Here is a 57,199-nt window from a genome sequence, read left to right on the forward strand (position 1 = left end):
CCCGCGGCCGCGACGGCCCAGGCGGTTCCGGCGGCGAGCAGGCGCTTGCCTCTGGGCGTTCGGGGAGTGTGCATGTGGGGATGCTCCTGCCTCTGTGTGGGGGACGCCCGCCTCCCGGCCGCCGGATCGTGGGGTTTCCGGCCCGGGGCATGCCGCCGCACCGGCACGCACCCTGGGAGTTGGACTAGACCACTGAACCGGCTCCGCCCGTCCCTGTCAATGCACGGGCAACTCCCGTTCCCTGACGGCGAGTCAGCCGCCCGCCCGGCGCGGCGGCCGCCCGGCCGCCGCCCCGCCGCAGGTCCCCGCGTTTGCGGGCCCCGGCGGCCGATCGAACCATGGAATGGTGCCCGGATATCTGCGCTTCCCCCATGTACGCGACGGTCTGCTCGCCTTCACCGCCGAGGACGACGTCTGGGTCGCGCCGCTCGCGGCGGACGGCCGGGTCGGGCGGGCCTGGCGGGTGACCGCCGACCGGACCAGGGTGAGCCACCCCAGGCTGTCCCCGGACGGCACGGCGGTGGCCTGGACGAGCTGGTTCGCGCTGAGCCCGGAGGTGTTCACCGCCCCGGTGGCGGGCGGCCCGGCGACCCGGCTGACGTACTGGGGCAGCCAGGACACCCGGGTGCGCGGCTGGCTGCCGAACGGGGAGGTGCTGGCCGTCACCTCGTACCACGAGCCGTTCGCGCACTACACCTGGGCGTGGGAGCTGCCCGCGGACGGCTCGCCGGGCCGCCGGATGCCGTGGGGGCCGGTCGCGGACGCGCAGGTCGGGGCGGGCCGCACGGTGCTGCTGACCGACGCCGCGCCGCACGAGCCGGCGTTCTGGAAGCGCTACCGGGGCGGCGCGACCGGCCGCCTGTGGGTGGACCACGACCTGCTGCTGCCGGGCCTGCCCGGGCACCTGGCCGCGCCGATGCCGGTGGAGACGCCGACCGGCGCCCGGGTGGCGTTCCTCTCCGACCACGAGGGCGTCGGCAACGTGTACTCGGTGCGCCCGGACGGCACCGACCTGCGCCGGCACACCGACCACGCCACCTACTACGCGCGCGAGGCCGCCACCGACGGCACCCGGATCGTCTACCAGCACGCCGGCGACCTGTGGCTGCTGGACTCGCTGGACGCGCCGGCCCCGCACCGGCTGGAGGTGCCGCTCGGCGGCGCCCGGGCCGGCCGCCGCCCGTACCAGGTGAGCGCCGCGAACAACGTCAAGGACCTGGCCTGCGACGCGACCGGCCGCGCCGGGGTGATCAACGTGCGCGGCTCGCTGTACTGGCTGACCCACCGGGACGGCCCGGCCCGGGTGCTGGCCGACACGCCGGGGATGCGCTGCCGGCTGCCGCTGGTGCTCGGCTGGGGCGGGCAGGCCGCCTGGGTCACCGACGCGGAGGGCGAGGACGCGATCGAACTGGCCCCGCTCCCGGGCAAGGACGCCACCACGGACGACCGGGCCCCGCACCGCCGGATCGCGGCGGGCCTGATCGGCCGGGTGCAGGAGCTGTCCGCCTCCCCGGACGGCGCCCGGCTCGCGGTGGCCTGCTCGGACGGGCGGCTGCTGCTGGTGGACATCGCCGAGGGCGGCGTCACCGAGGTCACCGCGTCCCGGTTCGGACCGGTCTCCAGCCCGTCGTTCTCCCCGGACTCGCAGTGGCTGACCTGGTCGCAGCCGGTCGCGGGCCGCTCGCTGCGGTCGATCCAGCTCGCCCGGGTGGACCGGCCGGAGCGCACCGTCGACGTCACCGGCGGCCGGTTCGAGGACGAGCACCCGGTGTTCACCCGGGACGGCCGCTTCCTGGTCTTCCTCTCCTGGCGGGGCTTCGACCCGGTGCACGACGTGCACACCGGCGACCTGTCCTTCCCGCTCGGCTGCCGCCCGTACCTGGTGCCGCTGGCCGCCGACACCCCGTCGCCGTTCGCCTCCCCGGCCGAGGGCCGCCCGCCGATGGGGCTGGACCCGGAGGAGGCCGGCGGCGACGGCACCGTGCGGGTGGACGAGAGCGGGCTGACCAAGCGCCTGGTGCCGTTCCCGGTGATCGCCTCCAAGTACTCGGCGACGGCGGCGGTGCGCGGCGGCGTGGTGTGGCTGCGCTGGCCGATCTCCGGTGCGCTCGGCCAGACCTTCGCCAACCCGGAGGACACCTCCGGCCGGCCCGCGCTGGAGTTCTTCGACCTGGCCCGGGGCCGCCGCACCACCCTGGTCGAGCAGTTGGACGGGTTCGCGGTGTCCGCAGACGGCTCGGCGGTGTCGGTGTTCTCGGGCGGCGCGCTGAAGCTGTACCCGCTGGCGGCGCCGACCGCGCCCGTCCCGGTCGACCTGCGCCGGATCACCCACACCGTGCACCCGGCCGCCGAGTGGCGGCAGTCGTACTTCGAGGCCGCCCGGATCGTCGCCGACCAGTTCTGGGACCCCGGCATGTGCAACCTCGACTGGCCCGAACTCACCGCCCAGTACGCCCCGTTGCTGGAGCGGGTGGCCTCGCCCGACGACTTCGCCGACCTGCTGCGCGAACTGCTCGGCGAACTCGGCACCTCGCACGCCTACGTCACCCCGTCCCGGCGCGGCGAGGGCCCGGCGATCGCCCAGCAGCCGCTCGGCCTGCTCGGCGCGAACGCGCACCGCGACCCGGACGGCCGCTGGCTGGTCGACCGGATCCTGCCCGGCGAGTCCTCCGACCCCAAGGCCCGCGCCCCGCTCGCCGGTTACGGCCTGCACGACGGCGACGAGCTGCTCGCCGTGGACGGCCGCCCGCCCGACCCGGTGCGCGGCCCGACCCCGCTGCTCGCCGGGACGGGCGGCACCACCGTCGAGCTGACCGTCCGGCACGACGGGCGGATCCGGCGGATCGCCGTCACCCCGCTCACCGACGAGCGGCCGATCCGCTACCAGGACTGGGTGGCCAAACGCCGCCACCTGGTGCGGGAGTTCAGCAACGGGGTGTGCGGCTACCTGCACATCCCGGACCTCGGCGGCTCCGGCTGGGCCCAGTTCAACCGCGACCTGCGCTCCGAACTCGCCCACCCCGCCCTGGTGCTGGACGTCCGCGGCAACGCCGGCGGCAACGTCTCCGAACTGGTCCTGGAGAAGCTCCACCGCCGCGTCCTGGCCTGGGACTTCACCCGCGGCCGGCAGCCCGTCCGCTGGCCCCGGGACGCGCCGCGCGGGCCTGTGGTCGCGCTCGCCGACCACGCCACCAGCTCCGACGGGGACGTCATCATCGCCGCCATCAAGACCCTCGGCCTCGGCCCGGTGGTCGGCACCCGCACCTGGGGCGGCGTGGTCGGCATGACCGGCCGGCACGCCCTCGGCGACGGCACCCAGATCTCCGTCCCGAAGAACGCCTCCTGGTTCACCGGCGGCATCGGCTTCTCGGTCGAGAACCAGGGCGTCGACCCCGACATCGAGGTCATCCGCACCCCCCGCGACTGGGCCCGCGGCGATCACACCGACCTCTCCGCCGCCGTCACCCTCGCCCTCGACCTCCTCACCACCACCCCCGCCGCCACACCCCCGCCCCCACCACCCCCGCCCCGACCTCCGCCGCCCACCCCTCCCCCCACGCCCCTGACCCCCACCCCCGAACGACCGGGTCAGGCCGTCGTCGGCGCGACGCCTGACCGGCCGTCATGTCCAGCTCCCCGGGCGGAAACGCCGGGTGGCCGGCCCCCGGGAGGGGCCGGCCACCTGGTGGGGTGCGGTTACTTGGTGCCGCGGTTGCGGCGGCGGGAGTTCAGGAAGAGCACCCCGCCCGCGGCGGCGAGAGCGACGCCGCCGGCGGCCAGCGGTGCGGAGCTGTTGCCGCCGGCGGCCGCGACCTGCTCGGCGTTGATGCCGGTGGGGGCCGAGGCGGACAGCACGGTGGTGCCGGTGCCCGCGGAGGGCGACACCCACGGCGACGGCGAGACCCACGGGGACGGCGAGGTCCAGGAGGACGGCGACGGCGAGGGCGACGTCCAGGAGGACGGCGACGGCGAGGCGGACGGCGAGGTCCAGGAGGAGGGCGAGGGCGCGGGAGAAGGCGAGGTCCAGGAGGACGGCGAGGCCGACGGGGAGGGCGACACCCAGGGCGACGGCGAGACCGGGCCGGTGTTCGGGCCCACCGGCGGCATCGGCTGGTGGTTGCTCTCCAGGCTGCGGTCACCGTCCGCGGCGCCGCGCGCGTACACCGTGACCCCGTCGATCTGCGAGGCGATCGCCTTCGACGTGGTGATCGTCAGCTCGAAGCGGACCGTCTCGCCGTTCGCCAGCGGCGCGTCCAGCGCGCCGGAGGCGCCCCAGATCGACGGCTCGCAGCCCGTCCGGGTGGGCAGTTCGACGGTGCCGCTGTCGCGCACCCAGTTGACCTTGGTGTTGCCGGTGTTCATCGCGCCGAGCTGGGTGAGCACCACCGGCACCACGGTGACGTGCTGGTACGCGGCGCCGGTGTTGTTCGTCGCCCAGAGCCACACCCGGTAGACCGCCGTGTCGCCGTCGAGGGCCGGGGTCATGTTGGAGCTGGTCTGGAGCGAGACGTGCCCGTTGTGGGCGGGGCCGTTCGCGACGGCGTCCTCGCCGGGCAGGTGGACCGAGCCGTCGGCGCACGGCACCACCGGCGTGCTGTCGTCCGCCCAGGCGGTGCCGCCGACCGCACCGGTGGCGGCGAGCAGCAGCGCCGTGACGGCGGTGGCCTTCTTCAAGGCGGTGACGGACGGCGCGAACCGACGGGCAGTCATGATGTGGTCCCCCCAAGGGATCGGATCCTGCTGAGTTCCGCGAGGCGCTCCCGTCGGCCGTTCTCCCCCGGCCCGGTCGGTCGCGCAGGAACAACCTATCCCGTCCGGCGGACAACGAACGATCATTTACGGCCGGTTCCGGACAGGCCGACGCCGGTGCCACCGGGCACCGGCGTCGGCAGGGCGGGGCTCAGCCCCAGGGGTCGCCCTCGGCCGTCATGTTCTCGGCGGCCTGGCGGTCCTCGCGTTCCTGGCGGATGCGGCGCTCCGCGTCGTCGCGGGCGCGTTCCACGTCGTCGCCGAAGGCGTCGACGGCCTCGTCGTGGGCGAGGGCGGCCCGCTCGGGCGAGTCGGCGGCCGGCTGGGCCGCCGGGTGGCGGAACCTGTCGAAGATGCCCATGTCTCCTCCTCGGGTGGGCGTCCCCCTCGTGGCTGCCTCACTGTCACGGTACGCCGAACGGGACGGCCCGGTCGGGTCCGTCCCGTGGTGGCGCGGCGGTCAGGAGGACTCGTCCTCCTGCTGGGTGTCCTGAGCGGCCTCCTGGCCCTGCGGGATCACGCCCTCGGCCTTCTCACGGGCCTTCTGCTCGGCCTCCTCGGCCTTCGGCTCCTGGTTGCCGAGCGCGGACTTGGCCTGGTCGGCGAGGTCCTTCGCCTTGTCCTTGAACTGGTCGCCCATACCCATGGCTCCTCCTCGGATGTATGCGGACAACGGGCTCCGTCCACCCTCGCACCGGCCCTCGGGGGTCGCACCCGGGCAGGCCGCCGCTCACCCGGCCGGCGGACACCGGCCGCGGGCCGGGGCGCGGCCCGAACTGCCGTGCCCCGCAAGGAAGAAGGCCGATGGTCCCGGATCGCAGCGCCGATCGGCCGTAGCCGCCGCCCGGTCCCTCGCCCGAGGCTGAGGGGGTCAACCGGTCCCGGCAGTGCCGCCGGGGCGCCCCGCAGCCGCACCCCGAGAGGTGAGCCGCGCCATGTCCGGTCAGAACTCCCCCACCGCGCCCGCGAAGAACCCCGCCGCGAACCCGAAGCACCCCGCCGCGCCCGCGAAGACCCCGCCGGCGCCGGCGCGTCCGACGACCCGGGCCCCGCCGTGGACGCCCTGGTCGCCAACGGCCACAAGGCCCTGCAGGAGTACGCCGGCCTCACCCAGGAGCGGGTGGACCGGATCGTGAAGAAGGCCTCGCTGGCCGCGCTCGCGGCGCACACCCGGCTGGCGGTGCTCGCCGTCGAGGAGACCGGGCGCGGGGTGTTCGAGGACAAGGCGGTGAAGAACGTCTTCGCCTGCGAGCACGTCGCGCACTCGATGGCCGGGATGCGCACGGTCGGCGTGATCTCCCGGGACGACCTCGACGGGATCGTCGAGATCGCCGAGCCGGTGGGCGTGGTGGCCGCCCTGACGCCGGTGACCAACCCGACGTCCACCGTGGTCTTCAAGGCGCTGATCGCCTTGAAGACCCGCAATCCGATCGTGTTCGCCTTCCATCCGGCGGCGCAGCGCTGTTCGGCGGAGGCGGCCCGGATCGTCCGGGACGCGGCGGTCGCGGCGGGCGCGCCGGCGCACTGCGTGCAGTGGGTCGACCGGCCGTCGATGGCGGCGACGCAGGCGCTGATGGCGCACGACGGGGTGGCGACGATCCTGGCCACCGGCGGCAACTCGATGGTGCGGGCGGCGTATTCGTGCGGGAAGCCGGCGCTGGGCGTGGGTGCGGGCAACGTGCCGGCGTACGTGGAGCGGAGCGCGGACCTGAAGCGCGCGGTGAACGACATCGTGCTGTCGAAGACCTTCGACAACGGGATGATCTGCGCCTCCGAGCAGGCGGTGATCCTGGACGAGGAGGTGTACGGGGCGGCGCTGGCGGAGTTCCGGCAGCTGAAGGCGCACCTGGCGGACGCGGAGCAGAAGGCGCTGCTGGAGCGGCACCTGTTCGGGGTGGCCGCGGGCGCCAACTGCGCGGGTGCGCGGCTGAATCCGGACGTGGTCGGGCAGTCGGCGGCGGAGCTGGCGCGGGCGGCGGGCTTCGAGGTGCCGGAGGACACCTCGGTGATCCTGGTGGAGGTGGCCGGGGTGGGCGAGGAGGAGCCGCTGACCCGGGAGAAGCTCTGCCCGGTGCTGGCGGTGCTGCGGGCGGGTTCGCGGGCGCAGGGCGTCAAACTCGCCGCGGAGATGGTGGAGTTCAACGGTCTGGGGCACTCGGCGGCGGTGCACACCGAGGACGCGGCCTTCGCCGAGGAGTTCGGCGCCGGGGTGCGGGCGTGCCGGATCATCTGGAACGCGCCGAGTTCGCAGGGCGGCATCGGCGACGTGTACAACGCGTTCCTGCCGTCGTTGACGCTCGGCTGCGGGTCCTGGGGCCGCACCTCGGTGTCGGGGAACGTCTCGGCGCTGCACCTGATCAACGTCAAGCGGATCGGGCGCCGCAACAACAACCTGCAGTGGTTCAAGGTCCCGCCGAAGATCTTCTTCGAGCGCAACTCGCTGAGCTACCTGGCGGACATGCGCGGGGTCCGCCGGGTGGTGGTGGTCACCGACCGGACGATGGTGGAGATCGGCCACCTGGAGCGGGTCCGGGAGGTGCTGCGCCGGCGGCCGGACCCGGTGGAGGTGCGGGTGGTGGACTTCGTGGAGCCGAATCCGAGCATCGCGACGGTGGAGAAGGGCGCGGAGCTGATGCGCGGCTTCCGGCCGGACACCGTCGTGGCGCTGGGCGGTGGTTCGCCGATGGACGCGGCGAAGGTGATGTGGCTGATGTACGAGCACCCGGAGGTGGACTTCGCGGATCTGAAGGAGAAGTTCTTCGACATCCGCAAGCGCGCCTTCACCTTCCCCGACCTGGGCGAGAAGGCGAAGCTGGTGTGCGTGCCGACCACCTCGGGCACCGGCAGCGAGGTCACCCCGTTCGCGGTGATCACCGACCCGGAGACCGGCCAGAAGTTCCCGCTGGCGGACTACGCGCTGACCCCGACGGTGGCGATCGTGGACCCGGCGCTGACCACCGACCTGCCGCCGGAGGTGACGGCGGACTCCGGGTTCGACGCGCTCACGCACTGCATCGAGACGTACGTGTCGGTGTACGCCAACGACTTCACGGACGGGCTGGCGCTGCAGGGCATCCGGCTGGTCTTCGAGAACCTGGCGGCGGCGGTCCACGACGGGCCGCGGGACCAGGTGGCGCGGGAGCGGATGCACAACGCGGGGACGATCGCGGGCATGGCCTTCGGCTCGGCGTTCCTGGGCGTGGTGCACGCGATGGCGCACACCCTGGGCGCAACCTTTCACGTGGCGCACGGGCGGACGAACGCGCTGCTACTGCCGCACGTGATCCGCTGGAACGGTTCGGCGCCGGCCAAGGTGACCAGCTGGCCGAAGTACCGGAGCTACGTGGCGCCGGAGCGGTACCGGCAGATCGCCCGGACGCTGGGGCTGCCCGCCGACACCCCCGAGCAGGGCGTGGAGTCGCTGGCGCTGGCGGTGGAGGAGCTGCGCGACCGGGTCGGCATCCCGCGCTCGTTCAAGGAGGCGGGGGTGGACGAGGCGGCGTTCCTGGCGGCGCTGGGGCAGCAGGCGATGAACGCGTACGAGGACCAGTGCGCGCCCGCCAATCCGCGGATGCCGATGCTGCGGGACATGGAGCTGCTGATGACCCGGGCGTACTACGGCGACGACCGCGCGGTGTGAATTCCGGGGACGAAGGTCCCTTCCGATCAGGACTTTCCGAGCCCATGTGACTTTGTGAATCGTTTCACAATAGTGCGCAGAGGGCGAGAGGCGGGAGCGGCAGCAATGAGCACACAGCACGCGGAGCGCACCCGGAGCGGTGCCTGGGACGGCTTCCGGGGCGGTCTCTGGCGGGACGCCATCGACGTCCGCGACTTCATCCAGCAGAACTACACCCCGTACGAGGGCGACGCCGCCTTCCTGGCCGGGCCGACCGAACGGACCGCGCGGATCTGGCGGCGGATCACCGAACTGTTCCCCGAGGAGCGCGCCAAGGGCGTCCTGGACGTCTCCTGGGACACCCCGTCCACCATCACCGCGCACGCGCCCGGGTACATCGACCGGGACGAGGAGCTGATCGTCGGACTCCAGACCGACGCCCCGCTGAAGCGGGCGATCATGCCGAACGGCGGCTGGCGGATGGTCGCGGGCGCGCTGCGGACGTACGGCTACCCGGTCGACCCGGAGCTGGAGCGGGTCTTCACCGTGCACCGCAAGACCCACAACGCGGGCGTGTTCGACGCCTACACGCCGGCGATCCGAGCCGCCCGCAAGGCCGGCGTCGTCACCGGCCTGCCGGACGCGTACGGGCGGGGCCGGATCATCGGCGACTACCGCCGGGTCGCGCTGTACGGCGTGGACCGGCTGATCGCCGCCAAGCGGGAGGAGAAGGCCGGCCTGGACGCCGCGCCCGCCGACCCGCGCACGCTGGAGGGCGTCATCCGCGAGCGCGAGGAGCTGGCCGAGCAGATCCGCGCCCTGGAAGAGCTCAAGGAGATGGCCGCGAGCTACGGCCACGACATCTCCGGCCCGGCCGCCACCGCCCAACAGGCCGTCCAGTGGCTGTACTTCGCCTACCTGGGGGCGGTGAAGGAGCAGAACGGCGCGGCCATGTCGCTCGGCCGCACCTCGACCTTCCTGGACGTCTACCTGGAACGCGACCTGGCCGAGGGCCGGCTGACGGAGCGTCGGGCCCAGGAGCTGATCGACGACTTCATCATCAAGCTGCGGATCGTCCGCTTCCTGCGCACCCCCGAGTACGACGAGCTGTTCTCCGGCGACCCGACCTGGGTCACCGAGTCGATCGGCGGCATCGGCACGGACGGCCGCCCGCTGGTCACCCGGACCTCGTTCCGCTACCTGCAGACCCTGTACAACCTGGGCCCGGCGCCCGAGCCGAACCTGACGGTGTTCTGGTCGCCGAAACTCCCGCAGGGCTTCAAGGAGTTCTGCGCCCGGGTGTCCGTCGACACCTCCAGCGTGCAGTACGAGTCGGACGAGCTGATGCGCCCGCGCTTCGGCGACGACACCGCGATCGCCTGCTGCGTCTCCGCGATGGAGGTCGGCAAGCAGATGCAGTTCTTCGGCGCCCGGGTCAACCTCGCCAAGACGCTGCTGTACGCGATCAACGGCGGCCGGGACGAGAGGACCGGCGAGCAGGTCGGCCCGGAGACCGGCCCGATCGAGTCCGAGGTCCTGGACTACGACGAGCTGCTGGCCCGCTTCGACCGGCAGCTGGAGTGGCTGGCCGAGACGTACGTGCACGCGCTGAACGTCATCCACTACATGCACGACAAGTACGCGTACGAGCGCCTGGAGATGGCCCTGCACGACCGGGACGTGCGGCGCACCATGGCCTGCGGCATCGCCGGGCTGGCGGTGGCGGCGGACTCGCTGTCGGCGGTCAAGTACGCGACGGTGCGGCCGGTGCGCGACGGGTCCGGCCTCGCGGTGGACTACACGGTGGAGGGCGAGTACCCGGCGTACGGCAACAACGACGACCGGGCGGACGGCCTCGCGGTGGGGCTGGTCGAGGAGTTCATGCGGAAGGTCCGCAAGCACCCGACCTACCGGGGCGCCGAGCACACCCAGTCGGTGCTGACCATCACCTCGAACGTGGTGTACGGCAGGAAGACCGGCGCCACCCCCGACGGCCGCCGGGCCGGCGAGCCGTTCTCGCCGGGCGCCAACCCGATGAACGGGCGCGACACCCACGGCTACGTGGCCAGCGCCCTGTCGGTGGCGAAGCTCCCGTACGACGCCGCCCAGGACGGCATCTCGCTGACCAACACCGTCACGCCCGACGCGCTGGGCCGCACCCCCGAGGAGCGGGTGCGCAACCTGGCGGGCGTGCTGGACGGGTACACGGCCGTCGGCGGGTTCCACATGAACGTCAACGTGCTGAACCGGGAGACCCTGCTGGACGCCATGGAGCACCCGGAGAAGTACCCGCAGCTGACCATCCGGGTCAGCGGCTACGCGGTCAACTTCGTCCGGCTGACCAGGGAACAGCAGCTGGACGTCCTGAACCGCACCTTCCACGGCTCGCTCTGACACTCCGACAGGTACCGGGAGGCACCGCCATGACCGTCACGCTCCCCGCCGGCGCGCGGACCGTCGGGTCGGTGCACTCCTGGGACCTGTCGACCGGGGTGGACGGGCCCGGCACCCGGTTCGTGGTGTTCCTCGCCGGGTGCCCGCTGGACTGCCTGTACTGCCACAACCCCGACACCAGGCAGCTGCGCAACGGCCGCCGGACGACGGCGGACGCGGTGGTCGCCGAGGCCGCCAAGTGCACCGCGTTCATCCACGCCGCCGGCGGCGGCGCGACCGTCTCCGGCGGCGAGCCGCTGCTCCAGCCCGCCTTCGCCGGCGAGCTGTTCCACCGCTTCAAGCACGAACTGGGCCTGCACACCGCCCTCGACACCTCCGGCTTCCTGGGCGCCCGGGCGGACGACGCGCTGCTCGCCGACGTCGACCTGGTGCTGCTCGACATCAAGTCCTGGGACCGCGCGCTCCACCGCCGGGTGACCGGCCGACCGCTCGAACCCACCCTGGACTTCGCCCGCCGCCTCGCCGACCGGGGCAAGGAGGTCCACCTCCGCTTCGTCCTGGTGCCCGGCCTCACCGACCCGCCCGGCAACGTCGACGGCGTGGCCTCGTTCGCCGCCTCCCTCGGCAACGTCTCCCGGGTCGACGTGCTCCCGTTCCACAAGCTCGGCCGGGCCAAGTGGGAGGCGCTGGGCCGGGAGTTCACCCTGGCCGACACCCCCGTGCCCACCGCCGAACAGGTGCGGGCCGCGCGCGACGCCTTCGCCGCGCACGGCCTGCACGCCGTGTGACGGGACGTCAGCCGGAGACCGAGGGCGCGCCGGTCTCCAGGTGGCCGGTGAACCGCTGCGACCAGCTGGCGTCGCCGCTGACGGTGACCGTGAAGTCGTACCAGCCGTTGGCGTTGGCCACCACGTTGAAGAAGTCGCTGGTGGCCGCGCCGGCGGCGACCTGGTACGTCCACGGGCCGTCGGTGCGGTAGTTGTTCGAGGTGATGGTGAAGGTGACCGGCGCGGCGCCCGCGTTGGCCAGCTTGAACCAGAGGGCGAGCCGGCCGGTGTCGGGCGCGGCGGCGTAGCTGGTCGTGACGGCGACGTTCTTGCCGGCCGCGGTGGCGTCGCCGGTGAAGCGGCGCAGGAAGCGGTTCGGGCCGATCACCGTCAGGTCGTACTTGCCCGAGCCGTAGCCGGTGCCGCAGTTGAAGAAGTCGCTGGTCGCGCCGCCGGCGTCGACGGTGTACTGCCAGGGGCCGCCGGACCGGTAGGCGTTGGCGTAGGCCGCGAAGTGGCTGGTCGCGGTGCCCGCGTTGGACATCGCGATCCACACCTTCATCACCCCGCCGGAGCCGAACTCCAGGTGGTCCAGGTTCGCCACCGGCTGGTACGGCAGCGCGCGGGCCGGGCGGGTGCCGGCCTCCTGCCCGGGCAGCTGGTTGTTGACGGGCGCCGGGTTCGGCAGCGGCCCGCACGCGGCCAGGCCGATGGTGCCCGAGGTGTCGGGCAGCGCGGGCATCCCGTACACCGGGTTGGCGAAGTCGAACAGGCCGGTCAGGTCGCCGCACACCTTGCGGCGCCAGGCCGAGATGTTCACGCAGGTCGCCGGCTTCCCCTGGGCGGCCGTCCACTTCTCCAGGAAGCGCAGCACCGAGGTGTGGTCGAAGGTCTCCGAGGAGACCCAGCCGCCGCGGCTCCACGGCGAGACGGCGAGCATCGGGACGCGGAAGCCCAGGCCGATGTTGACGCCGTTGTAGAACTCCCCGGCCGTTCCGGCGGGCGCGGCCGGCGGCGGGACGTGGTCGAAGAAGCCGTCGTTCTCGTCGTAGTTGATGAACAGGATCGAGGAGTTGAAGACGTTCGGATCCGCGTTCAGCGCGTCCATCACGTTGTGCACGAAGTGCGCGCCGTCGGCCGGCGTGGCGTACGGGTGCTCCGAGGACGCCTGGTCCGGCACGATCCACGACACCTGCGGCAAGGTCCCCGCCAGCACGTCCGCGCGGATCGCCGCCACGATGTCGTCCGGGGTCCGGTTGGTGGCCTTCGGGACGGAGCCCATGCCCTTCACCGCGAGTGCGCTGCCCGCCGGGGCCGAGGAGAACTGGGTGAAGTACGCCAGCGCGTTGTCGCCGTAGTTGTCGGACGCGTTCTGGTAGACCTTCCAGCTCACCCCCGCGTTCTCCAGCGCCTCCGCGTAGGTCTGCCAGCGCAGCCCCGACTCGTCGCCGCCGTCGTACGCCGGGCCGCCGGCCGCGCCCGCCGGGTCGATCTGGCCGGACCAGTGGTAGGTGCGGTTCGGGCCGGTCGCCGACAGCACCGAGCAGTGGTAGGCGTCGCAGACCGTCCAGTTGTCGGCCAGCGCGAAGTGGAACGGGATGTCCGCCCGGGTCAGGTACCCCAGCGTGCGGACGTTGCCCTTGGCCGCCACCCAGGAGTCCAGCTTGCCGCCGTTCCACGCCTTGTGCTGGTCCGACCAGGCGTGCGACAGGTCGCCGTTGCACTGCGCCAGCCGCTCCGGGTCGGCGCCGCCGGCCGGCTTGGTCGCGCTGAACTGCCACGGGTACTGACGGCCCAGCAGGTTCGGCTGGTTGAACACGCTGTAGCCGCCGGATATCTGGATCGCCGAACGGTCCGCGAAGCCGCGCACGCCCTTCAGCGTCCCGAAGTAGTGGTCGAAGCTGCGGTTCTCCTGCATCAGGATCACCACGTGCTTCGCGTCCGTGATCGTCCCGGTGGTGCTCAGCCCCGCCGCGACCGCGGGCGCCGTCCCGCCCGCCACCGCCGACCCCGCGACCGCCGCGCCGGCCGCCGCGCTCGCCGACAACGCCATGAACTTCCTACGACTCAGCTCTGCCACTCTGACCCGCCCGCCCTTCGGCTGCTGATGATGTTGTCCAGACACCTCGTGTCGAACGCCGAGCATCCTCACGCAGCCGGGGCGACATGGCCATGACTTTCCCCGAAGGATTGTTGGACTGTTCACCAGGTGAACGGCCGGGTTCGGCCAGACCCGCCACCCCCACCCGAACCCGGCCTGCGCCCTCCCCCCTATCACCTCTCACCTCTCACCTCTCACCTCTCACCGCGAAGCGGAACCCGCCCTCAGTCCTTCACCGTGATCCCCAACGCCTGCGCGAACTGCGGTGCCAGGTCCAGCAGTTGGTGCGTCGAGATGATCGCGCCGCGCAGCCCGAGGTGTCCGTCCGGGAGGCCGAGGCTCGCGGCGCGCCGCAGGTCGGTGTTCTTCAGCGTCGCGCCGCGCAGTCGCACCTCGTCGAGGGTGGAGCCGGGAAAGCTCACGTCGGTGAGCTTCGCGTCGGCGAAGTCGACGTCGCGGAGCAGGCAGTCCTCGAAGACCACGTCGCGCAGCACCGCGCCGCGCAGGTTGACCGCCTCGAGCTTGCACTGCCGGAAGACGGTGCGGCGGATCGCGGAGCTGTACGCGGAGATGCCGGCCAGCACGGTGGAGTCGATCTCGCTGTCCTGCCATTCGCTCTCGGCGAGGTCGACGCCGACGAGTCGCCCGCCGTGCAGCCAGGCCTCGTTGAAGCCGGCCCGGCGCAGCTTGGTGCTCTCGGCGCGGATGCCGGTGAAGGCGCATTCCAGGAACGTCGCGCCGCCGAGCTGCCCGGCGAGGTCGAGGTCGTCGAAGTGGACGGTGTCGTAGCGGGCGTCGGCCCGCAGCGGGCCGGTGTGGCGTTGCAGCAGGTGGGCGTAGGGGAGGTCTTCCAGTCGCACGGGGTCGGTCAGCTCCGTTTCGGGTTCTTCGCGGACAGGGTGATGCCGATGGCGACGGCGAGTGCCACCAGGAGCCCGGCGACGGGCACGCCGGCGGCTCCGGCCGGCGTCGCGGCCAGCACCGACAGGGCGGCGAGCGGCAGGATCAGCTGGGCGACGCCGTGCTTGTGGTGGCGCGAGTGCAGGGCCCAGACGGTGAACAGGAACAGCGCGGTGGGGACGGTGACGGCGGCGTTCGCGGCCAGGTCGGAGATGTGGGCGGCGCCGACGGCGTGCTCGACGGCGACCTCCAGTCCGGCGCCGACGGCGGCGGCCGAGGCGAAGATCAGGTAGTGGCCGTAGCCCCAGGGCAGCGCCTGCCGGACCGAGCGCAGGTAGGGGTGGGCGTCCTCGGCGAAGTAGATCCACCAGGCGCCGAAGCAGATCAGCAGTCCGCCGGCGGCGATCGGCAGCAGTTCGGAGACGGCCCGGTGCTCGTCCAGCGCGGTCTGGATGGCGACGGTCGCGGCCGCCACCGTCTCGCCGAGCACGATGATGGTGAACAGGCCGTACCGTTCGGCGATGTGGTGCCGGTGCCAGGGCGTCGGGTTGTGCAGTTCGGCCCAGACGGGGACGGCGAGTTCGGCGATCACGCCGACCGGGAACAGCGGGGCCACGAGCCCGTGCGGGACGAACACCACGACCACCCAGAACGCCTGGACGAGGGTGATGCCGGCGGCGTAGCGCAGTGCGGCGGTCCGGCCGGGCCCGCTCTCGCTGCGGGCGGCGCGCAGCCACTGGGTGACCATGGCGAGGCGCATCAGCAGGTAGCCGGCCACCGAGAGGGTGAGGTTCTGGTCCTCGAACAGGCGCGGGATGCCGGCGGCGAGCACCAGCACGCCGGTGATCTGGACCAGCGTGGTCAGCCGGTAGGGGACGTCGTCGACGTCGTACGCGGAGGCGAACCAGGTGAAGTTCATCCAGGCCCACCAGATGGCGAAGAAGGACATCAGGTAGCCGGTGAGGGCGACCGAGAGGTGGCCGGCGGCGAGCGCGTGGGCGAGTTCGCGGCCTGCCTGGGCGATGGCCACCACGAAGCACAGGTCGAAGAAGAGTTCCAGCGGGGTGGAGACCCGGTGGGACTCGCCCTGGTCGCGGGCCAGCATCCGGCGGACCGGGCGGTAGCGGTCGGGGGCGGCGGTCATCGGCCTGCTTTCACGGCGGGGCCGCGCGGCAGGGGACGGGCGCGGCCGGGGAGTTGAGGGACACCGGTGATCCTGGCATCCGGGGCCCGGCGGCGCACGCACCGCCCCCGCCACGCCGATTGGTCCGGTTCCGCCCGTTTTGACTGCCCGTCAGGCAGAGTTGACGCCGCAGTGCGCGATCCGGGTGACAGCAGGCGCGTTCCGGGCCATTTGCTGTGCGACTTGTCCCGTCCGCCCCGTTTGGCCCGATAGATTCCTCCGCGGATGGACGGCCGGACGGGCGCTTCACGGGCAACGCGGAAGGTCAAGGAGGGCGGCGCGGACGACGGGGGCGGAGTTGCCGCTGCGCCCGGGTCCGTCCGTCGCCCCTCCTCGCGATCACCGCGCTGTCCGGCGGCGCCCCGACCCGGCCGGTCGGGCTATCCCCGGTCGCCCCGCACCGGCCCGACGTGGCCTGATGACGGTATGCGTACAGCCGTGCACCGAGCTCAGCGGGGGTCGTCGTGAACTGGGTCGATGTGGCCGTCCTGCTCGGCATCCTGCTGCTCACCGCGGGCGGCATGTTCCTGGTGCAGCGTCATGCCTCGGTCCCGGCCCGGGAGAGCTGCAACGACGTGGCGGGGTTCATCTTCGCCGCGGTCGGCGCCTTCTACGCGGTGCTGGTGGCCTTCGTGGTGATCGTGGTGTGGGAGAACACCTCGACGGCGAAGGTGACGACCTTCGAGGAGGCGGACGAACTGGCCGGCGTCTACTGGATGTCCCGTCAGATGCCGCTGCCGGAGGGCTCCCAACTGGAGGGGCTGACGCTGAGCTACGCGCACGCGGTGGTGAACACCGAGTGGCGGCTGATGGCGGACCACCGCAGCGACCCGGCGGCGACCGCGCTGATGTACAAGATCCGCGACTCGGCACTGTCGTTCCAGCCCGAGACCAACCAGGAGTCGACGATCTACCAGAACCTGGTCCAGCACGTGGACGGTCTGGCCAGCAAGCGCCGGGCCCGGCTGAACCTGATCGCCGACTGCGTGCCGCCGCTGCTGTGGGCGGCGCTGATCGCCGGCGCGGTGGTCACCATCGCGTTCACCTTTCTGTTCGGCCTGTCCAATACCTGGGTGCACCTGGCGATGGTGCTGTCGCTGGCCGGGCTGATCGGCCTGTCGCTGATCGCGATCAAGGAGATGAACTACCCGTTCGACGGGGCGAACAAGGTGCAGTCGACCGCCTTCGAGGTGTTCCTGAGCCGATTGCCGCCCCAGCGGTGAGCGGTGCGCACGATGCGTGGCGGACCCGTCACGATTCGGTGGAACGGCGACGGCCGTGTAGTGTTCTCCAGGTCAGCAGGCGCCGCTAGCTCAGTTGGTTAGAGCAGCTGACTCTTAATCAGCGGGTCCGGGGTTCGAGTCCCTGGCGGCGCACAGACGGTCGGAGGCCCCTCGCGGAAGCGGGGGGCCTTCGGCGTTCCCGGGGGCTCCGGAGGCCGCCGGAAACCTGGTTTCACCGCAGGTCGGGAAGCGTGTAATGTTCTCTTCGTCAGCAAGCGCCGCTAGCTCAGTTGGTTAGAGCAGCTGACTCTTAATCAGCGGGTCCGGGGTTCGAGTCCCTGGCGGCGCACAGACGGCCGAAGGCCCCTCGCGAGAGCGAGGGGCCTTCGGCGTTTCGGCGTTCCCCGGGTTCGGCGGGGCCGCCTCGATCGTGTGAGCGGTCCGCCCATGTCCCCTTGCGGGGTCCGCTCGTTGAGGAAGCGGGAGACACGCGGCTAAGAGGTATTTAAAGATCGTCTTAGGAGAAATGGGACATAGTTCCCTAACATCTGACAAGTCGATCGATCAAGCTGGCGAGGTTCACACCCTCGCCCGAGCGAGCAGCCCGTCCGGGGCCTGCGGGAAGGTTTCCGTTGCCTCGAAAGCCCCGTGAACGTACGAAGCGGACCGGCTGGCGCAGGCTGATACCCACGTGGCGGACCACCCTGATCGGGCTGGCCGCCTCGATGCTGCTGGGGATCGGCCTGTTCGCGCTGGGGATCGCCCTGGTCAAGGTGCCCGACGCGCACGCCGCGGCCACCGCGCAGTCCAACACCTGGCTGTACTCGGACGGCTCGCTGCTGGCCCGCACCGGGCAGACCAACCGGCAGAACGTCGGGCTGGACAAGGTCTCCCAGGACGCGCAGCACGCCGCGCTGGCCGCCGAGGACCGCAACTTCTACTCCGAGGGCGCGATCAACATCAAGGGCATGGCCCGCGCCGCCTTCAACACCGCCTCCGGGGGCTCCACCCAGGGCGGTTCGACGATCACCCAGCAGTACGTGAAGAACGCCTACCTGAACCAGAAGCAGACCGTCAGCCGCAAGGTGAAGGAAGTCTTCATCGCGATCAAGGTGGACGCGACCCAGAGCAAGGACGAGATCCTCTCCTCCTACCTGAACACCTCGTACTACGGGCGCGGCGCGTACGGCATCCAGGCCGCCGCGCAGGCCTACTTCGGGGTGGACGCCTCCCAGCTGAACGCCGCCCAGGGCGCCTACCTGGCGACGCTGCTGAACGCGCCCAGCGCGTACGACGTGTCCTCGGCCACCGAGGCCGGCAAGCAGAAGGCCGTGGCCCGCTGGAACTACGTGCTGGACGGCATGGTCTCGAAGAAGTGGCTGGGCGCCGAGGAGCGCAAGCAGCTGGCGTTCCCGGAGGTGCTGGCGCCGAAGTCCGCGCCGGGCCTGTCCGGCCAGGCCGGCTACCTGGTGGCCGCCGCGACCTCGTACCTGACCGAGAACAACATCGTCAGCGACGCCCAGCTCGCGCAGGGCGGCTACACCATCACGCTCACCGTGGACTCCAAGAAGCAGCAGCAGCTGCAGGACGCGGTGCAGGCCCAGCTGACCGACAACCTGAAGCCCGACAGCCGCAAGGTCGACGCGGCCGCGCAGGCCGGCGCGGTGTCCGTCGACCCGAAGACCGGGCAGGTGGTGGCGCTGTACGGCGGCGCCGACGCCACCAAGCACTGGATCGACAACGCCACCCGCACCGACTACCAGGCCGGCTCCACCTTCAAGGCGATCGCGCTGGCCGCCGCCCTGGACTCCGGGGCCCGCACCCAGTACGGGGACCGGATCAGCGCCGACACCGTCTACGACGGCACCAACCGGCGCCCGGTGCGCGGCGCCAAGGGCGTGCCCTACGCGCCGCCGAACGAGGGCGAGCGCTCGTACGGGCAGATCACCCTCCAGCAGGCCACCGACTGGTCGGTGAACTCGGTGTTCGCGCAGCTCGCGCAGGACACCGGGCTGGAGAAGGTCCGCTCCACGGCGGTCGCGATGGGCCTGCCCGCCGAGACCCCGGGCCTGAAGGCCGTCCCGTCGATCCCGCTCGGCGCGGCCACCCCGTCCGTGCTGGAGCTCGCCGGGGTGTACGCCACCCTGGACAACGACGGCCAGCAGATCACCCCGTGGCTGGTGAAGTCGCTGGAGTCCGGCGGCGAGCAGGTGGCGCTGCCCGAGCACAAGGCGAACCAGGCGATCTCCAAGGACGCCGCCCGCAGCACCACCGCGATCCTCCGCGGCGTCATCGACGACCAGGGCGGCACCGGCTACCGGGCCGCCGCGCTGAACCGCCCGGCGGCGGGCAAGACCGGCACCACCGACGACTCCAAGTCGGTGTGGTTCGCCGGGTACACCCCCGACCTGGTCACCGTGGTCGGCCTGTTCGGGCAGGACCCGGCCACCGGCAAGCAGGTCACCCTGGACGGCGTCGGGGGCGCGGGCAGCGCGGCCGGCGGCCGGTTCCCGGCGGCGATCTGGACGGCGTACATGAAGTCCGCGCTGGCCGGGCAGCCGGTCGCCTCGTTCCCCGGGGTGAGCCGGACCCCGTCCACCACCGTGCCGTCCACGCCGTCCGGCTCCGCCTCGCCGAGCCAGAGCCCGTCCGCGACCGACGACACGACCACCGCGCCCTCGCCGACCGCGGGCACCGGCAACAACGGCAACGGGAACGGCAACGGCCGGGCCAGCTCGCGGCCCACCGACGGCGCCACCGACGGCGGCGCGACCCGGCCCAGCCGGACCCCGTCGGCCAAGCCGAGCGGCGGGGCCACCAGCACGCCGGAGCCGACCAGTACGCCGGGTCTCGGCGGGGCGGGCGGACTGCTCGTACCTCAGGACCAACCAACGGAATAGCGCCTTACGGCGGAGGGGTCCGAGCTGGCACAATGCGGCGATGCACAGCAGCTCGGACCCCTCCGCCATGTCGCTGGACCCGCGACCGGCCGCCGATCTCCCCCTGACGGAGCATCACCGCTCCCCCGCCCCCGGAGGGCGGGCCGCCAAGGTGGGCCTGGTCCTCGCGCTGGTCTCCGCGGTCGCGTTCGGCGGGTCCGGGACGGCCGCCAAGCCGCTGATCGAGGCCGGGCTCTCCCCCACCCACACCGTCTGGCTGCGGGTCGCCGGCGCGGCGCTGGTGCTGCTGCCGATCGCCTGGAAGCACCGCGACGCGGTGCGGCGCCGGCCCGGCCTGCTGCTCGGCTTCGGCCTCCTCGCCGTCGCCGGCGTGCAGGCCTGCTACTTCGCGGCGATCTCCCGCATCCCGGTGGGCGTGGCCCTGCTGATCGAGTACCTGGGCCCGCCGCTGCTGATCGCCTACGTCCGGCTCGTGCAGCGCCGGCCCGTCTCCCGCCGCGCGACGGCCGGCGCGGGCGTCGCGGTGGCCGGCCTCGCCTGCGTCGTCGAGGTGTGGCACGGCCTCTCCTTCGACGCGCTCGGCGTCACCTTCGCGCTCGGCGCGGCCTGCTGCCAGGTCGGCTACTTCGTCCTCGCCGACGCCGGCCGGCAGGGCGACCGCCCGGTCGACCCGCTGGCGGTCTCCGCGTACGGGCTGCTGATCGGCGCGGTGCTGCTCACCGTGTTCACCCACCCGTGGACCGCGGACTGGTCGCTGCTGACCCGCTCCGTCACCATGAACGGCCACCAGCTGCCCGCGCTGCTGCCCGCCCTGTGGATGGTCCTGGTCGCCACCGTCCTCGCCTACCTGACCGGCGTGGTCTCGGTGCAGCACCTCTCCCCGCCGGTGGCCGGCGTGGTCGCCAACCTGGAGGCCGTGGTCGCCACCGTCCTCGCCTGGGTCCTCCTCGGCGAGCACCTGGGCCCCGCCCAGCTCGCCGGCGGCGCCCTCGTCCTGGCCGGCGCGTTCGCCGCCCAGTCGGCGGCCTCGGCCAAGAGCTAGGTAGCTCCTCCGCCCGCCGGTACGGGAACGACGGCCTGCACCCCCCGGTGCAGGCCGTCGTCGCCGCTTCCTGCGGCGGGCTTCAGAAGCCGGCCCAGAGGCCGCTGCCGTTGAGCATCACGCTGCCGCCGCCGACGTGGCCCGCACCGTCGCCGGTGTAGAGCTTGAGGTCGTTGTTGGCGTCGATGCCTGCGACGTCCCGCTTGCCGTCGCCGTTGAAGTCACCGCCCATGACGGAACGGAAGTTGGCCCAGGCGCCGCTGGTGCCGAGCATCGCGTTGGACACGCTGAGGTGGCCCTGTCCGTCGCCGGTGTACAGGTTCAGGTTGTCGTAGGCGTCGATGCCCGCGATGTCGGCCTTGCCGTCGCCGTTGAAGTCGCCTGCGGTGACGGCCTTGAAGTTCGCCCACGCGCCGTTGCTGCCCAGCATGTCGCTGCCACCGCCGACATGGCCCGCACCGTCGCCCAGGTAGAGCCGCATGTTGTTGTTGGCGTCGATGCCCGCGATGTCGGCCTTGCCGTCACCGTTGAAGTCGCCCGCGGTGATGGCCTTGAAGTTGGCCCACGCGCCGTTGCTGCCGAGCATCGCGTTGGACACGCTGAGGTGGCCCTGACCGTCGCCGGTGTACAGGTTCAGGTTGTCGTAGGCGTCGATGCCCGCGATGTCGGCCTTGCCGTCGCCGTTGAAGTCACCCGCGGTGACGGCCTTGAAGTTCGCCCACGCGCCGTTGCTGCCCAGCATGTCGCTGCCACCGCCGACATGGCCCGCACCGTCACCCGGGTACAGCCGCATGTTGTTGTTGGCGTCGATGCCCGCGATGTCGGCCTTGCCGTCACCGTTGAAGTCCGCGGACGTCGTCCGCGCCGGACGGATCGGAGTGGTCACCGGGGTGGGCGCGCCGCCCACCACCCAGCCGTCGCTGAACGCCTGGTCGAGCGGGCCGTAGAAGGTCTGCGCCAGCCGCGAGTAGCCCGCGTCGTTCGGGTGCAGCCCGTCGGGCAGTTGCTGCGCGGTGAGCGCCGGCGCGTCGACGAACCTGAGGTGCCGGCCCGCCGCCTGCTGCTGTGCGGCCCACTGCCGGAGCTGGTCGTTGTACGCGGTGACCAGCGAGGGCATGGCGGCCTTGGCGGGGTACCCCGCGGTGGTCGGGATCAGCCCCTGGATGACGACCGTCACGTCCGGCCGGTCCGTGAAGATCCGGTTCACCAGATCCTTGGCGCGGTCGGCCGCGGTGGCCGTGTTGTCGTCGTTGTTGAGGTCGTTGACGCCGATGTGCAGGAGCACCACGTCCGGGTGCGCGGCGGCCAGCCAGCCGTCGATCCCGTTGCGGATCCCCTGGATCTCGTAGCCGCTGTGGCCCTCGTTGTCGGGGTCGGCGATCGAGCCGTTGCGGGCGGAGCCCACGAAGTTCACGGTGTACCTGGACTGCTGGGCGGCCAGCTGGAGCAGCGGCCCGCGGTAACCGTTCGACGCGGTGCTCTGGTAGCCGGCGGTTATCGAGTCGCCGAGCGGCATGACCTTCAGCTCCGGGGGGACCGGGGTCGCGGCCGAAGCCGGGGTCGCGGCCAGCGGGATGCCGAGCAGGCCGAACAGGGTTGCGGCGGCAAGCGGTGCCAGTCGTTTCACGGTCGCCATCCGGGGTCGGTGAGCAGGGGTGGGCTGGTGAGGGGCCATCAGAAACCGGCCCAGAGGCCGCTGCCGGCGAGCATCACGCTGCCGCCGCCGAGGTGGCCCGCGTTGTCGCCGGTGTAGAGCTTGAGGTCGTTGTTGGCGTCGATGCCCGCGATGTCCTGCTTGCCGTCGCCGTTGTAGTCACCGCCCATGACGGAGCGGAAGTTCAGCCACGCGCCGTTGGTGCCGAGCATCGCGTTGCCGATGCTGAGGTGGCCCTGACCGTCACCGGTGTACAGGGTCAGGTTGTTGTTGGCGTCGATGCCCGCGATGTCCCGCTTGCCGTCGCCGTTGAAGTCGCCCGCCGTGATGCCCTTGAAGTTCGCCCACGCGCCGTTCGTACCGAGCATCGCGTTCGACACCGACAGATGACCCTGACCGTCACCGGCGTACAGGTTCAGGTTGTTGTAGGCGTCGATACCGGCGATGTCGGTCTTGCCGTCGCCGTTGAAGTCGCCCGCCGTGATGCCCTTGAAGTTCGCCCACGCACCGTTCGTACCGAGCATCGCGTTGGACACGCTGAGGTGGCCCTGACCGTCGCCCGTGTACAGGTTCAGGTTGTCGTACGCGTCGATGCCCGCAACGTCGGCCTTGCCGTCACCGTTGAAGTCACCCGCGGCAATGGCCTTGAAGTTCGCCCACATGCCGTTGCTGCCCAGCATGTCGCTGCCACCGCCGACATGGCCCGCACCGTCACCCGGGTACAGCCGCATGTTGTTGTTCGCGTCGATGCCCACCACATCGACCCTGCCGTCACCGTTGAAGTCCGCGGACGTCGTCCGCGCCGGACGCGGAGCGGTCGGGGGGTAGGGGTCGATTCCGTCGTTGGTCAGTCCGGCCTCGGCCGCGCAGCCCCACTGGCCGGGGCCCGCGGCACGCAGGACCTTCTCGGCTATCAGGATCTGCTGCTGCTTGGTGGCGAGGTCGGCCCGGGCGGCGTACTGCCCGCCGCCGTAGGCGAGCCAGGTGCTGGCGCTGAACTGCAGGCCGCCGTAGTAGGTGTTTCCCGTGTTGAGGTTCCAGACCCCGCTGCTCTCGCACTGGGCGACCCTGTCCCAGGTGGCCACGGAGGCAGCGTCGGCCGACGTCGCGCCGACTCCCAGCACGGCCACGGTCGTCAGCGCGGACAGCGAGGCCAGCAGAACGGTCTTGCGGGCGGCAGGGGCGATGGGCAGGTTCACGGTTTCCTCCGAGGGCGCCCGGTCCGGTGGCCGGGCAGCGTGGAATGGCGAGGGTTGCGGGGGCGGCAGGAGAGGGCTGCCAGGGACCGACGGACTTCAAGTCCCTGGCAGGCCCGGACTCCTAGAAGCCGGCCCAGAGGCCGCTGCCGGCGAGCATCACGCTGCCGCCGCCGAGGTGGCCCGCGTTGTCGCCCGTGTAGAGCTTCAGGTCGTTGTTGGCGTCGATGCCCGCGATGTCCCGCTTGCCGTCGCCGTTGAAGTCACCGCCCATGACGGACCGGAAGTTCAGCCACGCGCCGTTGGTGCCGAGCATCGCGTTGCCGATGCCGAGGTGGCCCTGACCGTCACCGGTGTACAGGGTCAGGTTGTTGTTGGCGTCGATGCCGGCGATGTCGGTCTTGCCGTCGCCGTTGAAGTCGCCCGCCGTGATGCCCTTGAAGTTCGCCCACGCGCCGTTGGTGCCGAGCATCGCGTTGGAGATGCTGAGGTGGCCCTGACCGTCACCGGTGTAGAGGTTCAGGTTGTTGTACGCGTCGATACCGGCGATGTCCTGCTTGCCGTCGCCGTTGAAGTCACCAGCCGCAATGGCCTTGAAGTTCGCCCACGCGCCGTTCGTGCCCAGCATCGCGTTCGACACCGAGAGGTGACCCTGACCGTCGCCGGTGTACAGGTTCAGGTTGTCGTACGCGTCGATGCCCGCGACGTCGGCCTTGCCGTCGCCGTTGAAGTCACCCGCGGCGATCGAACGGAAGTTGGCCCACATGCCGTTGCTGCCCAGCATGTCGCTGCCGCCGCCGACGTGGCCCGCACCGTCACCGGGGTACAGCCGCATGTTGTTGTTCGCGTCGATGCCCACCACATCGGCCTTGCCGTCACCGTTGAAGTCCGCGGACGTCGTCCGCGCCGGACGCGGAGCGGTCGGGTCGTCGACGATGTTCTTGTAGCGGTAGGCCTTGTAGTCGCCGTTGGGGTGGGAGTCGAAGTAGGCGGCGTTGATCGAGGTGCCGGTGACGTGCTTCACCGGGGTGGAGCCGAAGGAGTAGTAGGAGAAGGTGGTGTGGGCGGCGTCGTCCCACTTCTCGAACAGGATGACGTGGTCGAAGTAGCTGTCGAGGATGTCGCCGGCCTTGAGGTCGCTGCGGGAGATCTCGGTGGTGTAGGTGCTGCTGGCCAGGCCCTGGGTGTTGGGGCCGTCGGCGAGGTGCCAGGCCATGTCCACGTAACCCCCGCAGTCCGTCCGGTAGTTGCGGCCGGAGGAGTCGGGGTAGGAGCCGCCCTGGTCGTAGGTGATGGACTTGCCCAGCCAGTACTGGGCGCGCTGGATGACCTCGCTGCGGGTGATCTGACCGCCGACCGAGGACGCCGCCTGGGCGGTGGTGGCGGTGGCGACCGTGACGGCCGTGGTGGCGACGGCGCCGGAGAGCGTGATGGCGGCGGCCAGGGCGACGCGGACGAGCTTGGAGTTGCGGGAAGAAGGCATGGCGAAGTCCCCTCGTGGCGGGTTCTGGGCGAGTCGGTGGCTTGCCGGCCGCGCGAAGGCGGATCGGCGCGTGCGGATGGACGGCTGTCCTGCAGGAACAGCGGTCGGTGCGCAGGGTGCGAGTGGTGGCCGGCGCCCCGGGTGCCGGGCAGCCGGTTCCGGTCGGGCTGCGGGCCGGCCGGCGGGTGGGCGTCGCGCGGCGGTGGCGCGGTGTCAACTGCCTTTCGGCGGACGGCCGGTGGGTCTCCTGATCAGCAGGAGGCCGGCGTCGGGGCGTGGTAGCGCCGGGCCAGCAGCGGTGAGTTCCGGTGGCCGCGGGCGATCAGGGCGTGCGCGGTGGCGACGGAGGTCGAGGGACCGTCGGCGGGGTGGCGCGTGAGGAGGTAGAGCAGCAGGTCCAGCCGGTCGCTCTCACTGCGGGCGGTGATGTGCTGGAGCGCGTCGGCGGGCCGGGCGTGGGCCCACAGGACCTCGACGACCTCGCCCGCCTCCTCGGGCGAGGCGCGCCCGGGCTCCCTGCGGGTCAGGCTGGCGTACACGACGTCCACAGCGGCTCAGCCCCAGCCGAGGCTGCCGTCGGCCACGGTCACGGTGCCGGTGGAGGAGGCGGAGTCGATGGCGGCGGGGGCGGCGATCAGGGCGGCGAGGGCGAGAGCGGCGACCGCGGTGATCTTGGCGAGACGGGTACGCATTTCGGTGGTTCTCCTCAACGGTGGTTCCTGTAAGGGAAGTTCCGGTTCAGCGCCCCGCGGTTGGCACTCTCTCCGGTTCGCCGCCCGGCCTGTCTCCCTGGCGGCGATCAATAGCTTCGCCTGTCCCGGGGCAGCCCGGAAGGGGCTTCGGCTGTCGCCGATCGGCCTGTCCGAGACCGGACACCATGCCATGGACGCGTCAAGTCAGTGGGAGGAACCACCCACCTCCGACCCGGAAGGAATTGCCTGGTCAAACCGGCGGAAGCCGTGATCGATGGAGCGAACTCGTTCTTGTGTGCGGCTCCCGCGAATTGAAATGATCAGTGCACGATTCGCGCACCGCCGCCCACAGCGGCAACACAGGATTCTCAGGGGGGAACCATGCTGGAGGCACTCGGCCTGTCGGCCCGGGCCTGTCAGGTCTACCAGGCCATGCTCGACCTCCCCGGCGAGAGCATCGACGGACTCGCCGCCCACTGCGGGCTGCTGCCCGGCCAGGTCCACGACAGTCTGGACGAGCTCGGCGAGCTGATGCTGGTGCGCGCCTCCGCCGAGCATCCCGGCCGGATGCGCGCCGTCGACCCGTCGATCGGACTGGCCGACATGGTCGCCCGGCAGGAGGCCGAACTCGCCGCCCGCCAGGCCGCCCTCGCCACCTCCCGCGCCGCGGTCGCCCGGATGGTCGCCGACCGGGCCGAGCACCGCTCCGCGCACGGCGAACGGCTGCTCGGCATCGACGCCATCCAGCACCGCCTGGAGCAGATGGGCCGCTCCACCCACCGCGAAGTCCTCAGCAGCCAGGCCGGCGTCCAGCGTCCCGAGGACCTCGACGCCTCCCGTCCCGCCGACGCCGAGGCGCTCGCCCGCGGCGTCACCATCCGCACCCTCTACCAGGACTCCAGCCGGCACCACCCGCACACCGCGCACTACGCGCACTGGCTGCTCGGCCAGGGGGGCGAGGTCCGCACCGCCCCCACCGTTCCGCAGCGCGTCGTCATCGTCGACCGGAGCCAGGCGCTCGTCCCGATCGACCCGGAGGACACCCGCAAGGGCGCCCTGTACGTCACCGAACCCGGCATCCTGAGCGCCCTGATCGACCTCTACGAGCAGGCCTGGAACACCGCCGTCCCGCTCGGCGCGACCACTCCCGACGACCCCGCCACCGGGCTCACCCCGACCGAGAGCGAGCTGCTCCGCCTGCTCGGCACCGGCCTCACCGACGACACCGCCGGGCAGCGCCTCGGCATCTCCGCCCGCACCGTCGGCCGCCACATGGCCTCGATCATGGAGCGCCTGGGCGCCAGCAGCCGCTTCGAGGCAGGCCTCAAGGCCGCTCAGCAGGGCTGGCTCTGAGCGGCCGTCGGCCGGCTCCGCGAACTCCCCGGAGCGTCAGGACGGGAGGGTCTGGCGGTGCGGGGCGAGGTCGGGGCCGGTGGTGGTGGCGAGGAACTCGGTGATCCGGTACGCGGTGGCCCCGGCCCGGCTGAACGGGTCGGTGGCGGCCAGGGCCTCGACGGCCTCGCGGCTCTCGGCGACGGCGAGGATGACGCCGCCGTCGCGCGGCACCTTGCGGCCGGAGGCGAGGAAGGTGCCGTTCGCGTAGTGCTCTTCGAGCCAGGCGACGTGGGCGGGCAGGAGGGCGTCGATGCGCTCCAGCGGGGCGGTGTAGGTCAACTCCAGAATGAACACCCGATCATCGTATGGCGTAGCTCCCGCCGGGCCGGATCGGCCCCGACTCGTAGGCCGCGATGACCAGTTGGGCCCTTGGCGGCGGGGTGCGCGGTCCGGCAGCGGCGCGGGGTGACGGGCTGACGGGCTGACGGCCTGACGGCTGGTCAGCGGCCGGTCCAGCCGAACCAGGTGAAGTGGTTGAGGGGCCAGACCACGGCGGTGGTCGGGCCGACCAGGTCGTCGACGGGGACGGCGCCGCCGCCCGGCTCGTCGCGGTGGTAGCGGGAGTCGGCGGAGTCGCTGCGGTGGTCGCCCTCGACCCAGACGTGCTCGGCGGGGACGGTGACCGGGCCGAAGTCGAGGCCGGCGCAGGAGTCGTCGCCGGGGTGCAGGTAGGGCTCGGTGACGGGCTGGCCGTCGACGGTGAGGGTGGTGCCGCGGCAGGCGACGGTCTGGCCACCGGTGGCGATGACCCGCTTGACCAGGTAGTCGTCGCCGGGCGGGAGCAGGCCGATCGCGCTCAGGCCGGAGTGCACGGCGCCGGTGAAGGCGTTGCCGTCCTTCGGGGCGGGCGGCAGCCAGCCGCCCGGGTCCTTGAACACCACGGGCTCGCCCGGCTCGGGCTTCCAACCGGTCAGCGGGGCGAGCTTGTTGACCGCGACCCGGTCGCCGACCTGCAGGGTGTTCTCCATCGAACCGGACGGGATGGAGAACATCTGGAACAGGCAGGACTTGATCACCACCGCGACCACCAGGCCGACCGCGATCATCACGGGCAGCTCCACGTACCAGGGCCGGCGCCTGCGCCAGCCCTGCTCCTGCGTGGTCTCCTCGGTCACCGCTACGGACACCGAAACCGCCTCCTCCGAAGGACAGCACGCTAACCCGCGCACCGGGCGGCGCGAAATCCGGTCCTTACGCGGACCGGACACCCGCGGCGCGGCGCTCGGCCCCGGCGGGGTACTCGGCCTTCGGTGCGGCGGTCGGGCCCCGGCGCGGCAGTCGGGCCCCGGCGCGGCGGTCAGGCCTCGGCGCGGCCGCTGTCGCCGGCGATGGCCTCGTGGTGCCTGATCACCTCGGCGATGATGAAGTTGAGGAACTTCTCGGCGAACACCGGGTCCAGGTTGGCGCTGACGGCCAGTTCGCGCAGCCGGGCGATCTGCCGGCGCTCGCGCTCCGGGTCGGCCGGCGGCAGCCGGTGCTCGGCCTTCAGCCGGCCGACCTGCTGGGTGGCCTTGAAGCGCTCGGCGAGCATGTGGACGACGGCGGCGTCGATGTTGTCGATCGACTCGCGCAGGCGGGTCAGCTCGGCCAGCACGGCGTGGTCGATGCCCGCCGGGGCGGGGGTGGGCTGGTCCGTCATGTGGGGTGGCTCCGATGCGGGTTCGGGTGGGTTCCCGGGCGCGGCGGGGCGCGGCGGACGGCCGTCCCAGGCGCGGGCGAACGGCCAATCTAACAGGGCAAACCCGCCGTTCTCGCCGTGTTTTCCCCCGCGTTCCGGGATGTGGGACGGCCGCCGGACAGCGTGGGTCCGACGGCGCGGCGTTCGCCCACCGGGGCTCGCCGCGGGCCGTAGGCTGGGCTGGCCGCGGCCGCAAGTGCGGTCGCGGGTGGAGCAGTTCGACCGGCAGTTCCCCCTACAGGAGGTACCTGATCGTGGCAACGACCCGCACCGCGCACACCGAGTGGGAGGGCAACCTGCTCGACGGCAAGGGCCTGGTGACCTTCGACTCCTCGGGCATCGGCGAGTACCCGGTGTCCTGGCCGTCCCGGGCCGAGGCCGCCAACGGCAAGACCAGCCCGGAGGAGCTGATCGCGGCCGCGCACTCGGCGTGCTTCTCGATGGCGCTGTCGCACGGCCTGACCGGCGCGGGCACCCCGCCCACCAAGCTGGAGACCAAGGCGGACGTGACCTTCCAGCCGGGCACCGGCATCACCGGCATCCACCTGACCGTGGTCGGCACCGTGCCGGGCCTGGACGAGGCGGGCTTCGTGAAGGCCGCCGAGGACGCCAAGGCGAACTGCCCGGTCAGCCAGGCGCTGACCGGCACCACCATCACGCTCTCCGCGAGCCTGGCCTGACCCGCCCTCAACTCGCGCGCCGCTACGGCGCGTGAGCACGGGCGTACGCCCCCGGCGTGCACCGGATCGGTGCAGGTCGGGGGCTTCGCACGGAATGTCGAGCGACATCTGCGGACATTCCGCCCCAATCACCCTGGCGGCGGTCGCGCACAGTTACACCGGCGGCCTATGATCGCCGGACGTGGCCCCAGGCCGCCGACCGTTCCCCGGCCCCCGGCCGGGGTCCGCCGGACGGAGCGGGGCCGCGGGCCGGTCTCCGCCCGCGCGGGCACCGGCCGTGATCAGTGGCAGCAGCGGACGGGAGCGTGCCGTGCCGGGCCGGAACGTCGGGGCCGACGCACACCATCGGGGTGGGCGGCCCGAAACGCCGCGCCCGCAGACCGGAGCGGCCGAACACCCGCCCCACGCACCGGAGATCTGCACCGCCTGCGGCAGCCCGCTGAGCGCCGACGCCGCCCACCTCGCCGACGCGCTGCGGGCCAGCGAGTCGCGGTTCCGCGCCGCGTTCTCCGACGCCGGCATCGGCATGGCGCTGATCGACACCGACGACTTGGTGATCGAGGGCAACCCGGCGTTCGCGGCCATGCTCGGCCGGGAGACCGCCGAACTGCCCGGCATGCACATCCACCGGATCATCGACCCCGAGGACCCGTCCCGCCGCCGCTACCGCGAGCTGGTGCGCGGCGAGCGCGACCGGATGCGCACCGAGAAGCGGCTCAAGCACCGCGAGGGGCGCGAGGTCTGGGGCCGGGTCACCGTCTCGCTGATCCGCGACGGCGCCGGCCGCCCCTACTACACGCTGGTCATGGTCGAGGACATCACCGAGCAGCGGCAGCTCGGCGACCGGCTCGCCTACCAGGCGCTGCACGACCCGCTGACCAGGCTGCCGAACCGGACGCTGTTCTACGAGCGGCTGGAGGCCGCGTTCAAGCCGGCCGGGCAGGCCGGGTCGGTCGAGCCCACCGAGCGCCGGATCGGGCTCTGTTACGTCGACCTGGACGGCTTCGCGGCCATCAACGAGACCCTCGGCCACCACATCGGCGACCAGCTGCTGGTCGCCGTCGCCGCCCGGCTGGAGCACGGATTCGCCGACGGCGAGGGCCAGTTGGTGGCCCGGATGGGCGGCGACGAGTTCGCCGTGCTGGTCGTCGACAGCGTCGGCCACCAGCAGCTCACCCACCTCGCGGCCGGCCTGATGGACGCCCTGGAGCGGCCGTTCGAGGTGGCCGGGCACCGGCTGACGGTGACCGCCTCGATCGGCGTGGTCGAACGCCCGGTGCGCGGCTCCACCCCCACCGACCTGATCCGCGACGCCGACTCCACCCTGTACTGGTCGAAGGCCGACGGCCGCGCCCGCTGGACGCTGTACGACCGCGACCGCGGCGCCGACCAGCTCACCCGCCACCTGCTGGCCACCGCGCTGCGGCCGGCCGTCGAGCGCGGCGAGTTCACCGTCGAGTACCAGCCGCTGGTGGGCCTGGCGGACGGCGCGGTGCACGGCGCGGAGTCGCTGGTGCGCTGGCGCCACCCCCGGTACGGGCTGCTGTCGCCGGACCGGTTCATCCCGCTCGCCGAGGAGTCCGGCGCGATCGTGCCGCTCGGCAAGTGGGTGCTGGAGGAGTCCTGCCGTCAGGCCCGCCGCTGGCTGGCCGAGTTCCCGGACGCGGAGACCTTCGTCTCGGTGAACCTGGCGGCCCGTCAGATCTGGGACTCCGACGTGGTCGCCGACGTCGCCGAGGTGCTGGAGCGCACCGGGCTGCCCGCCCGGCTGCTGCAACTGGAGATCACCGAGAGCGCGATCCTCGGCCCCAGCGGCCGCCCGCTGCAGGCCCTGCAGGCGCTCGCCGACATGGGCGTGCGGATCGCCATCGACGACTTCGGCACCGGCTACTCCAACCTCGCCTACCTGTCCCGGCTCCCGGTGCACGCGCTGAAGCTCGACGGCACCTTCATCGAGGCGTTCCGGGAGAGCGCCCCGGCGACGGCGGCCGGCGGCGCGCCGCCGACGAGCAGATCGTCGGCGCCGTCGTGCAGCTGGCGCACGCGCTCGGCCTGACCGTCACCGCCGAGGGCATCGAGAACGCCGCCCAGGCCGAACGCCTCCGCCAGACCGGCTGCGACACCGCGCAGGGCTGGTACTTCGCCCGCCCCGGCCCGCCGGACCGGATCGCGGAGATACTGCGGGAGCGCTCCTAAGCCTTGTCGGTGGGCCGGGGCTTGCCGGTGAGCCCGTAGGCCTCGGCGATCAGGCGGTAGGACGTCAGCCGGTTGTGGTGACCGTGGATGTGCGAGGTCACCATCAGCTCGTCGGCGCCGGTGCGGCGGCGCAGCGCCTCCAGGCCCTCGGCGACCTCGGCCGGGGTGCCGAGCACCACGTTGGCGAGCCAGGAGTCCATGAAGTCCTCCTCGGCCGGGGTGTAGCGGTGCGCGGCGGCCTCCTCCGGGGTGGGGATCGGCCCGGGCCGGCCCTGGCGCAGCCGCAGCATGCCGAGGCCCGCCGAGCGGGCCAGCCAGCGCGCGCGTTCGGTGCTCTCGGCGGCGACCGCGCTGACGCCGATCAGCGCGTACGGCTCGGTGAGCACCTCGGACGGGCGGAAGGCGTCCCGGTACAGGTCGAGCGCGGGCACCGTGTTGGCGGCGCTGAAGTGGTGCGCGAAGGCGAACGGCAGGCCGAGCCGGGCGGAGAGCTGCGCGGAGAAGCCGGAGGAGCCGAGCAGCCAGATCGGCGGGCGGGCGGCGGAGCGCGGCACCGCCTCCAGCCGGGCGTAGGGGTGGCCGTCGGGGAAGTCGCCGTCCAGGAAGTGGGTGAGCTCGGCGAGTTGGCGCGGGAAGTCGTCGGCGCCGTCGGCGAGTCCGCGGCGCAGGGCGCGGGCGGTGGCCTGGTCGGTGCCGGGGCGCGGCCGAGGCCGAGGTCGATCCGGCCGGGGTGCAGGGCCTCCAGCAGGCCGAACTGCTCGGCGACGGACAGCGGCGCGTGGTTGGGGAGCATCACGCCGCCGGAGCCGAGCCGGAGGGTGCTGGTGTGCGCGCCGAGGTGGGCGAGCAGCACGGCGGGGACGGAGGAGGCCACGCCTGGCATGCCGTGGTGCTCGGCGACCCAGAACCGGTGGTAGCCCAGGCGCTCGGCGCTGCGGGCGAGTTCGGTGGTGGCGGCGAGCGCCTCGGCGGCGGTGTGGCCGGCGCCGACGGTGGCGAGGTCGAGGACCGAGAGCGGGGCGGGGGCGGTGCCGGTCGCCCGGCCGCGGATCGGGTCCTCGCCGGACGGGTGGTCGGTCGGCTCCGGTGCGGTGCTCATGCGGTGCGTCCTCCTGGTGCCCCGGCCGGGCGCCCGGGCGTTCGTCGGAGCACAACCCGCCGGCCCGCCGGGCTGTTCCCGGGCGTCCGTCGGACCCGAGGGTCGGGTGGCGACTTCACGCCAGCGTGAGAAGTCGCCACGCGCAGTGGTCGAACCGGGTCCGCGGATGGGGCAGGCTGGAGATCGTCGCGGACGCCGCACCGGCTCCGCGCACCGACGGACCGGCGGGCTCGACCAGCGCCGCCGGTCTCCCCCGAGCCCCCGCAGCGGCACCCCGCCGGGGGCTCTCAGCCATGTCCGGGGGGTGTGTGCGGTATGCCACACGGGGGTGCTTCAGGTGATGAAACGTGTTCGCGCTAGCGTTGACCCTCGTTGCAGCTGCCTCTCCCCCGGGCGGGCTGGAGGGAGAGAACCATGGACGCCAACGCGGTCGTCGCACCGGCGTGGTACTGCGCGCTCGCACTGGTCGCGGTGCTCGGCGACGCCTTTCTGCCGTTCCTGCCGAGCGGGACGCTGGTGATCCTGGCCGTGCTGAAGACCGGCCAGGTCGGCGGCTCGCCGCTGCTGCTGGGCGCGGGCGTGGCCCTGGCCTCCTTCCTCGGCGACCTGCTGCTGCTCCACCTGGCCCGGCGCGGCGCGCCCGCGGTGAACCGGCGGCTGGAGCGCCGGCCGCGGCTGGCGGCGAGCGTGGCCCGGGTCCAGCGGGCGCTGACCGGCCGCACCACCAGCCGGACGGCGGCGGCGATCGTGATCGTGGCGCGCTTCGTCCCGGCGGGGCGGACGGTGCTGGACCTGGCGGTGGGTCACTCCCCGAACCGGCCCTGGACGTTCCTGCGCTGGTCGGCGGTGGCCGCGGTGGTGTGGGCGGCGTACATCGTCAGCCTGGGCTGGCTGAACCTGCACTGGTTCGACACCGAGTGGCTGAGCCTGGCGATCTCCTGCCTGGCCGCGACGGTGATCAGCAGCGCGGTGGTCCAACTGGTGCGCCGTCGCCGCCGGCTGGCCGTGCTGGTCGAGGGCGACTAGACCCGAACTTCCGGAGCGGGCCTGCCCGGCAGGGCTGCGGCCTCGGGTTTCGTGTCTCAGGACTGCTACAGGGCGGCCCGGACGGGAGCCGGGCGAACTCGTCCCGCGTGATGACCGGTTGACGGGTGGGCGGCGTTGGACCGACCACCCTGGACATGCCATCCTTGGGTGGCTAAACCGTCAAATTGTCCGAGTTTGCCAGAAGTTGACTTTCGGATCCGCGTGTCGCGGTCCGGACCTTCGGCGGCCGGGCCCACTGCGGCAGGGGAGACCATGAGCACCATCTCGCGCAGGACAGTGCTGTCCGCCACGGCGGCCACCGCGGCCCTGGGGGCCGTCGCCGCATGTTCCGGCGGGGGCGGTGCGAGCGGCCGCCCGGGTCAGGACGCGGGCACGGGCAGCGGCGGCGGCAAGCCCGCGCCGGGCCAGTCCCCGTCCAAGGGCACGCCGCTGGGCGACGGTTCGAACGCCGACACCGGTCCGCAGCCGAACCAGCCGAAGCCGGAGAAGCTCAAGCCCGGCGAGGCCCCGCCGCAGTTCGTGGTGTTCTCCTGGGACGGCGCGGGCGCCACCGACGACGGCCAGTTCAGCCGCTTCCTGAAGCTCGCCGCGGAGCACAAGGCGGCGATGACCTTCTTCCTGTCCGGCATCTACACGCTGCCGAAGGAGAAGGCGTCGCTGTACCACCCGCCGAAGCACTCGCAGGGCGCGTCCGACATCCCGTTCCTTTCCGAGGGCGCCGTCCGCAACACGCTGAAGCTGATCAGCCAGGCCTGGCTGGCGGGCCACGAGATCGGCACCCACTTCAACGGGCACTTCTGCTCGACCCGTTCGGACGGGAACGGCGTGAACAAGTGGACGCCGGAGGACTGGGAGAGCGAGATCGAGCAGGCGGTCTCCTTCGTCACCCAGTGGAAGACCCACACCGGCATCACCGACGTCGACCCGCTGCCCTTCGACTACAAGAAGGAGCTGATCGGCGGCCGCACCCCGTGCCTGGAGGGCCAGAAGGCGCTGCTGCCGACGGCCGCCAAGCTCGGCTGGAAGTACGACGCCAGCTCGCCCGGCGGTCAGCAGATCTGGCCGCAGAAGGTCCAGGACGGCAAGATCTGGGACTTCCCGCTGCAGGGCATCCCGTTCCCCGGGCACAACTTCCAGGTGCTGTCGATGGACTACAACATCCTGGCCAACCAGTCCGCCGGCTCCACCAAGGGCGACCCGGCCAAGTACGGCCAGTGGCGCGACCAGGCCCGCGACTCGTACCTGGCGGGCTTCAACCGCGCCTACACCACCAACCGGGCGCCGTTCTTCGTCGGCAACCACTTCGAGCAGTGGAACGGCGGCATCTACATGGACGCCGTCGAGGAGACCCTCAAGCAGATCGCCGGCAAGCCGGACGTGCGCCTGGTCTCGTTCAAGCAGCTGGTCGAGTGGCTGGAGGTGCAGGACCAGTCGACGCTGCGCAAGCTCCGCACCCTGAACGTCGGCCAGGCCCCGGCGGGCGGCTGGCAGACCTTCCTCGGCACCCCCTGACACTCCGTCGGCCACGGCCGGGTCGCGCCCCGCGGGGCGCGACCCGGCCGTTCGCGTTTCGCGTTCGCCGCCCGATCGCCGCACGGTGACCGCACCCGCCCGGCACCTCCTCCGGCCTTCTGACGCCACCTCAGACCCGCTGCCACCGACGGCCGATCGCGCCGCGGGCGGCCGTGCGGCGTCCGAGTGGTCTTCGACCCGAACCGCGCGTCGATGCGGTCTGATGATCGGCCCGGAAGTCACCTTTGGCTCGGCCTGGAACCACCGGGCCGAGACGAGAGGAGACGACCGTGTACGGACACATCACGGGCGGCATGCCGCCCGCCGCGGCCGGCGGCGGAGTGCTGGCCTCCACCGGCTCGCCCGGGCTCGGCCTGGCCGCGGCCGCGGCCACCGGGATGCTGCTGCTCGGCGTGCTGCTGGTGCGGCGCGGCCGGCTGGGCACCACCGCCCCCGCCGCCGAGCAGCCGCCCGAGCGGCCCGGACCGGACCGCCGCCCCTGACCGCCCCCCGGGCCCGGGTGGGGCGACCACCGGGTCCGGCTCTTCCGCGTGGAGCCGCCCATGCCTGCCACTGCGCTCTCCGGGCTGCCGGCCCGGCCGGCCACCCGTTCCCGCCCCGGCCGTCTCGGCATGGTGTGCGGCCCGCTCTCCCTCGCCCTGGCCGGCCTGCTGGTCGGCGGCGAACACCTCTACCGCAACCTGGAGTTGACCGCCGTCGCCCAGCTGGCGACCCACCTGCTGGGCCTGCGCACCCTGCTGCTGCCCAGCCCGCACGCGCCGGTGCTGTACGCCGGCGGGCCGGAGGGCATGGAGCGCGGCATCGCGCTGACCACCGGGTGCAGCAGCGCCCTGCTGATCGCCCCGTTCGCGCTGGTCCTGGGCCTGCTGCTGCTGTTCGGCCACCGCCGCCCGGGCCGACTGCTGCTGGCGCTGGGCCTGGCGGTCGCCCTGATCGCCGGCACCAACCTGGGCCGGCTCACCCTGATCGTCGCCATGCAGCACCGCTACGGCAGCGCCGGCTTCGAGTGGACGCACGTCCTGTTCGGCTCGGTGCTGATGATGGCCGCCGCGCTGGTGGCCCTGCTGCTCTGCCTCGCCGTGGTCGCCCGCGGCTCCGCCCCAGCCGAGGACGTCGCCCCGTGAGCCTGCTCGATCTCTCCGTCTGCCTGTCCTTCGTCCTCGGTGTCGGCTTCCTCGGCTACGTCGGGGTGATCGTGACCGGCTTCCTGCGGGCCCGGCCCGACGCCCCCGGCGACCCGTCCGGCTACCAGTGGCACTTCGTGGTGCCGTGCCGCGACGAGGAGGCGGTGATCGGCACCACCCTCGACCACCTGCACCGCCGGTTCCCGACCGCCCGGCTGTGGGTGGTGGACGACCACTCGGTGGACCGCACCGCCGAGGTGGTCCGCGCGCTCGGCGACGCCGGGCTGCCCGTCCACCTGGTGCAGCGCCGGCTGCCGGACGCCCGCACCGGCAAGGGCGACGCGCTGAACGCCGCCTACCACGCGCTGGAGGCCTGGCTGCCGCCCGGCACCGACCCGGACCGGGTGGTGCTCACGGTGGTGGACGCGGACGGCCGGCCGTCGCCGAACCTGCTGCAGGTGCTGTCCGGGCCGGCCTCGTTCGGCGACCCGGCGGTCGGCGCCGTCCAGGTCGAGGTCCGGATGTCGAACCGGGCGGTGGCCGCGCCGCTGCCCGGCCGCGGCCGGACCGCCAACGCCCGGGCCCGGCTGCTCGCCCGGCTGCAGGACCTGGAGTTCCGCGGGCCGATCTCGGCGATGCAGATCACCCGGCGCCGTACCGGCACGGTCAACGTCGGCGGCAACGGGCAGGCCAACCGGCTGAGCGCGCTGCGCCAGGTCGCCGCCGAGACCGGCGACCCGTGGGGCCGCGCCCTGCTGGAGGACTTCGAGCTCGGCCTGCGGATGATGCTGGCGGGCCGCCGCAACGGCTACACCACCACCGCCTGGGTCGAGCAGGAGGCGCTGTGGAGCGTGCGGCAGCTGCTCACCCAGCGGGTGCGCTGGGCGCAGGGCTCGATGCAGTGCGCCCGCTACCTGCCGCGGATCTGGCGCTCCCGGGAGTTCAGCGCCCTCGGCTTCCTGGAGGTGGGCTACTTCATGGCGCAGCCCTGGCTGCAGGTGGTCGGCCTGTTCGCGTACCTGCTGCCGATCGGCGTCTTCGGCTACCACGCCTGGGCCTACCCGGAGTTCACCGCCGACTTCCTCAGCCACGGCGGCGCGCTGCTGCTGTCCCTGTACCTGGTGCTCGGGGTGGCCGAGTTCGCGATCTGGGGGCCGCTGTACCGGCGCCGCTGCGAGCGCGACATCGGCCGGGGCTCCGCGCTCGGCTACGGGCTGGCGCTGGCGGTCTACGCGGCCGGCACCTACCTGGTGGCGGTGCGGGCGTTCTGGCGGCTGCTGCGCGGGAACCGCGGCTGGCACAAGACCGCCCGGACGGCATCCGTGGCGGTGAATTGACGCTCCGTCAGTTCGTCCGCCACCTCTCCTCGACCGAGTACTCCATTCGACCGGATTTCCTGAATTTCATATAACCCCCTTGCCAGCTCAGGGAATTGGTCATCGACCACCGGAACCCGGCATCCCTCCCCAGAAAGGCGGTCCCTCCGTGACCACCGTCTCCACCCGCCGCCGCGTCCTGGCCGGCGCGGCCCTCGCCGCCGGCCTGTTCTGCACCACCGCCCCCGCGTTCGCCGCCCTCACCTCCCCCGAGGCAACGGCGTACGTGGTCTCGGCCGACGCTCTGAACGGCGCCGCCGCGGTGCCCCCGCAGCCGCTGTCCACCTACCCGCCGGGCGGCACCGTCACCGAGATCGGCCTGACCGTCGGCCCGTTCGCCACCAACTCCACGCTCACCGCGACCACGGCGGGCGACCCGGCGGCCGGCACCTCCTCCGCCTCCGCCACCGTCGACCAGCTGGGCATCACCTTCGGCCCGACCCTGTCCGCGGCGCTGACCGGCGTCAACTCCACCTGTGACGCCACCCCGAACGGCGCCACCGGCAACGGCGTCATCGCGGGCGGCACCGTCACCATCCTGGGCATCCCGACCACCCTGCAGGCGAACGCGCCGGTCAACACCGGCGTCAACCTGCCCGGCCTGGGCGAGCTGATCCTCAACGAGCAGTCCACCGACGCCAACGGGGTCCTCACCGTCAACGCCGTGCACTTCACCCTGCTGCCCGCCCTCGGCGGCGCCAACGTGATCGTCGGCCACGTCGAGTGCGGCGGCGCCCCGCCGGCCGGGACCGTCCCGATGATCAACACCAAGGTCGGCGTGATCGGCGGCTCGCTGGCCGCCGCGACCGTCCTCGGCACCGCGTACCTGCGGCGCCGCCGCGCCTGACCCGTCAGGCGCCGGAAGCCGGGTGCCCTCTCCCCTTCGACGCGAAGGCGGGAGGGCACCCGGCTGTCCGGGCCCGGGGCGCTCAGCCGACCAGCTCGGCCAGCCGCTCGGACCAGATGATCGAGTAGTGGCTGGTGCCGGGGAGCAGCTCGGTCGGCACGGTCACCTTCGCGGCCGTCAGCCGGTCCTCGTCGTACAGCGCCTGAGGTTCGTTCAGCAGCCCGCGCTCGGCGTACAGGAAGCGGACCGGCACGGTCAGGCGGTGGATCGCGCCGGCCGCCTCCGGGTCGAGCAGCACCTGGGTGCCGTCGGTGGTGATCGCCTCGTGGACGCAGGAGGAGACCAGCTCGGGGGCCTCGCCGATCAGGTCGCGCTGGGTATAGGCGTCGAGCTCCTCGCTCCAGTCGGCGAACGCGGGGTGCGCCCGCCAGAACGCGCGGTACGCCTCGCGGCTCTCGAACGTCATCGACAGCCGGGCCAGCGCCGGGCCGAGGACGGCGGCCAGCGCGTCCTCCTCGCGGACGCCCTCCGGCAGCGGGAAGGTGACCGCGCCGTCGACCAGCAGCAGGTCGGCGAGCAGCTCCGGGTACCGGGTGGCGGTGACGGCGGAGACCCAGGCGCCCATCGAGTGGCCGACCAGCCGGACCGGGCCGGCGTCCAGGTGCCGGATCAGCGCGGCCACGTCGTCCGCGTGCCGGCCGAGGCCCCACGGGCCGGGCAGTTCGCGGCTGGCGGCCCGGCCGCGCAGGTCGGGGGCGTACAGCGCGACCCGGCCGTCGAGCAGGCGGGCCAGGCCCGCCCAGGCCAGCGCGTTCGCGGTGATCCCGTGCACGGCGACCACCACGGGGGCGTCCGGCGCGGCCGCCGGCCAGTGCAGGACGGCGAGTTCGCCGCCGTCGACGGGGACGGTGAGGTGCTGGGGGAGGATCATGCGGCGCCTTCCGGGACGGCGGTGACGGACCCCTCGGCGGCCCGGGCGGCGCGGCCCGCCCGCAACCGGGCGGGGAGCCGGGCCAGGCCGCCGGGCAGCAGGTAGACCACGGCGACGAAGAGCGTACCGAGCAGGAACAGCGGCTGGGAGAGCGGAACCCGCAGCACGGACGGGAGTTCGGCGATCGACTCGGAGTTGGCGAGGTCGCCCAGCCGGTGCGCCGCCCAGGTGTACAGCACGCCGCCGAGCAGCGGCCCCCACCGGGTGCCGGAGCCGCCGAGCACCACCATCACCAGCAGCGCCAGCGTCGCGTCCGAGCTCGCCGCCTGCGGGGTGGCGCCGCCGGTGAGCAGCAGGTAGACCACGCCGCCGGCGCCGGCCAGGCCGCCGGCCACGGTGAACGCGACCAGCTTGAAGCCGTACGGCCGCAGGCCCAGCACCTCGACGCGGCGCTCGTTCTCCCGGATGCCGGCCCAGATCCGGCCGGTCGGCGAGGAGACCGTCCACTGCACCACGGCGAGCGTGACGACCAGGTACAGCACCGCGATCCAGTACAGGTTGGCGGTGTTCTGGATGCCGATCAGCGCGTCCGGCAGGTGCTCGGCGGGCGCGGAGCGGCCCTCCTCGCCGCCGGTCAGGCCGCCGGGGTTGCGCTGCACCAGGATCGCGCCGGCCTGGGCGAACGCCAGGGTGACCATGGAGAAGCCGATGCCGGTGACCCGCAGCGACACCGAGCCGAGCAGCAGCGCCAGCGCGATCGAGCAGGCGATGCCGAACACCGCGGCCGGGACGAAGCCGAGGCCGAGCTCCAGCATCGCCAGGTCGGTGGCGTACAGGCCGGTGGCGAAGTACAGGGCGTGGCCGAAGGACAGCAGGCCGGTGCGGCCGAGCAGCAGGTCGTAGCCGGTGGCGAGGCCGCCGTAGACCAGGCACAGCGCGATCAGCTGGAGGCTGCCGGGGCTGCCGAGCGGCCCGTCGAGCAGGCCGGGCAGCGGGAGGGTGCTGTACGGCGCGATCAGCAGGACGAGCAGCAGGGCCAGCGGCCACCAGCGCTTGAGGTGGGTGGTCATGCGAGTCTCCCGGTGAGTCCGCGCGGCTTGACGAGCAGCAGCACGGCCAGCAGGACGACCACGGACAGGTCACCCAGGCCGGCTGCGGTGTAGTAGTTGGCGAACTGCTGAACGAGTCCGACGCCGACCGAGGCGACGGCCGCGCCGGTGACGGAGCCCATGCCGCCCATCACCACGACCACGAACGCGAAGATCAGCAGCCCGGTGCCCTGGCCGGGGTTGAGCGAGCCGAAGTACAGGCCCGCCAGCGCCCCGCCGAGCGAGGCGGCGGCGCCGCCGATCGCGAAGACCAGCGTGAACGCCTTGCGGACGTCGATGCCGAGGGCGGTCACCATGGCGCGGTCCTCGACGCCGGCCCGGACGATCAGCCCGTACCGGGTCTTCGCCAGGAACAGCCGCAGCAGCACCAGCACGATCAGCGCGGCGGCCATCAGCACGAAGCGGTTGACCGGCACGGTCGCGCCGAGCAGCCGCACCGTGCCGGACAGCGACTCGGGCTGCGGGAACGGCCGGGCGTCGGCGCCCCAGATACCCATGATCAGCGCGGGCAGCGCGAGTCCGACGCCGACGGTGGCGAGGATCTGGTCCCGCGGCCGGGCGTACAGCGGCCGGATCAGGGCGAGTTCGAGCAGCACCGAGGCGGCGGTGCCGACCGCGGTGCCGAACGGGACGGCCAGCCAGAAGCCGAGCCCGCCGTCGGTGGCGGCCCACCACGCGGCGTACGCGCCGACGGACAGCAGCGCGCCGTGCGCGAAGTTGAGCACGTCCATCAGGCCGAAGATCAGCGACAGGCCGGAGGCGACCAGGAAGTACAGCGCGCCGAGCCCCAGTCCGGTGCAGGCGAGCAGGACGACGGTGTTCATCAGGAGGTCACCTCGGGTGCGGGGCGGTGGCTGCCGACGCCGAGCAGGCGGCGGGCGGCGTCCTCGTCGGCGAGCAGCTCGCGGGCGTCGCCCTGGTGGGCGGTGCGGCCGTCGGCGAGGACGGCGCAGTGGCCGGCGACCCGGCGGACCAGCGCCAGGTTCTGCTCGACCAGCAGCACGGGCACGGTCTCGGCGGCCCGGGCGAGCACGTCGGCGACCTCGGTGACGATCTTCGGGGCGAGGCCCTTGGTGGGCTCGTCGGCGATGATCAGCCGGTTGCCGTTGAGCAGCGTGCGGGCGATCGCGACCATCTGCTGCTGGCCGCCCGACAGCGTTCCGGCGGCCTGCTTGTGACGCTGCTTCAGCTCCGGGAACAGCTCGAACACCAGGTCGTAGGCGGGGGCGGAGTCCCGCTCCGCCAGGCGCAGGTTCTCGGCGACGCTGAGGCCGGCGAAGATGCCGCGGTCCTCGGGGGCGTAGCCGATGCCGCGGCGGACCACCAGGTGGGTGGGCAGCCGGCCGATGTCGGCGCCGTCGAACACCAGTGAGCCGGTGCGCGGGACGAGTCCCATGACGGCCTTGACGGTGGTGGTCTTGCCGGCGCCGTTGCGGCCGAGCAGCGCGGTGACCCCGGTGGCGGCGACGTCCAGGTCCACCCCGTGCAGGATGTGCAGTCCGTCGATCACCACCCTGAGGTCGCGGACGGCGAGCAGGGTCGTCACAGCGCCTCCCCGAGGTAGGCCCCCTGGACGGTTTCGTCGGCCATCACGGCCTCGGGGGTGTCGAGTGCGAGCAGGGTGCCGTGGTGCATCACGGCGAGCCGGTCGGCGAGGCCCAGCAGCACGTCCATGTGGTGCTCGACCATCAGCACGGTGCGGCCCTGCTCCTGGTGGACGGAGCGGATCAGCTCGACCAGGGCGGGCACCTCCTCGGCGCTCACCCCGGCCATCGGCTCGTCGAGCAGGATCAGCCGCGGGTTTCCGACCAGCAGCACGGCCAGCTCCAGCTTCCGCTTGCCGCCGTGCGACAGGGAACCGGCCAGGTCCTCGGCCCGGTCGGCGAGGCCGGTGCGCTCCAGGGTCTCCTCGACCTGCTGCCGGTAGCGGTCGGCGCGCCGCCAGATCCGGTAGGACGCGCCGGGCCCGGCGGCGGCCTGGGCGGCCAGCCGGACGTGGTCGGCGACGCTCAGCCCGGGCCACAGCGAGGAGGTCTGGAAGGTCCGGCCGAGGCCCCGCCGGGCCCGGGCGGGCACCGGCAGGGCGGTGATGTCGGCGCCGTCCAGGTAGAGGGTGCCGTGGCTGGCCGGGTAGATCCCGGAGATCAGGTTGAACAGGGAGGTCTTGCCCGCCCCGTTCGGGCCGATGAAGGCGACGAACTCGCCCTCGGCGACGTCGAGGGTGACGTCCTGGACGATCGGGACGCCGCGGACGGACCAGCCGAGGCCGTCCAGCCGCAGGACCGGGGCGGTGGTGCTCATGGCGGTCAGCCCGCCATCTTGGCGACCGGCGGGGCGACCTGCTCGGCGGACAGCACCTTCTCCGCGGTGGGCTTGGCGGCGGCGCCGGTGCCGGTCAGCTTGACCTGGAACATCGGCTGGAGCAGCGCGTGGTCCTCGGCGCGGACGGTGAGCTTGCCCTTGACGCCGTCGAAGCTCCAGCCCTCCAGGGACTTCACCAGCGCGTCGGTGTCCGCGTCGGAGCCCTTGTTGGCCTCCAGCGCGTGCACCACCATCTGGGCGGCGGTGAAGCCGTCCGGGGTGAACAGGTCGGACTTCGAGCCGTTCTTGGTGACGAAGTCGTTCATCGCCAGCTCGGCCTCGGTGCCGCCGGCCGCGCCGGAGAAGTAGTGGTTCAGGAAGTCGATCTTCTCGGCGGCGGGGCCGAACAGCGGGTAGGACGCGGCCACGTCGAGGCCGGTGACGACCTTGGTCGCGGAGAACACGTCCTGCTGGTTCAGCGAGGTCCACAGCGCGGAGGCGGTGTCGCCGGCCCAGGCGACGAACAGCAGGTCGGGCTTGGCGGCCTTGGCCTGGGTGGCGAACGGCGTCAGGTCGGTCGCGGACGGCGGGGCGAGCACCGCGTCCACGGTGGCGCCCTCGCCGCCGAGGACATCCTTGACGGCGGCCACGTTGGCCTGGCCGAAGGCGTTGTCCTGGGCGAGGACGGTGACCTTCTTGCCCTTGGCGTCGCCGATGAACGACGCCGCCGCCTTCGTGTCCTGGTAGGACTGCCGGCCGGAGCGGAAGGTGTACTTGTTCAGGCCGGTGACCTTGTCGGCGGCGGCCGGGCCGGAGATGAACAGCACCTTGTTCTGCGCGGCGATCGGGCCGACCTGCAGCGCCACGCCGGACGCGGTCGAGCCCGCCAGGATCTTGTAGTTCTTGCCGATCAGGTCCTTGGCCGCGGAGACCGCCTTCGCCGGGTCGCCCGCGTCGTCCTGCTCGGCGATCTCCACCGGGTGGCCGCCGACCGCGCCCGTGCCCTTGGTGGCGTACGACAGGCCCGCCTTGAAGCCCTCCAGGTACTGCTTGCCGTAGGCGGCCAGCGGGCCGGTCTTCGAGTAGACCAGGCCGACCTTGACCGGGCTCTTGTCGCCCCCGCCCGCCTCGGCCGAGGTGCCCGCCGTGCCGGCCTTGGCGCAGCCGGCCGCGAGCAGCACGCAGGCGGCCAGCGCGGCGAGCTTGCGGACGGGTCGTCTGGGGGTGGCGTCCGTGACTGACATGGTGGGGAGCTCCTGACGTGCCTGTGCTGGTGGGATGCCGGAACCGTAGGGGGGCCGCCCGGAAGGCGACATGTGACGGGAACACGCATCGGCGGGCACGGCTGTGTGGGTCGGTGACATGTCCGGGTGTCGGCCGCCGCGAGGTGTGCGGCCCCCACATGGATCGGCCCTGCTCCATGGCGTCGCCCGCCATGGAAAGCGTCCGGGCCTGCGGCGAGGGTGGGTGCCGCAGTCAGCCCTCCCCCTTCGAGAAGGTGGCCCCCTTGGACAAGGTCCTGGACTCCCCCGCCCACGCGGTCGGGGACATTCCCGACGGCGCGGTGCTCGCGGTCGGCGGCTTCGGCCTGTGCGGCATCCCGTCCACCCTGATCGACGCGCTCGTGGCGGCCGGCACCACCGGCCTGCGGGTGGTCTCGAACAACTGCGGCGTGGACGACTGGGGCCTGGGCCTGCTGCTGCGGGCCGGCCGGATCGCCCGGATGACCTCCAGCTACGTCGGCGAGAACAAGGAGTTCGCCCGCCAGTACCTGAACGGCGAACTCGAGGTCGAACTCACCCCGCAGGGCACCCTCGCCGAGCGGCTGCGGGCCGGCGGCGCGGGCATCCCCGCCTTCTACACCCCGGCCGGCGCCGGCACCCAGGTCGAGGAGGGCGGCCTGCCCTGGCGGTACGCGCCGGGCGGCGGCGAGATCGCGGTCGCCTCCCCGCCGAAGGAGGTCCGCGAGTTCGGCGGCCGCCGGTACCTGCTGGAGGAGGCGATCGTCGCCGACTTCGCGCTCGTCCGCGCCGAGGTCGCCGACCGGCACGGCAACTGCGTCTTCCACGCCGCGGCCCGCAACTTCAACCCGCTGTGCGCCACCGCCGGCCGGGTCACCGTCGTCGAGGCCGACCGCATCGTCGAGCCCGGCGAGCTGGACCCGGACGCCGTCCACCTGCCCGGCGTGTACGTGGACCGGGTGGTCGCCGCCGACCCGGCCGACCGCCGGATCGAGCGCCGCACCGTCAGCCGCACCGCCGCGAAGGAGTCCTGATGACCACCCAGCCGGACCCCCGCGACGTGCTCGCCGCCCGGGCCGCCCGCGAACTGCGCGACGGCCAGTACGTGAACCTCGGCATCGGCCTGCCCACCCTGATCCCCAACCACCTGCCGCCCGGCGTGCACGTGGTGCTGCACTCCGAGAACGGCATCCTCGGCGTCGGCCCCTACCCGGCGGACGCCGACGTCCACCCCGACCTGATCAACGCCGGGAAGGAGACCGTCACCGTCAACCCCGGTGCGGCGTACTTCGATTCGGCGTTCTCCTTCGGCATGGTGCGCTCCGGCCGGATCGACGTCTCGGTGCTCGGCGCGATGCAGGTCTCGGCCTCCGGCGACCTCGCCAACTGGATGATCCCCGGCAAGATGGTCAAGGGCATGGGCGGCGCGATGGACCTGGTCCACGGCGCCCGCCGGCTGATCGTGGTGATGGAGCACACCGCCAAGGACGGCACCCCGAAGATCGTCGACGAGCTGTCCCTGCCGGCCACCGGCCGCGGCGTCGTCCACCGCATCGTCACCGACCTGGCCGTCCTCGACGTCACCCCCGACGGCCTCCGCCTGGTCGAACTCGCCGGCGGCACCACCCTGGAGCAGCTCCGCGCCGCCACCGAGCCGGAGATCCTCACCGGCTGACCCCGGACGCGCCGCAGGGGCGGCGGGCGCCCCCTCACGCCCACCGCCCCTGCACCGACCGCTACTTCACGTTCGGGATGCTCCAGTCGACCGCCTGCTGGCCGAAGCCCTCCAGCGCGGCGTTGATCTGCGAGAACGGCTTGGTGCCGAAGAAGGTCTTCTGCGACAGCGGCGACGGGTGGCCGCTCTGCACCACCACGTGCTTCCCGGTGTCGATCAGCGCCAGCTTCTTCTTCGCGTAGCCGCCCCACAGCACGAACACGCAGGGCTCCTCGCGGGCGCTGACCGCCATGATCACCGCGTCGGTGAACTTCTCCCAGCCCTTGGCCTTGTGCGAGTTGGGCTCGTGCGCCCGCACGGTGAGCACCGCGTTCAGCAGCAGCACGCCCTGCTCGGCCCACGGCATCAGGTAGCCGTTGTCGGGCATCCGGAACGCACCGGTCTCCGGGTCCGTGAACAGGCCGAGGTCGGTGTGGAGCTCCTTGTAGATGTTGCGCAGCGACGGCGGGACCTTCACCCCGGGCAGCACCGAGAAGCTCATCCCGTGCGCCTGCCCGTTGTCGTGGTACGGGTCCTGGCCGAGGACCAGCACCCGGACGTCCTGGTACGCGGTCACGTCCAGCGCCGAGAACTCCTGCCCGGCGGGCGGGAACACCTCGTGCTCGGCCCGCTCGGCCGCCAGGAACTCCGCCAGCTGCGCGAAGTACGGCTTGCCGGTCTCCTCGGCGAGCACCGCGCGCCAGGACTCGGGCAGCTCCAGCGCGCCGCCCACGGACGCCTCGGCCAGCTCCGTCACGTTGTACCTCCCACCGGCCGCGCGCCGCACGGCGACCGCTCTCGCTCGAACGTTCCCGGGCCCGTCCCGGACCCGTTGCGAAGAACGCTACACAGTCGCGCCGACAGCCCGCGCCGCCCGCCGCACCCGCAGCGCCTCCCAGCCGTTCAGGCCCACCAGCACCACCGCCAGCACGGCCAGCACGGCCAGCGCCGGCAGCCGGTGCAGCGGGGTCAGCAGCAGCAGCGCCAGCAGCGCCGCCACCAGCCCGGCGGCCGCCAGCCGGGTCGGCGACAGCACCCCGAACATCATCCGCCGGGTGTAGTTGAAGGCCAGCAGGTACAGCGCGCTGCCGCCGTACAGCAGCCCCAGCGCGCCGCCGCCGAGCGCCTCCCCGGGCCGGGCCACCGTCTCGGCGAAGCCCACCGCGACGGTGATCACCCCGGCGATCAGCGCCAGGTGCCCGTACGAGAACACCCGCCGCATCATGTCGCGGCGCGACACCGCGGTCTCCAGGGCGAAGCGCATCGCGTCGGAGGCGTACCCGAAGTACTGCCACCACAGCGCGCAGGAGATCACGAACGCCACCGCCACCGAGGCGAGTCGGTCCGCGTGCAGCGGGCCGGACGCCACCGGGGCGCCGATCCCGACGATCGACTCGCCGAGCGCCACCAGCAGGAACAGGCCGAACCGCTCCGGCAGGTGCCCCGGGTGGTACTCGACCTTCGCCAGCCGCCGGCGGAACACCAGCGGCGCCGCCAGGTCCGCCGCCGCGGCCAGCGCCCACAGCACCTCCCGGGCCGGGGACGGCAGCAGCCCGCCGACCACCAGCAGCGGCCCGGTGACGAACGCGCCCACCCCGTACGGGCCGAGCCAGATCCGCCGCACCCGGCGGGCCAGCAGGCCGATCAGCACCAGCCGCGCCGCCCAGTACGCGCCGCCGAACAGCACCCCGCGGGCCCCGAACGCCGCCGGCAGCGCGAGCGCCATGAACAGCCCGGCCAGGCCCACCGCGAAGATCCCGAACCGGTCCCGCGGATTGTCCACGTCCCGGACGTTGGCCTGCACGGTGGTGCCCACCCAGCACCAGTACACCGGCACGAACGCCACCAGCGCCCGCCCGCAGCCCGCCCAGTCGTGGTGGTGGTGCAGCAAGGCCGACACCTGCGTCACCGCGAACACGAACACCAGGTCGAAGTACAGCTCCGCCCAGGTGACGCGCTTCTCCCCCATCCGAACTCCCCCGCACCCCATGCCCGTTGACGCCGCCCCGGGGGGACGACCGGCACAGGCTACCGGGGCCCGGAACCCCGGTCCGCCGACGGACCGTCCGTTCGTACCGCTATCTTGGGGGCGGCCAAGAGCCACCGGCGGGCCACCACGGGGGTGGGTCCGCCACGGGGGAGGGGATCGGCGATGAGTGACGTCTCCGGCAACGGGTTGTCCGGGTTCATCTACAACGCGGTGTCGACCGCGACGGCCGTGCAGACGGCGGCCATGGTCGCCGTGTCGCAGGCGCAGGCACTCGCGAACCAGGTCGGCGGCGGGGCCGTCCAGGTCGAGGTCGAGAACCTGCAGACCTTCAAGAACAAGGTCGACCAGATCCTGCGCGAGCTCGACGGCTCCCCCGCGAGCCACGGCGAGGTCTCCCAGCAGCAGTTGACCGGCCATCAGCTCGGACAGAACTTCGGCCAGGCCGGCGACCTGATGACCGCCTACACCAACGTGCACACCAACCTGGAGCGGCTCTCGCAGACCCTCGCCGCCCAGATCCAGGCGATGAGCGCGAGCGTCGGCCAGGCCGCCGGGACCTACAGCAACGCGGACGCCGAGCAGGAGGACCGGTTCCGGAGCATGGCCCGGACCGACGCGCAGCCCCGGACCGCCGCCTACCCGGCGAGCCCGCAGGCCCCGGCCACCGGCACCCAGCAAGGCGCGTACTGACGACCGCTCCGGCGACGGAGCTTCGGGGGAGAAGAGAGATGACCGAGAAGCGTTTCGTGCGGATGGCCCGTGACGGCGGCGAGATCGACGGCGCCAGCCACGAGGAACTGGTGGCGATGGTCCAGCACACGGACCCGGTCGCCGTCATGCAGGTGGGGCAGCGACTGCTGCTCGCCGCGCAGAAGATGGACGAGGTCAGCAACGAGCTGCACGCGCACATGAGCGGCCTCGACTGGGAGGGCAGCGCCGCCGACAGCTTCAAGTCCTGGGGCAGCCAGGTCTCCAGGTCCACCATGGACCTGGCCTCGTACTCGCGGAACGCCGGCACCTACATGGCCTCCGCCGGCGAGACGCTCTCCGCCGTCAAGTCGGGCATGCCCGACGTGCCGCACGCCGACATGAAGATCGTCAGCCGCTACAACGACCAGCCCAACACGGCCGTCACCGTCGGCGGCGCCGTCCTCGGCAGCGTCGTCCCCGGCGTCGGCACCGTCATCGGCGGCTGGGCGGCCGGCAAGGTCGCCGACATGGTCGACTCCGACTGGGTCACCCCCGAGGAGGCCCAGGCCGCGCAGCGCCGCGTCGAGCAGGCCCACAACGAGGCCGTCCAGCAGATGACCCGGCTCAGCCAGGCGTACGAGCAGTCGACCACCCGGCTCAACTCGGTCCAGCCGCCGGAGTTTCCGCCGCTGCCGGGGGACAACAGGCACGAGCAGGGACTCGAGAACGTCCCGGTCGGCGGGGGCGACGGCGGCGGAAGCGGGCGCGGCCCCGGTGGCGGAGGCATGCCGACGCCGCCCAGGGTGCAACCGGCCCCGGCTCCCAACCCGACCCCGCAGCCGACGCCGACTCCCGTCCCCAGGCCCGCGCCGTGGCAGCCGCCCGTGCACGGCGGGCCGGTGCAGCAGCCGCCGTGGAACCCGCCGGTCCACAACCCGCTTCCGCCGGTCACCGACCCGGTGATCAAGGACCCGGGCACCCGGATCGACCACACGCCGCCGCCCGGCACGACGCTCCCCGACCCGAGGATCCCGGTCCACGGCGGCGGGGCGGCGGCCTCGGCGGGGGCGGCCTCGGTGACCTCGGCGGCGGCACCGGCAGCGGCGGTGGCGGCCTGCACGGCGGCGGCTACCCGGGCGGCGGCATCGGTGGCGGCGGCCTGGGCGGCGGCGGCCTCGGTGGCGGCGGAACGGCCGGTGGCGGCCGGGCCGGCGGCGGCGTGCCGGGCACCGGCGGAGCCGGCGCGGGCGCGCGGCCCGGCGGCACCACCGCGAGCACCGCGGGCACGGGCCAGGCCGGCCAGGCGGGGCGCGCGGGCGCCCCGGGCATGGGCGGCATGCCGCACGGCGGTGGCGGCGCGGGCGCCGGCGGCGCCAAGGGCGGCGGCAGCGGTGCGCGCGGCAGCGGCCTGGTCGGCCGGGCGGGCGGCACCGTCGGCGGACAGCGCGGGTCGGGATCGGGCGGCGGGTTCACGCCGGGCGGCACCGGGCTGCGCGGTCGGGCCGAGCGGGGCGCCGACGGCCGGGCCGGCCAGGGTGCGTTCGGCGGCGGCCACGGCGGTGCGAACCGCAAGGGCAAGCCGCAGGGCAGGCGTCCCGACTACCTCAACGAGGACGAGGACACCTGGACGTCGGGCATGGGCCCGGTCAACCCGAATGTGATCGAGTAGGACCGCATCGACTGCCCGGCCGCAGGAGTCGGTTCCCCTGCGGCCGGGCAGCATCGTGCGGCCGGGCGACACCCGGCGGACATGACGGCGTGCGAAGGAGCGTGTGATGCGGCGAACGGGCGGGGCAGGACGGGGGCGGCGGCTCGCCGCGGCGACGGCGGTCGCCGGCGTCCTGTGGGGGTGGACGGCCGGGCCCGCACTCGCGGTGGACTCGATCCGCGCCCAGCAGTGGCATCTGGACGCGATGCACGCCGAGGAGATGTGGCGCACCAGCACCGGATCCGGCATCACCGTGGCCGTGGTGGACGGCGGTGTGAAGGGCGACGCGCCCGACCTCGCCGGGCAGTTGTTGGCCGGGACCGATTTCAGCACGCTGCCCGGGGGCGTGCTCTCCGACCAGGACGGCCACGGAACGTCCATGGCCAGCGCCATCGCCGGCACCGGGAAGGGCCTGAACGGCAACGGAGCGTACGGCCTCGCGCTCGGCGCGAAGATCCTCCCGATCAAGGTCGACTACATGGGAGGAGCGGGTAACGACAGCGCGATCCTGGACCAGATATCCCAGGCCATCACCTACGCGGCCGACCACAACGCCAAGATCATCAACGTCTCCTCGGGAGTCGCCGCGGACACGTTGAAGCCCGCCGACCTCGACAGGCTCAAGGCGGCCGTCGACCACGCGGCCTCCCGGGGCTCCCTGGTGTTCGCCTCGGCCGGCAACAGCGGCAACACCAGCAACCGCGTCGAGTACCCCTCCGCGATGAACGGCGTGGTCGCGGTGGCGGCCACCGACCAGAACGGAAAGGTCACGGCGGAGTCGGAGCACGGCCCGCAGGTCACGCTCGCCGCGCCGGGCGTGGACATCTACGGTGCCTGCACCGGCCCGTCCGGCTACTGCAAGGGCCACGGCACGTCCGGCGCCGCAGCGCTCACCTCCGCCTCCGCCGCCCTGATCTGGTCCGTCCACCCGAACTGGACCGCCAACCAGGTGCTGCGCGTCCTCATCAACACCGCCAGCAACCCGAAGGAGCGCAGCGACTACCTCGGCTACGGCACCGTCCGCCCGCGCATCGCGCTGACCGACCCCGGCGACCCGGGTCCGGCGAACGTCAGCCCGCTGCCCGCCGCGGCCGGGTCCTCGCCGAAGCCCGGCAAGTCCGACGGCGCGGCCGCGAAGCCGTCCGCGCCCGCCGACTCCCCGGCCGGGCAGGACCCGGCGGCGCAGCAGCCGGCCGCGAGCGGGAAGTCCTCGGGGTCGGGCAGCATGCCGCTGGTGATCGGCGGCGTGGCGGTGGCCGTCGTGCTGCTGGTGGTCGTGGTGATCGTGGTCGCCCGCCGCAACCGCCCTGCCGCGGCGGGCCCGGTTCCGCCGTTCCCGGGCCAGCCCATGCCCAGCCAGCCCATGCCCGGTCAGCCGCCGTACGGCCAGGCCCCGCCACCGCAGCAGCCCCCGTACGGGCAGGCGTCCCAGCCGTACGGGCAGCAGCCCCCGTACGGTCAGCCGCCGCAGTCGTACGGCCAGCAGCCCCCGTACGGTCAGCAGCCGCCGGGCGGCGGGAACCCGTACGCGGGCTGAGCGGACGGACGTGGCGGCCACGGACGGCGGCGGGCCGGGACCGCCCGGGCCGCCGCCGTCGGCGTTCGCGGGGCTCACCGGCGCGGACGCCCCTGTGGGCGGCGGTCGCGGCGCACTAGGCTGAGGCACGTTGGGGCAGCCAGTGGCGCCCGACCGGCCAGCGGTGTCCGGTCGGAGCGATGCACATCGATCGTTCGACCGTCGCAAGACCGAGGAGAGACCCACCGTGGCAGACCGCAAGCCCATCGAGACCTGGCTGACCGACATGGACGGAGTCCTCATCCACGAGGGCGTGCCGATCCCGGGGGCCGACGCCTTCATCAAGCGGCTGCGTGAGTCCGGAAAGCCCTTCCTGGTGCTCACCAACAACTCCATCTACACCCAGCGGGACCTGCACGCCCGGCTGTCCCGGATGGGCCTGGACGTGCCCGCCGAGCACATCTGGACGTCCGCGCTGGCGACCGCGAAGTTCCTGTCCGACCAGCGGCCGAACGGCACCGCGTACGTGATCGGCGAGGCCGGCCTGACCACCGCGCTGCACGACGTCGGCTACGTGCTGACGGACAGCGACCCGGACTTCGTGGTGCTCGGCGAGACCCGCACCTACTCGTTCGAGGCGATGACGAAGGCGGTCCGGCTGATCGACGCGGGCGCCCGGTTCATCGCCACCAACCCGGACGAGACCGGCCCGTCCGCCGAGGGCGCGCTGCCGGCGACCGGCGCGGTCGCGGCGCTGATCACCAAGGCGACCGGCGTGGAGCCGTACTTCGTCGGCAAGCCGAACCCGCTGATGATGCGGGCCGGCCTGAACGCGATCGGCGCGCACTCGGAGAACAGCGCGATGATCGGCGACCGGATGGACACCGACATCGTCTCCGGCATGGAGGCCGGCATGTCGACCTTCCTGGTGCTGACCGGCCTCACCCAGGCCGGCGACGTGGACCGCTTCCCGTACCGGCCGACCCAGGTGGTGGAGTCCATCGCGGACCTGGTCGAGCTGATCTGACCCACCGTCGGAAGGGCTCCCCGGCACCGCCGACGGGCCCTTCCGACGTGTTGTTGCCCACCGGCCGCGCATCCTCGGCGAACGGCCCGACCGGACCAGGCCGTGCAGCCACCCGGAGTGCACCCGCCGCTGGTGCTCGATGGCCGGCTGCGGCAACCGCGCGAAGGCCCAGCGCCACTACGCCCGGCAGAAGAACGCCTGAGCCCGGCCCGCCGGGGCCGGCCGTCCGCGGACACCGCGTGACCGCCCGGCCCCGCCCCGTCGCCGCCCGGCGGGGCCACCTGAAGGCAGCCTTAAGCGGCGCCTAACTACCCTGACGTACCGTCAGTTTCCGTTCCCCGTACGGCTAGCGTCCCGGTCACACCCTCCGCACGACGCAAGGAGCCCCGCCCGTGGCCTCCGTCCGCCGCACCGCCGTCCTGCTGGCCGCCGCCGCCCTGCTCGGCGGCCCGGCCGCCGTCCCGGCCGCCGCCGATCCCGTCGGCCGCACCACCGCCCTCGCCGACGGGGACGCCGCCGACGGCGTGCTGCTGTCGCTCGGGTCGGTGCTGCTGCTGACCGGCGCGGCGGCGGCCACCGTGCACCGCCGCAGGCCGGGCGGTCCGGCCGGGCCGCGCCGACCGGGGCCGCGGAGGGGCGGCCTCCGCCGCTCCGGGGGACGGGGATGGTTGAGTGGGGGCATGAGCACGCCCCCTGCCCCGTTCCGCGTCGGACTGATCGGCTACGGCCTGGCCGGCTCGGCCTTCCACGCCCCGCTGATCGCCACCACCCCCGGACTCCGGCTGGACGCGGTGGTCACCGCCAACCCCGACCGCCGCGCCCAGCTGCACCGCGACCACCCCGGCGCCCGCGCCCTCGACAACCCGGACCAGCTGTTCGAGGACGCCGACCGCTTCGACCTGGTGGTGATCGCCTCCCCCAACCGCACCCACGTGCCGCTGGCCCGCACCGCCCTGCTGGCCGGCCTGGCCACCGTCGTCGACAAGCCGCTCGCCGCGACCAGCGCCGAGGCCCGCGACCTGTGCGAGTTCGCCGAGAAGTCCGGCCTGCTGCTGTCGGTGTTCCAGAACCGGCGCTGGGACGGCGACTTCCTCACCGCCCGCCGCCTGATCGAGGAGGGCCGGCTCGGCCGGGTGCACCGCTTCGAGTCCCGGTTCGAGCGCTTCCGCCCCAAGCCCAAGCCCGGCTGGCGCGAGCTCGCCGACCCCGCCGAGGTCGGCGGCACCCTGTACGACCTGGGCAGCCACCTGGTCGACCAGGCCCTCGCCCTGTTCGGGCCGGTCGAGACGGTGTACGCGGAGATCGACGTCCGCCGGGACGGCGCGGTGGTCGACGACGACGCGTTCCTCGCCCTCACCCACAGCGGCGGCGTCCGCTCCCAGCTGTGGACCAGCGCCCTCGCCCCGCTCGCCGGGCCGCGCCTGCGGGTGCTCGGCGACAGCGCCGGGTACGTCAAGTTCGGCATGGACCCGCAGGAGGCCGCGCTGCGGGCCGGCCGCCGCCCCGGACCGGCCGCCACCCACTGGGGCGACGACGACCCCGCCGCGTACGGCCTGCTCGGCGCCGACGGCGACGCCGAGCCCGTCCCCACCGACCCCGGCGACTACCCGGCCTACTACGCGGGCATCACCGCCTCGCTCGCCGAGCACACCCCGCCGCCGGTCGACCCCCGGGACGCCGTCGCCACCCTCGCCGTGCTGGAGGCCGCCCGGGCCTCCGCCGCGACCGCGAAGGTCGTCCGCCTGCCCTGACCCGTGCCGTCACCGGCGGGAGGCGGACCAACTGCTGTTCCCCGACCCGCCGGTGACGTAGCATCGGGACGGACCCGGCCCGAAGGAGGTGCGCACGTGCTCGTCACTCCCCTCCTGCTCGTGCTGCTCCGGGTCCTCACCGGAGACCTGCCGGCCGGCCCGGGCGCCGTCACCACCGCGGCCGTGCTGCTGCTGACCTGCGCCGTCACCCTGGCCCTCGGCCCGGCCCGGCTCCCCGTCGCCGGCAACCCGGCCGCGATCCACGCCGCCGCGCTGCGCCGCCGCGCCTACCGCACCGCGTACCTCCCCCGCGCGACCCGGCCGCCCGGGCCGCCCCGCCCCCGAGCGCCGGGCCGCGCCCCGGCGGCCGCCTGAGGGGCACTCACCTCCCGCTCGCGCCGTAGCTCCCGCACGCTGAGGCGCGGGAGCCGGGCGAGCGACCACGCACAGCCTTCGGCTCCCGTGCCGCACGCCGTCCTCCGGCGTGCCGTCGGACCCCTCCGGCACGTCCGCCCTCCGCGTACCCGTCCGCAGTCCCACGCGCACCCACCGGAGAGCCCACCCATGTCCGTCCTGAGCGTCCTGGACCCCGCCGTCCGTCTCGCCCACGCCGCCGTCGCGGCCCTCGCCGCCGTCGTCCCCACGGCCGTCGCGATCGTCCTCTTCACCCTCGCGGTCCGCGCCGCCCTGCACCCGCTCGCCCGCTCCGCGGCCCGCGGCGAGCGGGCCCGGGCCCGGATCGCGCCGCAGGTCGAGAAGTTGAAGAAGCGTCACGGCAAGGACCGGGAGCGGCTGGCCCGCGAACTGACGGCCCTGAACCGCGCCGAGGGCGTCTCCCCGTTCGCGGGCCTGCTGCCGGCCCTCGCGCAGGCGCCGTTCTTCTCGGTGATGTACCGCCTGTTCACCACCGCCCCGGGCAACCTGCTGGACGCCACCCTCGCGGGAGTCCCGCTCGGCACCCACCCGACCGCCGCCCACACCCCGGCCCAGTTCGCGGTGTTCGCCGTCCTGGAGGCCGCGCTCCTCGCGCTGGCCTGGTGGAACGTCCGCCGCGCGAGCGCGATGCCGGTGCCGGCGGACGCCCCCGCGGGTCTCGGCCTGATGCGCTGGCTGGCGTTCGGCACGCCGCTGTTCGCGCTGCTGCTGCCGCTCGCGGGCGGCGTCTACCTGCTGACCAGCACCGCGTGGACGGCGGCCGAGCGCTGGTACCTGCACCGCCCGGCCACCGCCCCCGCCACCGCCGTCGACGAGCAGAAGAGCACCGCCCCCGCCGCCCGTCAGCCGGTGCGCCGCCAGCCCGCCAGGTAGGCGTCGATCTCGCCGGTGAGCCGCTGCTTGCCCGCCGCGTCCAGGAAGGAGGCTTCCACGGCGTTGCGGGCGAGCCCGGCGATCCCGGTCTCGTCGAGGCCGAGCAACTTCGCGGCGACCGCGTACTCGGTGTTGAGGTCGGTGCCGAACATCGGCGGATCGTCGCTGTTGACGGTGACCAGCAGGCCGGCGTCGACCATCTGCCGGATCGGGTGCTCCTCGATCCGCTCGACCACCCGGGTCGCCAGGTTGGAGGTCGGGCAGACCTCCAACGGGATCCGGTGCTCGCCGAGGTGGTCGACCAGCGCCGGGTCCTTCACCGACTGGGTGCCGTGGCCGATGCGTTCGGCGCCGAGCAGCCGGATCGCGTCCCAGACGGTCTCCGGCCCGGTGGACTCGCCGGCGTGCGGCACGCTGTGCAGGCCGGCCGCCCGGGCCCGGTCGAAGTAGGGCTTGAACTGCGGCCGCGGCACGCCGATCTCGGGGCCGCCGAGGCCGAAGGAGACGAGTCCGGCGGGCGCCAGGTCGAGGGCGAGCCGGGCGGTCTCCTCGGCGGAGGCGAGGCCGGCCTCGCCGGGGATGTCGAAGCACCAGCGCAGGACGACGCCGAGTTCCTTCTCGGCGGCCAGCCGGGCGTCCTCGATCGCCTCCATGAAGGCGACGTCGGGGATGCCGCGGCTGACCGAGGAGTAGGGCGTGACGGTCAGTTCGGCGTACCGGATGTTCTGCCGGGCCATGTCCTGGGCGACGCCGTAGGTGAGCGCCCGGACGTCCTCGGCGTCGCGGATCAGGTCGACGACGCTCAGGTACACCTCGATGAAGTGCGCGAAGTCGGTGAAGGTGAAGTACTCGGCGAGCGCCTCCGGGTCCATCGGGACCTTGGTGCGCCCGGCGTGCCGGGCGGCGAGCTCGGCGACCACCCGCGGCGAGGCCGAGCCGACGTGGTGCACGTGCAGCTCCGCCTTCGGCATTCCCGCGATGAACGCCTCGATCCCCTGGGCTCCCTCGGCCATGGCACGCTCCCGTCTACTCACC

The 57,199-nt window shown here is 73.2% G+C and carries 49 protein-coding genes, 2 tRNA genes and 3 pseudogenes (1 of these 54 cut by a window edge); 29 read left to right on the top strand and 25 right to left on the bottom strand.

The genetic code is table 11. The features are described 5' to 3' along the window. Positions 1-74, bottom strand: partial view of a chitinase gene (locus KCH_RS13560; protein ID WP_035862972.1) — the start only. The gene continues 1,585 nt to the left of window position 1, outside the view; the window shows 74 of its 1,659 coding nt (coding positions 1-74); it begins with the start codon at positions 72-74; the stop codon falls past the left edge of the window. Positions 75-343: 269 nt separating this feature from the next. Here KCH_RS13560 and KCH_RS46005 point away from each other — a divergent pair. Further along, positions 344-3,566: pseudogene (locus KCH_RS46005) on the top strand (S41 family peptidase). A gap of 130 nt (positions 3,567-3,696) precedes the next feature. Here KCH_RS46005 and KCH_RS41300 read toward each other — a convergent pair. The 3 genes from KCH_RS41300 to KCH_RS13580 form a co-directional block, all read right to left on the bottom strand. Continuing rightward, positions 3,697-4,710: a hypothetical protein gene (locus KCH_RS41300; protein ID WP_035862974.1), complete on the bottom strand. Its 1,014-nt coding sequence runs from the start codon at positions 4,708-4,710 to the stop codon at positions 3,697-3,699. Positions 4,711-4,900: 190 nt separating this feature from the next. After that, a complete protein-coding gene (locus KCH_RS13575) occupies positions 4,901-5,110 on the bottom strand; it encodes a hypothetical protein (protein WP_035862976.1) in 210 nt (69 codons plus the stop codon). 99 nt (positions 5,111-5,209) lie between these two features. Beyond that, positions 5,210-5,395, bottom strand: a complete 186-nt coding sequence (locus KCH_RS13580; protein ID WP_035862977.1) for a hypothetical protein — start codon at positions 5,393-5,395, stop codon at positions 5,210-5,212. 408 nt (positions 5,396-5,803) lie between these two features. On the opposite strand from KCH_RS13580, the gene adhE reads away from it, so the two are divergent. From adhE to pflA, 3 genes are all read left to right on the top strand, one after another. Then, positions 5,804-8,389 carry a bifunctional acetaldehyde-CoA/alcohol dehydrogenase gene (adhE, locus tag KCH_RS13585; protein WP_051653037.1) on the top strand — a complete coding sequence of 862 codons (2,586 nt, stop codon included), beginning with the start codon at positions 5,804-5,806 and terminating at the stop codon, positions 8,387-8,389. A gap of 105 nt (positions 8,390-8,494) precedes the next feature. Then, the gene (gene pflB, locus KCH_RS13590) at positions 8,495-10,762 is read left to right on the top strand and encodes a formate C-acetyltransferase (RefSeq protein ID WP_035862979.1); all 2,268 of its coding nucleotides are present in this window, start codon (positions 8,495-8,497) and stop codon (positions 10,760-10,762) included. 29 nt (positions 10,763-10,791) lie between these two features. After that, entirely contained in the window at positions 10,792-11,550 is a 759-nt protein-coding gene (gene pflA, locus KCH_RS13595; protein WP_035862981.1) for a pyruvate formate-lyase-activating protein, read from the top strand. A gap of 7 nt (positions 11,551-11,557) precedes the next feature. Here the strand turns inward: pflA and KCH_RS13600 are convergent, their stop codons facing one another. The 3 genes from KCH_RS13600 to KCH_RS13610 form a co-directional block, all read right to left on the bottom strand. Further along, the gene (locus KCH_RS13600) at positions 11,558-13,609 is read right to left on the bottom strand and encodes a phosphocholine-specific phospholipase C (protein WP_157032038.1); all 2,052 of its coding nucleotides are present in this window, start codon (positions 13,607-13,609) and stop codon (positions 11,558-11,560) included. Positions 13,610-13,854: 245 nt separating this feature from the next. Next, positions 13,855-14,490, bottom strand: coding sequence for a pentapeptide repeat-containing protein (locus KCH_RS13605; RefSeq protein ID WP_244305325.1), 636 nt, complete (start codon positions 14,488-14,490; stop codon positions 13,855-13,857). An 8-nt stretch (positions 14,491-14,498) separates the two neighbouring features. After that, positions 14,499-15,674 carry a low temperature requirement protein A gene (locus tag KCH_RS13610; RefSeq protein WP_035862987.1) on the bottom strand — a complete coding sequence of 392 codons (1,176 nt, stop codon included), beginning with the start codon at positions 15,672-15,674 and terminating at the stop codon, positions 14,499-14,501. Between the two features lie 503 nt (positions 15,675-16,177). On the opposite strand from KCH_RS13610, the gene KCH_RS13615 reads away from it, so the two are divergent. From KCH_RS13615 to KCH_RS13635, 5 genes are all read left to right on the top strand, one after another. Next, positions 16,178-16,936: a bestrophin-like domain gene (locus tag KCH_RS13615; protein ID WP_035862990.1), complete on the top strand. Its 759-nt coding sequence runs from the start codon at positions 16,178-16,180 to the stop codon at positions 16,934-16,936. A gap of 79 nt (positions 16,937-17,015) precedes the next feature. Further along, positions 17,016-17,089 (top strand) — tRNA-Lys (locus tag KCH_RS13620). A 122-nt stretch (positions 17,090-17,211) separates the two neighbouring features. Next, positions 17,212-17,285: transfer RNA gene (locus KCH_RS13625), tRNA-Lys, on the top strand. 376 nt (positions 17,286-17,661) lie between these two features. Further along, a complete protein-coding gene (locus tag KCH_RS13630; RefSeq protein ID WP_051653038.1) occupies positions 17,662-19,836 on the top strand; it encodes a transglycosylase domain-containing protein in 2,175 nt (724 codons plus the stop codon). A 40-nt stretch (positions 19,837-19,876) separates the two neighbouring features. Continuing rightward, positions 19,877-20,878: an EamA family transporter gene (locus tag KCH_RS13635; RefSeq protein WP_051653039.1), complete on the top strand. Its 1,002-nt coding sequence runs from the start codon at positions 19,877-19,879 to the stop codon at positions 20,876-20,878. An 82-nt stretch (positions 20,879-20,960) separates the two neighbouring features. Here KCH_RS13635 and KCH_RS13640 read toward each other — a convergent pair whose 3' ends face one another. From KCH_RS13640 to KCH_RS41305, 5 genes are all read right to left on the bottom strand, one after another. Further along, entirely contained in the window at positions 20,961-22,505 is a 1,545-nt protein-coding gene (locus KCH_RS13640) for an FG-GAP-like repeat-containing protein (RefSeq protein WP_167574049.1), read from the bottom strand. A gap of 47 nt (positions 22,506-22,552) precedes the next feature. Then, positions 22,553-23,731 (bottom strand): FG-GAP-like repeat-containing protein, encoded by a 1,179-nt coding sequence (locus KCH_RS46010; protein ID WP_051653041.1) that lies wholly within the window; start codon positions 23,729-23,731, stop codon positions 22,553-22,555. A gap of 121 nt (positions 23,732-23,852) precedes the next feature. Continuing rightward, entirely contained in the window at positions 23,853-25,211 is a 1,359-nt protein-coding gene (locus KCH_RS13650; RefSeq protein ID WP_051653042.1) for an FG-GAP repeat domain-containing protein, read from the bottom strand. Between the two features lie 251 nt (positions 25,212-25,462). After that, the gene (locus KCH_RS13655) at positions 25,463-25,759 is read right to left on the bottom strand and encodes a hypothetical protein (RefSeq protein ID WP_035862991.1); all 297 of its coding nucleotides are present in this window, start codon (positions 25,757-25,759) and stop codon (positions 25,463-25,465) included. 6 nt (positions 25,760-25,765) lie between these two features. Then, positions 25,766-25,903: a hypothetical protein gene (locus KCH_RS41305; RefSeq protein WP_157032041.1), complete on the bottom strand. Its 138-nt coding sequence runs from the start codon at positions 25,901-25,903 to the stop codon at positions 25,766-25,768. 381 nt (positions 25,904-26,284) lie between these two features. Here KCH_RS41305 and KCH_RS13660 point away from each other — a divergent pair, with 381 nt between their 5' ends. Continuing rightward, the gene (locus tag KCH_RS13660; RefSeq protein ID WP_035862992.1) at positions 26,285-27,256 is read left to right on the top strand and encodes a LuxR C-terminal-related transcriptional regulator; all 972 of its coding nucleotides are present in this window, start codon (positions 26,285-26,287) and stop codon (positions 27,254-27,256) included. Positions 27,257-27,292: 36 nt separating this feature from the next. Here KCH_RS13660 and KCH_RS13665 read toward each other — a convergent pair whose 3' ends face one another. The 3 genes from KCH_RS13665 to KCH_RS13675 all read right to left on the bottom strand — a co-directional run bounded on the left by KCH_RS13665 (position 27,293) and on the right by KCH_RS13675 (position 28,937). Further along, entirely contained in the window at positions 27,293-27,592 is a 300-nt protein-coding gene (locus KCH_RS13665; RefSeq protein ID WP_035862994.1) for a YciI family protein, read from the bottom strand. A 146-nt stretch (positions 27,593-27,738) separates the two neighbouring features. Then, positions 27,739-28,425: a signal peptidase I gene (gene lepB, locus KCH_RS13670; protein WP_157032042.1), complete on the bottom strand. Its 687-nt coding sequence runs from the start codon at positions 28,423-28,425 to the stop codon at positions 27,739-27,741. A gap of 170 nt (positions 28,426-28,595) precedes the next feature. Continuing rightward, the gene (locus KCH_RS13675; protein ID WP_035862995.1) at positions 28,596-28,937 is read right to left on the bottom strand and encodes a chorismate mutase; all 342 of its coding nucleotides are present in this window, start codon (positions 28,935-28,937) and stop codon (positions 28,596-28,598) included. A 293-nt stretch (positions 28,938-29,230) separates the two neighbouring features. Between KCH_RS13675 and KCH_RS13680 the strand changes: the two genes are divergently transcribed. The 3 genes from KCH_RS13680 (at position 29,231) to KCH_RS46015 (ending at position 31,852) form a co-directional block, all read left to right on the top strand. Continuing rightward, a complete protein-coding gene (locus tag KCH_RS13680; RefSeq protein WP_035862996.1) occupies positions 29,231-29,656 on the top strand; it encodes an OsmC family protein in 426 nt (141 codons plus the stop codon). A 310-nt stretch (positions 29,657-29,966) separates the two neighbouring features. Beyond that, positions 29,967-31,712, top strand: a complete 1,746-nt coding sequence (locus KCH_RS13685; protein ID WP_051653044.1) for a putative bifunctional diguanylate cyclase/phosphodiesterase — start codon at positions 29,967-29,969, stop codon at positions 31,710-31,712. Continuing rightward, positions 31,685-31,852: an EAL domain-containing protein gene (locus KCH_RS46015; RefSeq protein ID WP_279635865.1), complete on the top strand. Its 168-nt coding sequence runs from the start codon at positions 31,685-31,687 to the stop codon at positions 31,850-31,852. Before KCH_RS13685 ends, KCH_RS46015 begins: the two co-directional genes overlap by 28 nt. On the opposite strand, the pseudogene KCH_RS13690 reads toward KCH_RS46015, so the two are convergent. Next, positions 31,849-32,951 (bottom strand): annotated as a pseudogene (locus KCH_RS13690) (LLM class flavin-dependent oxidoreductase). The gene KCH_RS46015 and the pseudogene KCH_RS13690 overlap by 4 nt on opposite strands. A 414-nt stretch (positions 32,952-33,365) precedes the next feature. Between KCH_RS13690 and KCH_RS13695 the strand changes: the two are divergent. The 6 genes from KCH_RS13695 (at position 33,366) to KCH_RS13720 (ending at position 38,878) form a co-directional block, all read left to right on the top strand. Continuing rightward, a complete protein-coding gene (locus tag KCH_RS13695) occupies positions 33,366-33,977 on the top strand; it encodes a DedA family protein (RefSeq protein WP_051653045.1) in 612 nt (203 codons plus the stop codon). Between the two features lie 273 nt (positions 33,978-34,250). Continuing rightward, complete coding sequence (locus KCH_RS13700; RefSeq protein ID WP_035862997.1) at positions 34,251-35,510, top strand: polysaccharide deacetylase family protein; 1,260 nt, start codon at positions 34,251-34,253, stop codon at positions 35,508-35,510. A 290-nt stretch (positions 35,511-35,800) separates the two neighbouring features. Then, on the top strand, positions 35,801-36,013 hold the full coding sequence (locus tag KCH_RS13705) for a hypothetical protein (protein ID WP_035863000.1): 213 nt from the start codon (positions 35,801-35,803) through the stop codon (positions 36,011-36,013). Between the two features lie 60 nt (positions 36,014-36,073). Continuing rightward, entirely contained in the window at positions 36,074-36,655 is a 582-nt protein-coding gene (locus KCH_RS13710; protein WP_035863002.1) for an archaeosortase/exosortase family protein, read from the top strand. Further along, a complete protein-coding gene (locus KCH_RS13715) occupies positions 36,652-37,992 on the top strand; it encodes an XrtP-associated glycosyltransferase (protein WP_035863004.1) in 1,341 nt (446 codons plus the stop codon). The genes KCH_RS13710 and KCH_RS13715 overlap by 4 nt, the downstream gene beginning before the upstream one ends. A 148-nt stretch (positions 37,993-38,140) precedes the next feature. Beyond that, the gene (locus tag KCH_RS13720) at positions 38,141-38,878 is read left to right on the top strand and encodes a choice-of-anchor P family protein (protein WP_035863006.1); all 738 of its coding nucleotides are present in this window, start codon (positions 38,141-38,143) and stop codon (positions 38,876-38,878) included. Between the two features lie 82 nt (positions 38,879-38,960). On the opposite strand, the gene KCH_RS13725 is transcribed toward KCH_RS13720, so the two are convergent. From KCH_RS13725 to KCH_RS13750, 6 genes are read right to left on the bottom strand one after another with little or no spacing between them, the layout of a single operon-like run. Continuing rightward, on the bottom strand, positions 38,961-39,809 hold the full coding sequence (locus tag KCH_RS13725) for an alpha/beta fold hydrolase (RefSeq protein ID WP_035863008.1): 849 nt from the start codon (positions 39,807-39,809) through the stop codon (positions 38,961-38,963). Continuing rightward, a complete protein-coding gene (locus tag KCH_RS13730) occupies positions 39,806-40,879 on the bottom strand; it encodes a branched-chain amino acid ABC transporter permease (protein WP_051653046.1) in 1,074 nt (357 codons plus the stop codon). The genes KCH_RS13725 and KCH_RS13730 overlap by 4 nt, the downstream gene beginning before the upstream one ends. Then, the gene (locus tag KCH_RS13735) at positions 40,876-41,742 is read right to left on the bottom strand and encodes a branched-chain amino acid ABC transporter permease (protein ID WP_035863010.1); all 867 of its coding nucleotides are present in this window, start codon (positions 41,740-41,742) and stop codon (positions 40,876-40,878) included. The genes KCH_RS13730 and KCH_RS13735 overlap by 4 nt, the downstream gene beginning before the upstream one ends. Next, positions 41,742-42,464 (bottom strand): ABC transporter ATP-binding protein, encoded by a 723-nt coding sequence (locus KCH_RS13740; RefSeq protein WP_035863013.1) that lies wholly within the window; start codon positions 42,462-42,464, stop codon positions 41,742-41,744. The genes KCH_RS13735 and KCH_RS13740 overlap by 1 nt, the downstream gene beginning before the upstream one ends. Then, complete coding sequence (locus KCH_RS13745) at positions 42,461-43,219, bottom strand: ABC transporter ATP-binding protein (RefSeq protein ID WP_051653047.1); 759 nt, start codon at positions 43,217-43,219, stop codon at positions 42,461-42,463. The genes KCH_RS13740 and KCH_RS13745 overlap by 4 nt, the downstream gene beginning before the upstream one ends. Before the next feature lie 5 nt (positions 43,220-43,224). Next, positions 43,225-44,463: a substrate-binding domain-containing protein gene (locus KCH_RS13750; protein WP_035863014.1), complete on the bottom strand. Its 1,239-nt coding sequence runs from the start codon at positions 44,461-44,463 to the stop codon at positions 43,225-43,227. A gap of 263 nt (positions 44,464-44,726) precedes the next feature. Between KCH_RS13750 and KCH_RS13755 the strand changes: the two genes are divergently transcribed. Both KCH_RS13755 and KCH_RS13760 read left to right on the top strand, forming a co-directional pair. Beyond that, positions 44,727-45,494 carry a CoA transferase subunit A gene (locus tag KCH_RS13755; RefSeq protein WP_035863015.1) on the top strand — a complete coding sequence of 256 codons (768 nt, stop codon included), beginning with the start codon at positions 44,727-44,729 and terminating at the stop codon, positions 45,492-45,494. Further along, on the top strand, positions 45,494-46,135 hold the full coding sequence (locus KCH_RS13760) for a 3-oxoacid CoA-transferase subunit B (RefSeq protein WP_035863017.1): 642 nt from the start codon (positions 45,494-45,496) through the stop codon (positions 46,133-46,135). Before KCH_RS13755 ends, KCH_RS13760 begins: the two co-directional genes overlap by 1 nt. A gap of 61 nt (positions 46,136-46,196) precedes the next feature. Here the strand turns inward: KCH_RS13760 and KCH_RS13765 are convergent, their stop codons facing one another. Then, complete coding sequence (locus KCH_RS13765; protein ID WP_084223589.1) at positions 46,197-46,931, bottom strand: uracil-DNA glycosylase; 735 nt, start codon at positions 46,929-46,931, stop codon at positions 46,197-46,199. 87 nt (positions 46,932-47,018) lie between these two features. After that, positions 47,019-48,143, bottom strand: a complete 1,125-nt coding sequence (locus KCH_RS13770; protein WP_051653048.1) for a low temperature requirement protein A — start codon at positions 48,141-48,143, stop codon at positions 47,019-47,021. A 183-nt stretch (positions 48,144-48,326) separates the two neighbouring features. Between KCH_RS13770 and KCH_RS37270 the strand changes: the two genes are divergently transcribed. The 8 genes and pseudogenes from KCH_RS37270 (at position 48,327) to yidC (ending at position 56,164) form a co-directional block, all read left to right on the top strand. After that, positions 48,327-48,854, top strand: coding sequence for a hypothetical protein (locus KCH_RS37270; protein ID WP_051653049.1), 528 nt, complete (start codon positions 48,327-48,329; stop codon positions 48,852-48,854). Between the two features lie 38 nt (positions 48,855-48,892). Continuing rightward, positions 48,893-50,515 carry a WXG100 family type VII secretion target gene (locus KCH_RS46020; RefSeq protein WP_035863020.1) on the top strand — a complete coding sequence of 541 codons (1,623 nt, stop codon included), beginning with the start codon at positions 48,893-48,895 and terminating at the stop codon, positions 50,513-50,515. 114 nt (positions 50,516-50,629) lie between these two features. Beyond that, the gene (gene mycP / locus KCH_RS13785; protein WP_084223594.1) at positions 50,630-52,099 is read left to right on the top strand and encodes a type VII secretion-associated serine protease mycosin; all 1,470 of its coding nucleotides are present in this window, start codon (positions 50,630-50,632) and stop codon (positions 52,097-52,099) included. A 226-nt stretch (positions 52,100-52,325) separates the two neighbouring features. Beyond that, positions 52,326-53,105: an HAD-IIA family hydrolase gene (locus tag KCH_RS13790; protein WP_035863023.1), complete on the top strand. Its 780-nt coding sequence runs from the start codon at positions 52,326-52,328 to the stop codon at positions 53,103-53,105. Positions 53,106-53,172: 67 nt separating this feature from the next. Next, positions 53,173-53,307, top strand: a pseudogene (locus KCH_RS39590) (CGNR zinc finger domain-containing protein); the annotation flags it as partial. Positions 53,308-53,785: 478 nt separating this feature from the next. Beyond that, complete coding sequence (locus KCH_RS13795) at positions 53,786-54,856, top strand: Gfo/Idh/MocA family protein (protein WP_035871954.1); 1,071 nt, start codon at positions 53,786-53,788, stop codon at positions 54,854-54,856. A 96-nt stretch (positions 54,857-54,952) separates the two neighbouring features. Next, positions 54,953-55,231 carry a hypothetical protein gene (locus tag KCH_RS13800; RefSeq protein WP_035863024.1) on the top strand — a complete coding sequence of 93 codons (279 nt, stop codon included), beginning with the start codon at positions 54,953-54,955 and terminating at the stop codon, positions 55,229-55,231. Between the two features lie 189 nt (positions 55,232-55,420). Next, a complete protein-coding gene (gene yidC / locus KCH_RS13805; protein WP_063750145.1) occupies positions 55,421-56,164 on the top strand; it encodes a membrane protein insertase YidC in 744 nt (247 codons plus the stop codon). Here yidC and KCH_RS13810 read toward each other — a convergent pair. Continuing rightward, on the bottom strand, positions 56,134-57,177 hold the full coding sequence (locus KCH_RS13810) for an adenosine deaminase (RefSeq protein WP_035863025.1): 1,044 nt from the start codon (positions 57,175-57,177) through the stop codon (positions 56,134-56,136). The two genes, yidC and KCH_RS13810, sit on opposite strands and share 31 nt — an antisense overlap. Positions 57,178-57,199 lie beyond the last annotated feature (22 nt).

Origin of the sequence: Kitasatospora cheerisanensis KCTC 2395, from assembly GCF_000696185.1 — a bacterium.
In the GTDB taxonomy this organism is placed as follows: Bacteria; Actinomycetota; Actinomycetes; order Streptomycetales; family Streptomycetaceae; genus Kitasatospora; species Kitasatospora cheerisanensis.

What these genes read in the sequence shown, in the direction of transcription:
- mycP (WP_084223594.1), top strand. Translation starts at nt 50,630, where the DNA reads ATGCGGCGAACGGGCGGGGCAGGACGGGGGCGGCGGCTCGCCGCGGCG.
- yidC (WP_063750145.1), top strand. Translation starts at nt 55,421, where the DNA reads ATGTCCGTCCTGAGCGTCCTGGACCCCGCCGTCCGTCTCGCCCACGCC.
- KCH_RS13630 (WP_051653038.1), top strand. Translation starts at nt 17,662, where the DNA reads ATGCTGCTGGGGATCGGCCTGTTCGCGCTGGGGATCGCCCTGGTCAAG.
- KCH_RS13735 (WP_035863010.1), bottom strand. Translation starts at nt 41,742, where the DNA reads ATGAACACCGTCGTCCTGCTCGCCTGCACCGGACTGGGGCTCGGCGCG.
- KCH_RS13730 (WP_051653046.1), bottom strand. Translation starts at nt 40,879, where the DNA reads ATGACCACCCACCTCAAGCGCTGGTGGCCGCTGGCCCTGCTGCTCGTC.
- KCH_RS37270 (WP_051653049.1), top strand. Translation starts at nt 48,327, where the DNA reads ATGAGTGACGTCTCCGGCAACGGGTTGTCCGGGTTCATCTACAACGCG.
- pflB (WP_035862979.1), top strand. Translation starts at nt 8,495, where the DNA reads ATGAGCACACAGCACGCGGAGCGCACCCGGAGCGGTGCCTGGGACGGC.
- KCH_RS13795 (WP_035871954.1), top strand. Translation starts at nt 53,786, where the DNA reads ATGAGCACGCCCCCTGCCCCGTTCCGCGTCGGACTGATCGGCTACGGC.
- KCH_RS13660 (WP_035862992.1), top strand. Translation starts at nt 26,285, where the DNA reads ATGCTGGAGGCACTCGGCCTGTCGGCCCGGGCCTGTCAGGTCTACCAG.
- pflA (WP_035862981.1), top strand. Translation starts at nt 10,792, where the DNA reads ATGACCGTCACGCTCCCCGCCGGCGCGCGGACCGTCGGGTCGGTGCAC.
- KCH_RS13695 (WP_051653045.1), top strand. Translation starts at nt 33,366, where the DNA reads ATGGACGCCAACGCGGTCGTCGCACCGGCGTGGTACTGCGCGCTCGCA.
- KCH_RS13725 (WP_035863008.1), bottom strand. Translation starts at nt 39,809, where the DNA reads ATGATCCTCCCCCAGCACCTCACCGTCCCCGTCGACGGCGGCGAACTC.
- KCH_RS13635 (WP_051653039.1), top strand. Translation starts at nt 19,877, where the DNA reads ATGCACAGCAGCTCGGACCCCTCCGCCATGTCGCTGGACCCGCGACCG.
- KCH_RS41300 (WP_035862974.1), bottom strand. Translation starts at nt 4,710, where the DNA reads ATGACTGCCCGTCGGTTCGCGCCGTCCGTCACCGCCTTGAAGAAGGCC.
- KCH_RS13710 (WP_035863002.1), top strand. Translation starts at nt 36,074, where the DNA reads ATGCCTGCCACTGCGCTCTCCGGGCTGCCGGCCCGGCCGGCCACCCGT.
- KCH_RS46020 (WP_035863020.1), top strand. Translation starts at nt 48,893, where the DNA reads ATGACCGAGAAGCGTTTCGTGCGGATGGCCCGTGACGGCGGCGAGATC.
- KCH_RS13675 (WP_035862995.1), bottom strand. Translation starts at nt 28,937, where the DNA reads ATGACGGACCAGCCCACCCCCGCCCCGGCGGGCATCGACCACGCCGTG.
- KCH_RS13650 (WP_051653042.1), bottom strand. Translation starts at nt 25,211, where the DNA reads ATGCCTTCTTCCCGCAACTCCAAGCTCGTCCGCGTCGCCCTGGCCGCC.
- KCH_RS13810 (WP_035863025.1), bottom strand. Translation starts at nt 57,177, where the DNA reads ATGGCCGAGGGAGCCCAGGGGATCGAGGCGTTCATCGCGGGAATGCCG.
- KCH_RS13580 (WP_035862977.1), bottom strand. Translation starts at nt 5,395, where the DNA reads ATGGGTATGGGCGACCAGTTCAAGGACAAGGCGAAGGACCTCGCCGAC.
- KCH_RS13770 (WP_051653048.1), bottom strand. Translation starts at nt 48,143, where the DNA reads ATGGGGGAGAAGCGCGTCACCTGGGCGGAGCTGTACTTCGACCTGGTG.
- KCH_RS41305 (WP_157032041.1), bottom strand. Translation starts at nt 25,903, where the DNA reads ATGCGTACCCGTCTCGCCAAGATCACCGCGGTCGCCGCTCTCGCCCTC.
- KCH_RS13700 (WP_035862997.1), top strand. Translation starts at nt 34,251, where the DNA reads ATGAGCACCATCTCGCGCAGGACAGTGCTGTCCGCCACGGCGGCCACC.
- KCH_RS13575 (WP_035862976.1), bottom strand. Translation starts at nt 5,110, where the DNA reads ATGGGCATCTTCGACAGGTTCCGCCACCCGGCGGCCCAGCCGGCCGCC.
- KCH_RS13750 (WP_035863014.1), bottom strand. Translation starts at nt 44,463, where the DNA reads ATGTCAGTCACGGACGCCACCCCCAGACGACCCGTCCGCAAGCTCGCC.
- KCH_RS13760 (WP_035863017.1), top strand. Translation starts at nt 45,494, where the DNA reads ATGACCACCCAGCCGGACCCCCGCGACGTGCTCGCCGCCCGGGCCGCC.
- KCH_RS13610 (WP_035862987.1), bottom strand. Translation starts at nt 15,674, where the DNA reads ATGACCGCCGCCCCCGACCGCTACCGCCCGGTCCGCCGGATGCTGGCC.
- KCH_RS13745 (WP_051653047.1), bottom strand. Translation starts at nt 43,219, where the DNA reads ATGAGCACCACCGCCCCGGTCCTGCGGCTGGACGGCCTCGGCTGGTCC.